Source organism: Spirosoma sp. 209, assembly GCF_002006735.1.
Lineage (GTDB): Bacteria > Bacteroidota > Bacteroidia > Cytophagales > Spirosomataceae > Spirosoma > Spirosoma sordidisoli.
In genome coordinates this window covers 115,343-173,013 of sequence record NZ_MVEC01000005.1, presented here as the reverse complement: position 1 = coordinate 173,013, position 57,671 = coordinate 115,343, and the positions used below count along the sequence as shown (strand labels likewise).

The 57,671-nt window shown below is 57.3% G+C and carries 30 protein-coding genes (2 of these 30 running past the window's edge); 22 read left to right on the top strand and 8 right to left on the bottom strand.

The window, feature by feature from the left end; all coding sequences use genetic code 11:
- The 16 genes from B1C80_RS10520 to B1C80_RS10440 form a co-directional block, all read left to right on the top strand.
- Positions 1-1,655: the 3' portion of a DUF6259 domain-containing protein gene (locus B1C80_RS10520; protein ID WP_139361633.1), read on the top strand. Its footprint begins 529 nt before the window's first position; the window shows 1,655 of its 2,184 coding nt (coding positions 530-2,184); the start codon falls outside the window, past its left edge; it ends in the stop codon at positions 1,653-1,655.
- Position 1,656: 1 nt separating this feature from the next.
- Positions 1,657-2,466 carry an SDR family NAD(P)-dependent oxidoreductase gene (locus B1C80_RS10515; protein WP_236648710.1) on the top strand — a complete coding sequence of 270 codons (810 nt, stop codon included), beginning with the start codon at positions 1,657-1,659 and terminating at the stop codon, positions 2,464-2,466.
- A gap of 3 nt (positions 2,467-2,469) precedes the next feature.
- A complete protein-coding gene (locus tag B1C80_RS10510) occupies positions 2,470-3,720 on the top strand; it encodes an MFS transporter (RefSeq protein WP_077921044.1) in 1,251 nt (416 codons plus the stop codon).
- Positions 3,717-4,427, top strand: coding sequence for an MBL fold metallo-hydrolase (locus B1C80_RS10505; protein WP_077921043.1), 711 nt, complete (start codon positions 3,717-3,719; stop codon positions 4,425-4,427). The genes B1C80_RS10510 and B1C80_RS10505 overlap by 4 nt, the downstream gene beginning before the upstream one ends.
- Positions 4,428-4,437: 10 nt before the next feature.
- Positions 4,438-5,445, top strand: a complete 1,008-nt coding sequence (locus B1C80_RS10500; RefSeq protein ID WP_077921042.1) for a sugar kinase — start codon at positions 4,438-4,440, stop codon at positions 5,443-5,445.
- Positions 5,446-5,450: 5 nt separating this feature from the next.
- Positions 5,451-6,119 carry a bifunctional 4-hydroxy-2-oxoglutarate aldolase/2-dehydro-3-deoxy-phosphogluconate aldolase gene (eda, locus tag B1C80_RS10495; protein WP_077921041.1) on the top strand — a complete coding sequence of 223 codons (669 nt, stop codon included), beginning with the start codon at positions 5,451-5,453 and terminating at the stop codon, positions 6,117-6,119.
- 10 nt (positions 6,120-6,129) lie between these two features.
- Positions 6,130-7,299 carry a galactonate dehydratase gene (dgoD, locus tag B1C80_RS10490; RefSeq protein WP_077921040.1) on the top strand — a complete coding sequence of 390 codons (1,170 nt, stop codon included), beginning with the start codon at positions 6,130-6,132 and terminating at the stop codon, positions 7,297-7,299.
- 161 nt (positions 7,300-7,460) lie between these two features.
- Positions 7,461-8,420, top strand: coding sequence for a LamG-like jellyroll fold domain-containing protein (locus B1C80_RS10485; RefSeq protein ID WP_077921039.1), 960 nt, complete (start codon positions 7,461-7,463; stop codon positions 8,418-8,420).
- Positions 8,421-8,584: 164 nt separating this feature from the next.
- Positions 8,585-11,368 (top strand): substrate-binding domain-containing protein, encoded by a 2,784-nt coding sequence (locus tag B1C80_RS10480; protein ID WP_077921161.1) that lies wholly within the window; start codon positions 8,585-8,587, stop codon positions 11,366-11,368.
- 295 nt (positions 11,369-11,663) lie between these two features.
- The gene (locus B1C80_RS10470; protein ID WP_077921037.1) at positions 11,664-12,773 is read left to right on the top strand and encodes a sensor histidine kinase; all 1,110 of its coding nucleotides are present in this window, start codon (positions 11,664-11,666) and stop codon (positions 12,771-12,773) included.
- On the top strand, positions 12,770-13,528 hold the full coding sequence (locus B1C80_RS10465; protein WP_077921036.1) for a LytTR family DNA-binding domain-containing protein: 759 nt from the start codon (positions 12,770-12,772) through the stop codon (positions 13,526-13,528). The genes B1C80_RS10470 and B1C80_RS10465 overlap by 4 nt, the downstream gene beginning before the upstream one ends.
- 117 nt (positions 13,529-13,645) lie before the next feature.
- Positions 13,646-16,204, top strand: a complete 2,559-nt coding sequence (locus B1C80_RS10460) for a TonB-dependent receptor domain-containing protein (RefSeq protein ID WP_077921035.1) — start codon at positions 13,646-13,648, stop codon at positions 16,202-16,204.
- A gap of 50 nt (positions 16,205-16,254) precedes the next feature.
- Positions 16,255-16,968 (top strand): outer membrane lipoprotein-sorting protein, encoded by a 714-nt coding sequence (locus B1C80_RS10455; RefSeq protein ID WP_077921034.1) that lies wholly within the window; start codon positions 16,255-16,257, stop codon positions 16,966-16,968.
- Between the two features lie 303 nt (positions 16,969-17,271).
- Positions 17,272-18,603 (top strand): sugar porter family MFS transporter, encoded by a 1,332-nt coding sequence (locus tag B1C80_RS10450; protein ID WP_077921033.1) that lies wholly within the window; start codon positions 17,272-17,274, stop codon positions 18,601-18,603.
- Between the two features lie 12 nt (positions 18,604-18,615).
- Positions 18,616-19,515, top strand: a complete 900-nt coding sequence (locus B1C80_RS10445) for a carbohydrate kinase family protein (RefSeq protein WP_077921032.1) — start codon at positions 18,616-18,618, stop codon at positions 19,513-19,515.
- Between the two features lie 96 nt (positions 19,516-19,611).
- Positions 19,612-21,183 carry a glycoside hydrolase family 32 protein gene (locus B1C80_RS10440; protein ID WP_077921031.1) on the top strand — a complete coding sequence of 524 codons (1,572 nt, stop codon included), beginning with the start codon at positions 19,612-19,614 and terminating at the stop codon, positions 21,181-21,183.
- A gap of 154 nt (positions 21,184-21,337) precedes the next feature.
- Here the strand turns inward: B1C80_RS10440 and B1C80_RS10435 are convergent, their stop codons facing one another.
- The 7 genes from B1C80_RS10435 to B1C80_RS10405 all read right to left on the bottom strand — a co-directional run bounded on the left by B1C80_RS10435 (position 21,338) and on the right by B1C80_RS10405 (position 39,838).
- Positions 21,338-21,949, bottom strand: coding sequence for a hypothetical protein (locus tag B1C80_RS10435; protein ID WP_077921030.1), 612 nt, complete (start codon positions 21,947-21,949; stop codon positions 21,338-21,340).
- Between the two features lie 83 nt (positions 21,950-22,032).
- On the bottom strand, positions 22,033-26,049 hold the full coding sequence (locus tag B1C80_RS10430) for a response regulator (RefSeq protein WP_161492749.1): 4,017 nt from the start codon (positions 26,047-26,049) through the stop codon (positions 22,033-22,035).
- Between the two features lie 598 nt (positions 26,050-26,647).
- Positions 26,648-30,718, bottom strand: a complete 4,071-nt coding sequence (locus B1C80_RS10425) for a two-component regulator propeller domain-containing protein (protein ID WP_077921028.1) — start codon at positions 30,716-30,718, stop codon at positions 26,648-26,650.
- Between the two features lie 151 nt (positions 30,719-30,869).
- Positions 30,870-32,327: a TolC family protein gene (locus B1C80_RS10420; protein ID WP_077921027.1), complete on the bottom strand. Its 1,458-nt coding sequence runs from the start codon at positions 32,325-32,327 to the stop codon at positions 30,870-30,872.
- Positions 32,305-36,405 (bottom strand): efflux RND transporter permease subunit, encoded by a 4,101-nt coding sequence (locus tag B1C80_RS10415; RefSeq protein WP_077921026.1) that lies wholly within the window; start codon positions 36,403-36,405, stop codon positions 32,305-32,307. Before B1C80_RS10415 ends, B1C80_RS10420 begins: the two co-directional genes overlap by 23 nt.
- Before the next feature lie 70 nt (positions 36,406-36,475).
- Positions 36,476-37,630, bottom strand: a complete 1,155-nt coding sequence (locus B1C80_RS10410) for an efflux RND transporter periplasmic adaptor subunit (protein ID WP_077921025.1) — start codon at positions 37,628-37,630, stop codon at positions 36,476-36,478.
- Positions 37,631-38,104: 474 nt separating this feature from the next.
- Positions 38,105-39,838 carry a lipopolysaccharide assembly protein LapB gene (locus tag B1C80_RS10405; protein ID WP_077921024.1) on the bottom strand — a complete coding sequence of 578 codons (1,734 nt, stop codon included), beginning with the start codon at positions 39,836-39,838 and terminating at the stop codon, positions 38,105-38,107.
- A gap of 347 nt (positions 39,839-40,185) precedes the next feature.
- On the opposite strand from B1C80_RS10405, the gene B1C80_RS10400 reads away from it, so the two are divergent.
- From B1C80_RS10400 to treF, 3 genes are all read left to right on the top strand, one after another.
- On the top strand, positions 40,186-41,586 hold the full coding sequence (locus B1C80_RS10400; protein ID WP_077921023.1) for a chloride channel protein: 1,401 nt from the start codon (positions 40,186-40,188) through the stop codon (positions 41,584-41,586).
- 152 nt (positions 41,587-41,738) lie between these two features.
- On the top strand, positions 41,739-45,104 hold the full coding sequence (treS, locus tag B1C80_RS10395) for a maltose alpha-D-glucosyltransferase (RefSeq protein ID WP_077921022.1): 3,366 nt from the start codon (positions 41,739-41,741) through the stop codon (positions 45,102-45,104).
- Positions 45,105-45,135: 31 nt separating this feature from the next.
- The gene (gene treF / locus B1C80_RS10390; RefSeq protein WP_077921021.1) at positions 45,136-46,743 is read left to right on the top strand and encodes an alpha,alpha-trehalase TreF; all 1,608 of its coding nucleotides are present in this window, start codon (positions 45,136-45,138) and stop codon (positions 46,741-46,743) included.
- A gap of 55 nt (positions 46,744-46,798) precedes the next feature.
- Here treF and B1C80_RS10385 read toward each other — a convergent pair whose 3' ends face one another.
- Positions 46,799-50,713 carry a PAS domain S-box protein gene (locus tag B1C80_RS10385; RefSeq protein ID WP_077921020.1) on the bottom strand — a complete coding sequence of 1,305 codons (3,915 nt, stop codon included), beginning with the start codon at positions 50,711-50,713 and terminating at the stop codon, positions 46,799-46,801.
- Positions 50,714-51,492: 779 nt separating this feature from the next.
- Here B1C80_RS10385 and B1C80_RS10380 point away from each other — a divergent pair.
- The 3 genes in view from B1C80_RS10380 to B1C80_RS10370 are tightly spaced (at most 40 nt apart) and all read left to right on the top strand, a layout consistent with a single transcriptional unit that may run on beyond the window.
- Positions 51,493-52,596 (top strand): efflux RND transporter periplasmic adaptor subunit, encoded by a 1,104-nt coding sequence (locus B1C80_RS10380; RefSeq protein ID WP_077921019.1) that lies wholly within the window; start codon positions 51,493-51,495, stop codon positions 52,594-52,596.
- On the top strand, positions 52,593-57,107 hold the full coding sequence (locus B1C80_RS10375) for an efflux RND transporter permease subunit (protein ID WP_077921018.1): 4,515 nt from the start codon (positions 52,593-52,595) through the stop codon (positions 57,105-57,107). Before B1C80_RS10380 ends, B1C80_RS10375 begins: the two co-directional genes overlap by 4 nt.
- Positions 57,108-57,147: 40 nt before the next feature.
- Positions 57,148-57,671: the 5' portion of a DUF5367 family protein gene (locus tag B1C80_RS10370; protein WP_077921017.1), read on the top strand. 133 nt of this gene lie beyond the right edge of the window; the window shows 524 of its 657 coding nt (coding positions 1-524); it begins with the start codon at positions 57,148-57,150; the stop codon falls past the right edge of the window.

The following is a 57,671-nucleotide window of genomic DNA, read 5'->3' as shown; positions in this document are numbered from 1 at the left end:
CGCTCGGCCGTTGCTATACTGATCCCGCCAGTATGGGCAAACTGTCGTTCGATTACCCCAGTGGACGGGGCAGCATGCAATGGTTTACGATCAACACCCCCCAGCAGGGATTGTACATCGGGTGCCACGATGCGGACCGAACCAAGAAACAGTTCGAGGTAGCCTACAATACGCCCTCTGCTTCGTTCAGTTCGGCAATCACTTTTCCGGTGTTTAGCACAACATTCACAGTACCTGAGGTCAATATTGCCCCCTATGGAGGGACGTGGCACACGGGGGCCAAGCGCTACCGGACCTGGTATCTGAGTCAGTTTACGCTACCGACGCTGCCGACCTGGGTAAAGCAGGATGCGGGCTGGTTTCTGGCCATTCTGAAACAACAGAACGGCTACGTGATGTGGCGATACGACGAGATCGACAAGCTCTGCGACATTGCCGATAGGTTCGGACTCAAAACCCTGGGCCTGTTCGGCTGGGCGCATGGCGGACACGACCGACTGTTTCCGAACTGGATACCGGACGATTTGCTGGGCGGGCAGCCGGCTTTGAAAGCGGGCATCGAGCGGGCGCACAAGCGCGGCTTCAAGGTCATCCTGTATGCCAACGCCACCATGATGGATGCTACGAGCGAGTACTATAAATACGCCGGCAACCAGACCATGGCCGTTCGGGAAGACCAGATGGCTTATACCAGCAGCATCCGGAAGTACAACAGTGCCACGCCCGTCGTCTTTGTCGAAAGCTCGTACAGCTCAGCCTATTGGCGTAAAACCATGATGAACCTGGCTCTTCAGGCCCGGGAGCTGGGTGCCGATGGTATCCTCTACGATCAGGCGGGGGTGAAGGGAGCCCTGCTGAATTTTTCCAAAATTCAGGATCATAAGCTGCCCCAGGAATCGGGCACCAAATACCGGGTCATGATGCTCAACGAGATTCGGACGGCCATGAAAAAGCTGGACCCGGAATTTATCATCATGACCGAAGCAACCCATGACGGTGTGCTGGACAACATCGATTACCACCATGGCTGGGGCATCGGTACCGCTATCGAACCCATCGGTTTTGGGTCGGCGCAGTATTCATTCCCGGCCCTGTACCGGTACACCTTCCCCGAACTGGTCGAAACGCAGCGGAACGCCAACCCGATGATTACCCGCGCCGAAGCCAACTTCGCGGTCGTGTATGGCCTCCGCCACGAGATCGAAAGCCGCTATGAAGAAGATGTAGACTACCTGGTGAAAGGAAAAATGCCCACCGCCGAGAGCTACGCCGAAGTAACCTACTACCCACCCGTTCCGGCCAAAATCAGGGAAGCCCCGGCCGACGTAGCGACCCAATATGTATCGGACCTGATCCGGTTCGAAAACGCCCACGCGTTGTTTTTGCGGATGGGCACCTTCGTCGACGAAGAAGGCTTTCAGGTCAGTGGCCCCGATATCACGGCCAAAGGATTTCGCCAGGGCGACCGGCTGGGCATTGTGGTCTGGAATACTAACCCGTCAGCGGATCGGTCCGTGGCCATCAACGTACCTGGCTATCGATTGGTAGAAGCCCACGAACCGAACCGTGGGGCTGGCGGCACGGCGACAGCCTCCCCGGCAAGCACGCTTAAACCGAATTCGATCCGTCTGCTGATTTACGGAAAAAACAACTGATATGGCGAACGTAGTGAGAAGCCCTCAACCCAAACCCGGTTCGTCGGAACGGATGATGCCCTTACCGCTGGAAGGCAAAATTGCCTTAGTTACCGGAGCCGCGCGTGGCATCGGTAAAGGCATTGCCCTGGTGTTGGCCGAGCAGGGAGCCGACATTGTGCTGAATGACAAAAAACTCAACCTCGACGGCGAAGTCGTGGCCGAACAAATTCGGGAAATGGGCCGTAATCTGCTGGCCTACGAGGCCGATGTGAGCCGGGAAGACGAGGTGAAAGCCATGTTTGCCGCTGTTAAACAGCATTTTGGCCGTTTGGACATCCTGATCAACAACGCAGGTACCTCACAAAACAAAAACATCTTCGAGATCAGCCTGGAAGACTGGCGTTACGTGCTGGATACCAACCTGACGAGTTGCTTTCTGTGCGCCAAAGAGGCTATGATGATGATGGCGGAGCAGCAATACGGACGCGTAATCAACATCAGCTCCGTAGTGGCGGAACGAGGATCGATGTACGGCCATATGCACTACACCTCCACCAAGAGTGGGATGCTGGGCATGACCAAAACCCTGGCTCGTACGGGTGCCCCGCTGGGAATCAACGTCAACGCCGTGGCGCCGGGTATTATCGAGACCGAACTGATGCTGAATACCCACGGGGTTGAAGGCACAAAAAAACTCAGTGCTACCGTACCCCTTGGCCTGGGAAAGCCCCGCAGCGTTGGGCTGGCGGTGGCGTTTCTGTGTGGCGAAGGGGGCGACTACATCACCGGCACGGTGCTCGATGTGAATGGTGGAATGAATATGCGCTAGCCAATGAAAAAACAGGATCGATACCGTTGGGAACTGCTGCTCTGGCTCTGGCTGGCGTTCTTCTTCAATCAGGCCGACCGGCAGATTTTTAATGTTTCGCTGCCGCTCATCAAAACGGATCTGGGCCTGACCGATGCGCAGGCCGGACTGGTGGGGTCGCTCTTTGCGCTGACGCTGGGTCTAATGATCCCCATGGCGGGTGTGGCGGGCGACTTGCTGAGCCGCAAACGGATCATTGGATTTTCGTTATTGTTCTGGAGCGCGGCTACCCTGCTAACGGGGCTGAGTAACAGCCTGATTCATCTGATCGTGCTCCGAAGTCTGGCCGTGGGGGGCGGGGAAGCGTTTTACGCACCGGCGGCCAACGGACTCATCAGCCAGCATCACCACCAGACGCGGGCACTGGCCATGTCTATTCACCAGACCTCGCTCTATGCGGGCGTGGTGGTAAGCGGGGCGTTGGGCGGCTACATTGCCCAGCAGTACGGCTGGAAGAATGCGTTCTATCTGTTCGGCGGTGCCGGGGTTATCCTGTCGATTATTCTGTTCGTTCGTTTGCGCCCAACGCCAACACTGGCCGCAACGATTTCAGGAATGGAGCAAACGGCATTTTTTAAAGAAGCCCTGCTGGCGCTGCTGCGCAAACCGGCCGCCCGACTGCTGTGCGGTGCTTTTCTGACGCTGGTGGTTGTCAACGTGGGCTACACGGTATGGACCCCCACGTTTCTGCACGAGAAGTTTGGGCTGTCGGTGGCCGAAGCGGGCTTTACGTCTATGTTTTACCACCACGTTGCCGCCTTTGTGGGGGTGATGGGTGGGGGCTGGCTGTCCGACAGGCTGGCGATGCGCTCGGTTCGATACCGGCTGATCATCCAAAGCGGGGGCTTACTGCTGGGAGTTCCCTTCATTGTGGGTATGGGGCAGGCCGCCACCCCGTTCTGGACGTTTGTTTGTCTGGCCGGGTTTGGTTTTTGCCGGGGCCTGTACGAAGCCAATCTCTACACCACCCTGTTTGAGGTCATTGAGCCGCCCTACCGCTCCACGGCCGTAGGGCTGTCGGCCATGTTTGCCTACGTCATAGCGGCTCTGGTTCCGTTTCTGCTTGGTTACCTCAAACCCACGGTCGGTTTGTCGAACGGGCTCTCTTCGCTGGGGCTGGCCTATCTGCTGGGTGGCCTTTGTGTACTGGCTACGCTCCGGTGGTATTTTCAGAAAGACCAGGTCCGGCAACCCTTAACCCCCGTCAGCGCATGAACGTAACCTGGCTGGGTCAAAGCGGGTATCTGATGGAGAGCCGGGGCGAGCGGCTGCTCATCGACCCATTCTACAGTGATATAGTCGAGCAGAAGCAGGGCCTCAAACGACTCATGGAAGCGCCCGTTCCGATTACCGACCTCCGCCCTGATCTGATTTTCATCACGCACGACCATCTGGATCATTTCGACCCCATCGCCTTGCCGGTCATCCATCAAACGTACCCAAGGGCGCGGATCATTGGACCCCAGAGCGTCATGAAGAAGGCGCGCGAATTGGATTTTGACGAATCAGCGCTGGTCCCGTTACCGGTTGGTTCAGCCTACCAGGCGGGCGCGTTCCGGCTGCGGGCATTGCCGGCTTACCACGGCGATCCGTTGGCGGTTGGTTTGTTTATCCACGGGCAGGACAAAGCCATCTTCTACAGTGGCGACACGCTGCTGACGGATACTTACCTGGACGATATACAGGCTGTTTGCCCCGCATCGATCGACATTGCGTTTATCGTCATCAACGGTCGGCTGGGTAATATGAATCTGGCCGAAGCGGTCCGGGTTGCCAGTGCGCTCAGGCCCGCCCTGGCTATTCCGATGCACTACGGCATGTTCGCCGAAAATACCGCTGACCCGCTGGAATTTGCCCGAAACTGTCATCAGAACGGCATCAAAACGCAACTGATGCCGCCGGGCGTACCGGTTAACTTTTAATCACTGAAGGATGCGAAAAGTAGTAACGTTTGGCGAAACCATGATGCGGCTAACGACCTGCCACCATCGTCGGTTTGGTCAGTCAACGACGTACGAAAGTGCCTTTGCCGGCGGAGAATCAAATGTTGCCTCCGCCCTGGCGAAATGGGCCGTGCCGGTGGTCCACGTGACCCGGTTGCCCAAATCCGATTTAGGCGACGCTGTGGTAGACGGTTTTAAATCGCTGGGCATCGATACGCGCTTTATCCAACGGGGCGGGCGCCGGCTGGGCTTGTTCTTTGTCGAAAAAGGCGTGTCAATTCGGGCCGGAAAGGTGATCTATGACCGTGCCCACTCCGCCTTTGCCACGCTTTCTCCGGCTGATTTCGACTGGCCAGCCATTCTGGAGGGGAGTAGCTGGCTGCATTTTACGGGAATTAGCCCGGCTATCTCTGAAAACGCGGCCCGCGCCTGTCTGGAAGCGGCCCAGACCGCCAACCGGATGGGGCTTACCGTATCCATGGACGTAGCGTATCGAAGTAATCTCTGGCAATGGGGGAAAAGGCCCGCTGAAGTCATACCCGAACTGGTTAAACACTGCACGGTCATCGTATGCAGTCCGCACGATACGGCCGAGCTGTTTGGCATCTACCCACGCCCGGACGAAGACCCGTTTAAGTCCGTCTGTCGGCAGCTGATGGGCCAGTTTCCAGCCCTGACAACCATTATCACTACCGAACGGGGGCAGCAGTCGGCTTCGCACAATACGCTGCGGGGCAAGTGCTGGCAGGGCGGGAGGTTGCTGGTCACGGATACGATAGATATTCCGAACATAGTGGACCGCATTGGCGGTGGGGACGCCTTCATGGCGGGGTTCATCTACGCGTCGCTCGCGGCAAAAGATACCCTGTCCGCGCTGCGTTTTGGCGTGGCTGCTTCGGCCCTGAAGCACACCATCGATGGCGACCTGCCCCTGGCCAGCGTTGAGGAGATCGAAACAATCATGAACGGAGATACCTCCGGTCGACTAACCCGATAACTCGAATGGCCCGGTTTACCCCCGAAGCAATTACCACCAAACTAGCCACTGTGCCCATCGTTCCCCTGTTTACCCACGCAGACGTTCCGACGGCCCGCTCAGTTGTCAGAGCTTGTTATGCCGGTGGAGTGCGGGTTTTTGAATACACCAATCGGAGCGATCAGGCCGAGCTGGTTTTTGCGGATCTGGTCCGGCTGGTTCGTCAGGAAATGCCTGACCTGGCGCTGGGGATCGGTACCATTTTTACCGCCGATGAGGCCCGGAAGTACATCGACCTGGATGCTGATTTTATCATTCAGCCCATCATTCGTAAGGAGGTGGCTGACGTATGTCATCAGGCCGGGGCGGCCTGGCTTCCGGGCGCCCTGACCCCGACCGAAATAGCTCAGGCCGACCATTGGGGGGCCAGTGTGGTGAAGGTTTTCCCGGCCAGCGTAGTCGGTCCTGCCTTCATTCAGGCCCTCAGAGGACCCATGCCCACGGTCAAACTCATGGCAACGGGTGGTGTAGAGCCGACCCACGCCAACCTGCGGTCCTGGTTCTCGGTCGGCGCTTTCTGCGTGGGTATGGGCTCGCAGCTTTTTCCGGCCTCGGTTCTGGCCGCTCGGGAGTACGGACAAATCCAGGCACTGGTTGCCAACTGCGTTGCTGTCACGAAAAAAATCGTAAACTAATAGACTAACCATGAAGATCACCGCCATTGAAACGTATATCTGTCACGCCTATCGTACCAATTGGGTGTTTGTGCGCGTCATGACCAATATCGACGGGCTCTACGGTATCGGCGAGGCTACGCTGGAACATAACGAGCTGACCGTCGCGCAGCAGTGCCGCGAGCTGGAGCGCATTTTTGTAGGTAAAGACCCGCGCAACATTGAGCGTCTCTGGCACGAAGCCTACCGCGACGTGTACTGGCGGGGTGGTTCGGTGCTGATGAGCGCGTTGTCGGGGGTCGAGATGGCCCTGTGGGACATCACGGCCAAAGACCTCGGGGTGCCCGTGTATCGGCTCATGGGTGGTAAAGTACGCGACAGCGTTCCCTGCTACGCCAACGGCTGGTTCGCTCCGGCTAAAACCCCTGAACAGTTCGCCGAAAAAGCGGCTTTTGCCATCCAGCAAGGCTTCAAGGCCCTCAAATGGGACCCGTTCGGGGCTGCCTACCTAAGTATGAACCGGGTGGAGTTTGATGGAGCCCTGGCGGTGGTTGCTGCCGTGCGTGAAGCCACGCGGGGTAAAGCGGATATTATCATCGAAGGACACGGACGGTTCGACATCCCGACGGCGGTGCGGATTGGTCATGCGCTCGAAAAATTCGAACCGCTCTGGTTTGAAGAACCGCTACCGCCCGAAAATCTGGAAGGACTGGCTGAAGTGAAACGCCGGGTGAACGTACCCATAGCCGCCGGCGAACGCCTGTATAATCGCTGGAATTTCCGCTCGCTGTTTGAACTGCGGGCCGCCGACTTTGTGCAGCCCGACGTCAGTCACGCGGGGGGACTGGCCGAGACCAAAAAAATTGCGGCTATGGCCGAAGCCTATCACCTGCCCGTTTGTCCACACAACCCGATTGGGCCGGTAGCCAATGCCGCCACGCTGCAACTGGCAGCCTGTGTGCCGAACTTCTACCTGCTCGAAACGATGAATACCGACGTACCCTGGCGTTCAGAAATTACGACCGAAGCGGTGCAGTTTGTGAACGGCGAGATGATCATTCCCGATAAACCGGGACTGGGTATTGATCTGAATCTGACTGAAATTGCCAAACACCCCTTCGACCCGCGCCCGCTGCGACATTACAAAGGAACGCTGACTGAAATCCGCCCGGCCGATGCTCAGAGCTACTTCATCAACTAAAACGCCGAGACGTACTACTAGTCGGGCGGACAATACCAGCAGGGAAGGCGGGTACTCCACTTCCAACTTGTTGGCAGAATGGTAAAAAAGGCTAGTCAAATGGCTTTTTGTGCAGGAAGTTAGTGCCAACTTACACACCTTTCGAGCACAAGTAAACCTGCATGACATACAAAATAGCTCCCTACTTCCGGCTCGATTCAGATTCGTATCGGCCCCTGACTCATCTTGTTTATACCTGCCTAACGCTCTCCCTGACGCTGCTTTTGCTTGTGGGAACGGTAAATCTGGTTCAGGCACAGGCTGTATCGAAACCAGTTCCCTCTGCCGCTAACCAGCCATTGGTCACTAAAATCAAATCGACCAGGGGGCTGGTGGCGCTATGGGATTTTAAGGAGCCTTCGGGGCAGTCCCGCCAGGCCGTTGGTACAGCTGCCTTTCCCCTCGCTGAAACCGGCGGCCCGGTTCCCCGCTACACCGAGGGGCCGCTTTCGGGCTATTCGGCTGGTTTTGGGCAGGGGGGCTATCTGTCGCTACCGAACGCCCGGACTGGCGCGCTGAATATACACGGCCCGAAACAAGGCGTGACGGTAGTGGCGTGGGTCAACTGGACCGGCGAACGAACGGGCTTTGTGGGGGGGATGTGGAACGAGTACCAGGATGGAGGCAAGCGCCAGTACGGGCTGTTTGTGTCATTACCCTACTACAACGGGAAAGATCAGGTGTGCGGTCACATATCGAAGACGGGAAAGCCAACCCCACCATTTCCGTACTCCATCGACTACTCGGCCAGTAAGCAGCCGGTGCCTGCCAACGAGTGGGTGTGTGTAGCCTTTACCTACGACGGGAACATGATTAAGTCGTATATGAACGGGGTTTTTGAAACCAGACCCGCCGAACTGATCGACCATACCAGGGGGATGACCGGCTATCCGGACGGGCTGACTCAAAGCAAAAACCCGTATTTTTTTCCGGACGGAATCGGTAACAACGGCTCTGACTTTACCGTTGGGGCGGTGCTGCTGAAGAGCGGCATGGGAAACCTCTTTACGGGTAAAATAGGCGGACTGGCCGTGTTCGATCGAGCGTTGAGCGCAACGGAGCTGACCCGGCTGGTGCGTTGATCTGACAGGAACGAAACGTTGACGCATCGCAGCAGACAGGGGCGGGTGTAAACTGCCCCGGTGGGTTGACGATTGGAAATAGCTATTTCTATCTGGGTTTTATCTATATTTTTGAGGACGCAGACGCGATGCTCAGGTCGAATACAGCGCTGTCTGCCCCGCGCATGATCCAGTATACGTTTGGTTTACCGCACAGCCGATTCATCAGCGGGCTTATCAGTAGTCTGCTGGCCGGGCTGCTGCTCGTTCTGGCGGGGTGTGCCGAAACGAAACCGAAGGCCGCGTATCGTATCGGTTTCTCGCAGTGTACCGGTGCTGACCTGTGGCGGCAGACCATGCTTAACGATATGAAGCGGGCATTGGCATTACACCCGGAATACACCTTGCTCTACAAAGATGCGGGCAACAGTACCGCCCGGCAACTACGCCAGATCGAGCAGCTGGCGGCTGAAGGAATCGATCTACTCATCGTTTCCCCGAATGAATCGGCCCCGATTACCAAAGCCGTGGATGCCGTCTTCAAAAAAGGCACACCCGTCATTGTGCTCGACCGGCGCATCACGTCAACGTCGTACAATACTTTTATCAGTGGCGATAACGTCGAGATTGGTCGACTGGCGGGGCGGTTCGTCGGCTCGTTGCTGAAAGGGCAGGGGACAGTAGTCGAAGTAACCGGTCTGGCCGGGTCATCGCCTGCCCAGGAGCGTCGTCAGGGCTTCCGGGAGCAGCTGGCCCGAACGCCCGGGGTGCGCGTCATTCGCGAACTCGACGGGCAGTGGGAGCGCGACACCGCCCGGCACCTGGCCGAGCGGGAGAAGCAGGTGCTGCAACAGGCCGATGTGGTATTTGCGCACAACGAAGTTATGGCGCTGGGCGTCCAGCAGGTTTGTAAAAAATACGGCCTCGACCGACGAATCCGGTTTGTCGGTATCGATGGTTTGCCCGGCCCGGTGGGTGGCATGCAGCTGGTATTGGATGGTATCCTGACCGCTACGTTTCTGTACCCCACGGGGGGCGAAGAAGCTATAGAAGCCGCTGCCCGGATCCTGAACGGGAAAGCCGTACCGCGCGAAACAATTCTGAAGTCGTTCCAGATCGACGCGTCCAACGTGCAGGCCCTGAAAGCGCAGAGCGATCGATTGTATACCCAGCAGCGGGATATCGAGCGGCAAACCCGGCGGATTCAGCAGCTGACCGAAACCTATTCGTCGCAGCGAAACCGGCTCTATATCACCCTGTTCAGCCTGGTGGTAGTAATTGTGCTGGGCGCCTGGGCCCTGTACCTGGTCCGCGAGAAGCAGGCTGCTTACCAGCAGCTGGCGCAACAAAATGACGCCATCCGGCAGCAGAAAGACCAGATCGAAGCCGTTTCACGGCAGGCCCGGCAGGCCACCGAAGAGAAGCTTCGGTTTTATTCGTACATCTCCCACGAGTTCAACACCCCGCTCAGTCTGATTCTGACCCCAACCGAAGACCTGCTGGCGCGCAGGCAGATCGATCCGCGGGAGGTAAAGGCCAGTCTACTGCTCGTCCGGAAAAATGCGTACCGCCTGCTGCGGCTGGTCGACCAGATGCTGGATCTGCGAAAGGCCGATGCCGGCAAGCTGCAACTCAACGCCCGACCGGAAGACCTGGTCGCGTTTGTGCAGGATATTGTACAGGATTTTGGGCAAAAAGCCGCCAGGCAGCGGATCGATCTGCGGCTGATCAGCAGCGAACCGAAACAGCTCCTCTGGTTCGACCGGGACAAGCTGGACAAGGTGCTGTTCAACCTGCTGTCCAATGCCTTCAAGTATACGCCGAGAGGAGGGTTTATCCATGTGCGGCTTGAAAAGCAGGCAGAAACCGTACTCGTTCAGGTGCAGGATAATGGCGAGGGCATGACAGCCGACGAACAAACCCATATTTTCGACCTGTTCTATACCGGCGGAAACCGCTTTACGCTGGGAAACGGGCTGGGGCTGGCGCTCTCGCGCGAGTTCGTAGAGCTTCACCAGGGCGAGCTGACGGTTCAGTCGGAGAAGGGGCGGGGCACGACGTTTACCCTGTTGCTTCCGCTGGGGAGTGCCCACCTCGACCCAACCGACCTCGAGCCAGCGCCCGCGCAGCAGCCGGGTCTGCCCGTGGAGGAAGAATGGGCGCAGGCCGAAACGGGCGTGACCGAAGCCGGGGCGCGCAAGTCGGGTACGCTGCTCCTGGTTGAAGACCATGACGAACTGCGCCAATACCTGGTGTCCCGTCTGGCTGACCGGTTCGAGGTGCTGGCCGAATCGACGGCCGAACAGGGCTGGGAACGCATCCTGGAAACGATTCCCGACCTGATCATCAGTGATATCATGCTGTCGGGCCAGACGGCGCAGGCCATGAACGGGCTTCAGCTCACCCAGCGTATCAAAAACGATTTTCGTACCTCTACCATACCCGTTATTCTGCTGACCGCCAAAGGGCAAATGGAAGACCGGATTGAAGGAACCCGCGCCGGGGCCGACGCCTATATCAGCAAGCCGTTTCAGATGGCTTATCTGCTCGAAACCATCAATACCACCCTTATCAATCGGGAGAAATGGCAGCAGCGCTATACGGGCGATTACCTGGCCAAAACCGAAAACCGGCAGGAGAAAAAGTTCCTGAACGAATTGACTGCCCTCATTGAGCAGAAGCTGACCGATACGTCTTTCGGCGTGGAGCAACTGAGCCGCGAGATGGGGCTGTCGCGGGTGCAGCTGTACCGCAAAACCCAGACCCTGCTGGGGAAAAACGTGGCCGACTATTTTGCCGAAATCCGGCTCAAGAAAGCCCGGGCGCTACTGACGGAGACTAGCAAGCCCATTGCCGAGATCGCCTTCGAAACCGGCTTCAGTTCGCCCGCCTATTTTACCACCTTCTTCAAGCAGCACACCCACCAGACTCCCTCCGAATACCGAAAATCGCCTTCCATCAATGCGTAAGCGAACCCGCCTGACGTTCGGCCGACCAGCCCGTTTTCGTGATAGTGTACCATCGGCCAGCCGGCGGATTAATGCCAGATACTGACTTGCAGCAACCCAACGCTGCCGCCTGTCAGCGGGTTGAAGACGGCAGGCAGAGCCTGTATGTCGTGGCCAGACAGTAGACCGGGGGCCGTCGGGTCTTCCTCCAAAAACCCATGTTCACCGGCGGAAAAGACGGATTCATCCACCTTTTTTTGACGACTCATCGGTCGCCCTGCATCTTTGCCCGTTCCCCAACGATCGACACATCTGTATGATTAACCGGCTGACTTCGAAGCAAAAATGGCAACTGGCTATCCGGCTGCTGCTGTTGTATGCCCCGCTGCTTCTGTACGTCAACCTACCCGAAGCAGCCCGCACAGCCGATACCCTGCTGGATGGATTGCCGTATTTTGTGGGCTTCAGCGTGGTGGCGCTGGGTATGTACTTCATCTGGATAAACGCGACGGATCTGATACAGCGGCAGCTGTTTCGCTGGTTCGGCGAAGAGTTTCTGCTGGAGTTCAACTGGCTGGCGTTGCTGCTGGCCATACTGGTATCGCTCGGGCTGGCGATGCTGTACATCCTTGCTTTTCATGTTATTCTGCAGGGTATCTTCACCGTGATCCATTACATCCGGCCGTTTACGGGGCCGAAGCCGGACCCATCTACGCTGCCCGCCGAAGCCCTGGCCTACGTCCAGCGTGCGAACAACGGCTTTTCGGTGGTGATCATGCTTTCTGCCTTTTACCTGACCATCAACGCCCGCGCCTACCAGCAGCTGAAAAACGTTCAGCTCAAAGCCGAACGGCTGGAAAAAGAAGCAGCCCTCAGCCAGTTCGAAGCGCTCAAGAACCAGCTCAGTCCGCATTTTCTGTTCAATAGCCTGAGTATTCTCACGTCGCTGATTCACGAAGACGTTGACCTGTCTGAGCAGTTCATCAAACACCTGTCCAAAGCGTATCGCTACATTCTCGAACAGCGCGATCAGAATCTGGTGCTTCTCAAAACCGAACTCGAGTTCATTCAGGCGTATACCTTTCTGCTGCAGATCCGGTTCGAGAACAAATTTCAGGTCAGTGTCGATGTACCGCAGGAGGTGCAGCAGCAGTACCGCATCGCCCCCTTATCGCTGCAAATGCTGGTAGAAAATGCAGTCAAGCATAATCGAATGTCGGTGCGGGAGCCGCTTCAGGTCCGGATTTACAGCCAGGGAGAGGAGCTCGTGATCGATAACCGGATACAACCCCGCGACCAACCCGAGTTCTCGACCGGCGTTGGACTCCGTAACATCACGAACCGCTATGTGCTGCTGACCGACCGTCGGGTTGAGTACGGCGAGCAGGCAGGCAACTTCATTGTAAAAATCCCGCTGATCGTATGAACGTAGTAATCATTGAAGACGAAGACCGTACGGCCCGGCAACTGGAGCGTCTGATCCACAAATACGACCCATCCATTACCATACTGACGCAGCTGCCGTCGGTCAGGGAAGCGCTGGCCTGGTTCCGGCAACACCCCCAGCCCGATCTGGCGTTCATGGATATTCACCTGGAAGACGGGCTGGCTTTCAGTCTGTTCGAGCAGATGAACCTGACCGTACCCGTCATTTTTACCACCGCCTACGAAGAATACACCATCCGGGCCTTCAAGGTCAACAGCATTGATTACCTGCTGAAGCCCGTCGATTATGCCGAGCTGACGGCCGCGCTGGATAAATTCAAAACCGTTCGAACCGCTCCCCGGCTGCCCGATCTGCAGGCTCTGGTCGAACTCATGCAGAGACCACGGGCGGCTGCCTACAAAGAGCGGTTTATGATTAGCATCGGTACCAAAATTCGCAGTGTGGAAGTAGCGGAGCTGGCTTATTTCGTTTCGGAAGAAAAAGCCACATTTCTGGTCACCCGCGAAGGTCAGCATCTGCCCGTTGAATACAGCCTCGACCAGCTGGCCGGACTTCTTAACCCGGATCAGTTCTTCCGGGTAAACCGGCAGTTTCTGGTGGCCCGACCCGCCATTCAGACCATTCAGGCCTACTCGGCGGGTAAGCTCCGGCTGGATCTGACGCCCCCGTCGCGGCAGGAGATATTCGTTAGTATGAGCCGTCTGTCGGAGTTTAAAGACTGGCTGGGCCGCTAGTGCTCATTCATTCGTCAGCCATAAACCGATGTCCAACCGGTTTAACGGGCTGTTCGTCCTGTTTTTGTTTCCGGGGTATTCGCGCCTGCACACCTTTGTACAGCATTAAGCAACCCCATGAAAAAACACATCTACCTGATCGCTATCCTGCTGCTTGGTATCGGCTCGTCTGTCCGGGCTCAATTTCCAATGGGTGGCGGAATCACACCAACCAAAGCACTGCCTGGTACCGCGGGCGACCAAAGCCCCAAAGGGAACGCCCGGATTACGGGCTACGTGCTGGACTCGGCCCAGACCAAAGCCGTCGAATTTGCTTCTGTTGCCCTCTACAACAAAACAACCGGCAAAGCCGTAGACGGCGCCGTTGCCGACGATAAAGGGAAGTTCACCCTGTCGAAACTGGTGGCGGGTGAATACCGGCTGCTGTTCTCGTTTGTCGGCTTCCGGAACAAAACCATCGACGACGTGAAGCTGACCAGCGGCCAAACCCTCGACCTGGGCGTGATCCGGCTCAGCCCCAGCGTAAAAACGCTTGAAGAAGTAAACGTGGTGGGGCAGGCCGCGCTCATCGAAGAAAAAGTAGACCGGCTGGTCTACAACGCCGAGAAAGACATTACGGCCAAAGGGGGCGATGCATCGGACGTGCTGCGGAAAGTGCCGCTGCTGACCGTCGATCTGGATGGCAACGTCAGCCTGCGCGGCAGCCAGAACATCCGGGTGCTGATCAACAATAAGCCTAGCACCATCGTAGCCAGCAGCGTTGCCGACGCCCTCAAGCAGATTCCCGCCGATCAGATCAAAACCGTGGAGGTTATTACCAGCCCTTCGGCCAAGTACGATGCGGAAGGGTCCGGGGGTATTATCAACATCATCACCAAAAAGAACAGTTTGCAGGGCCTGAACCTGAATCTGGATTCGGGGGTGGGTAACCGGGGTTCGTCGCTGTCGCTGAACGGCAACTACCGCAAAGGCAAAGCGGGCTTTACGCTCGGTGGCTTCGGGCGGGCCAACTACAACACCATCACCCGCACCAGCCTGGAACAGACCAGCCGCGTCAACGACGTGACGACCACCACCCGGCAAACGGGCGATGGCTCCAGTTCAGGGCTGTTTGGTCAGTATAACCTGGGCTTCGATTATGACCTGGCCAAAAACCAGAGCCTGACGGCGGGCGTGCGCTACGGGGTACGTAACTTTCTGAGTCAGCAGGACCTGGTAACCCGCTTGTTCACCAACGGTCTGCCCAGCTCGACCGCCAGCCGGAATGTCGATGCCAAAAACCTCTCCGGCACCGTCGATGCCAACGTCGATTACCTGCATACGTTCAAGCCGCAGCAGGAGTGGAGTATCTCGACCCTGTACAGCCGCAACGACCTCACCAACAACTTTGACGCGGATTTGCTCGGCACCACCGGAGCCCTCACCGGCCGGCAGCGGAACCTGAATAAAAACATCAATGAGGAGTTTACCCTCCAGACCGATTACCAGACACCGATCAAAAAGAACCAGCTGCTCGAGTTTGGCGGAAAAGCCATCCTGCGGGAAGTCAACAGCGACTACCGCTACCTGATAGCCGGGCCAACGGGCGATTTCAGAACCGAAACGAACGGCACCCAGGGCGAGCTGCTGTATCACCAGAACATTGCGGCCGGCTACAGCTCGTATACCTACACCACCAAGAACCGCTACACCCTGAAAGGGGGCCTGCGCTATGAGCATACCTTCATCGACGCCAGTACCCGGGAGAGCGGTGTGTTGGGTATCGCCAACTACGGGGTGCTGGTTCCGAGCCTGAATGCGTCGAAAACCATAAAAGGAACCTCGATCAAGCTGGCCTTTAACCGCCGGATTCAGCGGCCGGGTCTGCAGCAGCTGAACCCGAACTTCAACGCGGCTAACCCGCAGAACATAACGATTGGTAACCCCGAGCTGCTGCCCGAGCTGACCAATAACTTTGAGCTGGCCCTGAGCAGAACCATCAAGAAAACGTTTATCAACGCCAGTTTCTTCGGTCGGGTAACCAACAACGCCATCACGCAGGTGCGGCAACCGTCCGATACGCTGCCCGGGGCTATCGTAACGACTTATCAGAACATCGGTCGCCAGTATACCTACGGCACCAACATTTTCGGAAACGTGGCGGTAACCTCTAAAATCAACGTGGGCATCTTCTTCAACACCTTCTATACCAGCCTGACCGGCCAGGAACTGGGTGTCGATGGCCTCTCCAAAACGCTGACTAACGATGGCTTTAACGTGAGCGGTGGTACGTTTGCGTCGGCCCAGTTCCGCAAAGGCTGGGGCGTGCAGGCGTTTGGCTTCCTGCAGGGCTCTCAGGTACAGCTGCAGGGACGCCAGGGCGGCTTTGGGTTCTACACCCTGGGCGTGAAAAAGGACATCGCCAACAAGAAGGGTAGCGTGGGGCTGGCCGCAGAAAATTTCCTGAACGACCGCTTCAATATTCATACTGTCCTAAATTCTCCCCAACTTAGCCAGATCAGCGACGTATACCTGTATAACCGGGGCATCCGGTTGACGTTTACCTACAAAATTGGGAAAATGACCATGGAGGCCCCCCGCAAAAAAGCCCGCTCTGTCAATAACGACGACGTGAAGAGCGAAGGCGGTCAAACCCAGTCGGGTGGCACGACCGGTGGCGGACAGCCCCGTCAGTAATGCGTTCTGAAACCCATGTTAACCTTACTAATCGAAAATTCACGAACACAATGAAAACAACCCCGTTTCTGGCCTCAGCCCTGGCCCTTTTTGCTACTGTAGGTGCCTTTGCGCAATCGGTAGATGAGATCGTAGACAAACACATTGCGGCCCTCGGTGGCGCCGATAAACTGAAAGGGGTCAAAACCCTGGTTATGGAGCAGTCGATTTCGGTGCAGGGTATGGATATCCCCAGCAAGACGACCCTGGTGCTGGGTAAAGCCTCCCGGTCCGAGTCGACCGTTATGGGTAACTCCATGATCCAGGTGGTAGATGGTAGTTCGGGCTGGATGGTCCGGCCCGCTATGATGGGCGGCACGGGCGATCCGGAAGATATGCCGGCCGATCAGCTGAAGCAGCAGATGGGTCAGCTGGATGTGTTCCCGCTGCTGGGCTACAAAGAGAAGGGTACCCAGCTCGAACTGGTCGGTAAAGAGAAGGTAGACGGCAAAGACGTGTATCACCTCAAAGTAACCGGCAAAGACGGTCAGCCTTACGATGAGTACATCGATGCGACTACCTACATGGTCAGTAAGATCAAACGATCGATGAATGGTCAGATGGGCGAAATTATGCTGTCTGACTACAAAGAGACGGACGGTATCAAATTTCCGAAGACGATGGAAATGGAAGCCGGCCAGATGGGCACGCTGACCTTCACCACCGAAAAAGTAACCGTTAACGGCAACGTAGACGAAGCAATTTTCAAGAAGCCCGCTAAATAAACGGCCGGGTTAGCAGGAACCGACCGGAAACGCCGGTCCATAAGGAGTTCGTACGAGGGCTGGAACAAGGTTGGGCTATGGCCCCGCTTGTTCCAGCCCTCAGTCGTTGTGAACAGCGCTGTAACAAAACAAAAAATCAGCGTATCATTAATGAAAGTCGATAAGGTGTATAAACCTACAAATGGCTGATTTATAGCGTACTGTGATAATATCCGATTTCGAAAGAAACAGAACGCATACTGCAAGCGCAGCGGAAGATAATTCTACACCTTTGACTCATTAAATGACATTTTTCGGTCGGGTATGAGTCAGCAACAGCGTATTTTCTTCTGGTCGATTACGGCCGCTCTGGGTGGTTTTTTATTTGGCTTCGATACGGCCGTCATCTCCGGCGTCGAGCAATCCCTGCAGGGATTGTGGGAGCTTAGCGTCTGGGAGCATGGCCTGACGGTATCCATGGCGCTGGTCGGAACGGTGCTGGGGGCCATGCTGGGCGGCATACCGGCCGAGCGTCTGGGGCGTCGGAAAACCCTTTTCTGGATTGCTGTTCTGTATCTGGTCTCCTCGCTGGGCACGGCGCTGGCCATGGACTGGGGTACCTTTCTGGTATTCCGATTCCTGGGCGGACTGGGCGTAGGGGCGTCGTCGGTGGCAGCGCCCATGTATATCACCGAAATTTCACCCGCCAAGTCGCGGGGGCGGTTGGTAGCGCTGTTTCAGTTCAATGTGGTACTAGGTATCCTGATTGCCTATCTGTCTAACTACCTCTTGCAGGACATTGGCGACAATGCCTGGCGCTGGATGCTGGGCGTACAGGCCTTGCCCTCGCTGCTGTTCCTGCTGGCCGTGCTGAACATTCCCGAAAGTCCACGCTGGCTGTTGCTGCGCAAAGGAAACGTGGACGAAGCCCGCGAGGTGCTCAAACTCATCGATGAAGAAAACTATACCGAAACCCTTGTGGCTCTCCAGCTGAGCGCTACTCAAACGGCCAGCCAGCAGAAAGCGAAGCTCTTTTCGGCCCGGTATCGGACTCCGGTTATGCTGGCCGTTCTGTTTGCGGTATTCAACCAGGTTTCGGGCATCAACGCCATCATCTATTACGCCCCCCGTATTTTTGAAATGACAGGTCTGGGTAAAAGTTCTGCGTTGCTATCGTCGGCCGGGATCGGGGTGATCAACCTGCTGTTTACCTTACTGGCGATGAACCTGATCGACCGGTTTGGCCGCAGAACCCTCATGTTTATTGGGTCCGTGGGTTTGATCATAACACTGGGTCTGGTAGCCCGGGCATTCTATCTCGAAGACTTCGGCGGTCTGTCGGTACCCATTTTTCTCTTCGTCTACATCGCCTTTTTTGCCTTTTCGCAAGGGGGGGTGATCTGGGTATTTATCTCCGAAATTTTCCCGAACGAGGTGCGGGCGCAGGGTCAGGCGCTGGGCAGCTTTACCCACTGGCTGATGGCTGCCATCATCACGTTCTCATTTCCTTATTTCGCCGAAGCGATCGGCGGTGCCCATACGTTCCTGTTCTTCTGCCTGATGATGGTCGTTCAGCTCATCTTTGTCTGGAAGTACATGCCCGAAACCAAAGGGACAAGCCTGGAGCAGGTCGGTAAATCGTTTGTTGTTCATTAATCCCCCCGTATCATGAAACCTACCGTAATTTGTTTTGGCGAAGTTCTATGGGATGTGCTGCCCACCAGTAAACAACCGGGTGGCGCGCCCATGAACGTAGCCGCCCACCTGCGCAATTTCGGCCTCAATGCCCGGCTGATCAGTCGCGTTGGCACCGACGAACTGGGCCGCGAACTCCTGGATTTTCTTGAGCAGAAAGGAATCTCCACCCAACTGGTACAGACGGGCCAGTCGCATCTGACGGGAGTGGCCAAAGCAAACGTCTCCGACTCCAGTGAAGTTACCTACAAGATTGTCATGCCTGTAGCCTGGGATTATATCCGGCTGGCACCGGGCCTGGTAGAGGTGGTCCGTCAGAGTGACTATTTTATTTACGGGAGCCTGGCCGCCCGCAGCCATCAGACTCACGTTACCCTCCAGACACTACTGGCAGTGGCTAAAAAGAAAGTTTTTGACGTAAATCTCCGGGCGCCCCATTATACCCAGGAGGTGGTTGAGAGCCTCCTACACCAGGCCGACATGGCTAAGCTTAACGAGCATGAACTGATTGAAATTACGGACTGGTACCAGAGCGAAACCGATTTGCGGCCGGCCATGCAGCAAGTCTACGATCGCTACCAGCTCGAAACGCTCTGTGTAACGCTCGGTGCCGACGGGGCGGCTTTACTCGATCAAACAGGATTTTATACCCAATCCGGTTTCCCGGTCGAAGTGGCCGACACGATCGGAAGTGGAGATGCGTTTCTGGCGGCTTTTCTGCATAAAACGATACAGAACGAACCGCCCCGGAACAAGCTGGCCTTCGCCTGTGCGACCGGGGCTTACGTAGCCACACAGCAAGGCGCAACGCCTTCATTTACGGAAGCGACAATTGGTTCGTTTCTTGAGCGATCTGCCGTGCCGGGTTGCTAACCCGACCTTGATTATCTAAACGGGCCTGTGCGGAATTGCCGCCTGCTTATCGGACAGGCCCTGTTTGTTCTCATCAATCAATACCCTCTTTACTTCATGAAACAAATTATTTTATCCATCGTAATGACGGCTATGACCCAAATTGCCAATGGCCAGATAGGTATCGACTACCGGCCACAGTCCCGCTTTACTCCACCTAAAAACTGGATCAATGATCCGAATGGTTTAGTGTATCATGACGGCGAATACCACTTGTTTTACCAATACAATCCGTTTGGAAATGTATGGGGTCACATGAGTTGGGGTCATGCGGTCAGCAAAGATCTGCTCCACTGGGAGCACCTGCCCGTGGCTATACCGGAGTTTACCGATTCCGATGGTAAAACAACGGCTATCTTCTCAGGAGGGGCAGTTGTGGATAAGGGCAACCGAAGCGGCCTGTGCCCGGCCGGATCGAAAGACTGCTTGATCGCGCTCTACACCGGTAATGTTACCGCCGGCGACAAGCAGCTGGTGCAGTACCAGAATCTGGCCTACAGTGCTGATAAGGGCCGTACCTGGAAGCAGTATGATAAAAACCCGATTCTGGATATTGGCAGCAAAGAGTTTCGCGACCCGAATGCGTTCTGGTATGAACCCGAGCAGAAATGGGTAATGGCCACCGTAAAAGCAACTGAACACAGGGCTGCTTTCTATTCGTCTACAGATCTGAAAAACTGGACCCTGATGAGCCACTTCGGGCCCGTTGGCGATACCTCCAAAGTATGGGAGTGCCCGGGACTGATGCAGGTGCCGGTACATACCGAAGCGGGCCAGCCAACCGGCCGGTCGAAATGGGTGCTGTTTATCTCGGCGGGCTTTCCGCAAAAAGACTATGTAGGTACCCAGTATTTTGTAGGCGATTTCGACGGGAAAACATTCACCCTCGACCCGGCAGCCCAGCCCAAGCCCGTTCCGTCGGCCAATGACTATGCCGGAGCGCTGGTCGACTACGGGAAAGACTATTATGCCGCGGTTCCCTACAACAACCTGCCCGCTTCGCAACCCGGTCCGGTCATGCTCGGCTGGCATAACAACTGGGCGTATGGCAATGAACTGCCCACAACGCCTTTCAAAGGAGCCATGTCACTACCCCGGCAGATCACTCTCCGGCAAACCCAGGATGGATTGCAGCTTGTGCAGCAGCCCATCGAAGGCGTTCGAACTCTGCGCGGTGCCCAAACGAACCGGCAGGCAATTCAGTTGACCAGCCAGAGCCAGACGCTGGAAAAAGCGACCGATAATGCCTACGAGCTGGAGGTCGAGCTGAAACCCGGTACGGCCAAACGGGTGGGGCTGAAACTAGCCAAAGGGACGAACGAAGAAACCATTCTGCAGTACACCGACGGCAAACTTCAGCTCGATCGCCGGCGATCTGGTAACGTATCGTTCAGCCCCCGCTTCCCCAGCGTTGAAGAGGCTCCGCTCCGCCCGAAAAATGGCGTCATCAAGCTCCGCATCTTCGTCGATAAGTCGGTGGTCGAAGTATTTGCCAACGACGGCGAGCGCGTGATCACCGACCTGATCTTCCCGACCGAAACCGCCGGTGGTATTGACATCTTTGCCGAAGAAGGCAGTGCTGAATTCGTCAAACTGACGCGCTGGGCACTTAAACCGATTCGACAGTAGCCGGTCAAAACCAGTCAAATTTGCCACAAAAGCCGCTCCGCAAAGCGGCTTTTGTGATGTCAGGGCGCTTTCTAAAACCTACCATCGACTAAGCTTTTCCCCGGCTGAGCAGAAACATCCTACGTACGTGGACACCGTCAGTCTGTTTAGCGGATCAGGACAGATGTACCAGATAATCGGTCAGAGCTTTCCACTGAATCTTCTGGTAAAAGAGCCAGCCCCCTTCGGCAATAAATGTATTGACGGCCGATCGGTCACCGGCCTGCGGTTGTTGATTGTTGATCGATTCGTTACTGCCGATTTCCCAGGCACTGACCTGATTGCCGGTCCGCTCAACCCGAAACGTACTACTGGCCTGCTGGTCGAAAAAGTGGTCGATAACCTCGGTTGGGGCCGACCTAGGATCGTGACTGGGTTTTACGGTAAATTCGACCCGGGTCGGGGTGATGCCGATGTGGGTGACCCGGACCCAGTTTTCCGGCATAGGGCCAGGGAGTTGGATCAGGATAAAATCGCCGACGACGGGCTGATCATTTGGTTTGGGCTCGCCCTGCTGGTCGTGCAGCCTGAAGTCGGCAGTGACGCTCGACAAGCCCGACCAGGCGTCAACATGGAGCAGTTTAATGACTGATTGGTCGAACGCCCGGGTGGCAGCCGATTCGTCGGCGAAGGCCTGCTGGCTCGAATAGGTCACGTCTTTGGTTTCTTCGCCCTGAACCACCTTGATCTCGTGTTGTAGCTGGCCAAGACTTGACTTAATATCCATCCGATTTTCTGCGTAAGGTGAGTGCTTTAGGGGCAACGGCGAGTCGTTGACTAGATAAAACAAGCAGGCCGGGCGAGTGATTGTTACTCGGGCCGTAAGTTCGTAAACGGTCCTTCGGTTGGGGGTAACGGTATGGTCAGGTCGGCGGACGAGTTGCGGCTGTGCTGTATGTAAGCCGTTGGCGACAGGCCGAACAGTTCCTTGAAGCGCTGCGAAAAATACGAGAGGTTATCGATGCCCACCAGAAACGCTGTTTCGGTAACGCTGTGGCCTTCCTGCAGTAGCTGCGCGGCTTTTTTGAGTCTGTAGTTTCGAATAACCTCGTTGGTTTTCAGACCCGTCAGCGCGGCCAGTTTTCGCTGGAGGGTTCGGGTGCTGACGGCCAGTTCGTTGGCGAGGCTGTTGACGCTCAGTTCCGGGTTGTTCAGTTCGGTATCGAGAATCTGGTACAGCTGCCGCAGGAGTGGGTCTTCCAGGGTCTGATGGGCAATGGGCGCGTCGCCCGTGTTCAGCCGCTGGTAAAGGAACTGCCTGAGTTGTTGCTGATACGACAGCCAGTTCGCCACCCTGAGCTGAAGTTCATTCATCTGAAAAGGCTTGGCCAGGTAATCGTTGGCCCCGGCGCTAAGACCTTCCAGCTTGCTGTCGGCCGAGACCCGGGCCGTCAGGAGGATAACCGCAATATGGGCTGTCAGGGGCGTTTGTTTGATTCGCTGGCAGAGCGCATACCCATCCAGTCCGGGCATCATCACGTCGCTGATGACCAGGTCGGGCATGCTTACCTGAATGAGCTGCCAGGCGGCCTCTCCATCGGCAGCGGTGCTGACCCGGTAGTGCGCCTGTAACCCCTGGGCAATATAGGCGCGCAGGTCGGGATGATCGTCAACAACCAGCACCTGAGGGCGCGGGTCATTCAGCTCGGGCGGAGTGGGCTCCGGGTCGTCGGCGGCCGACAAAACAGCCGGCTGGAGCGAGGCTGGCTCCGTGTCGGCGTTTGGCAGGTGGGGAGCCAGCCTGACCGGCAGCGTGACCTGAACCCGGCTACCCTGCCCCGGAGTGCTGGTCATCGCGAGCTGGCCCCCGAGCAGATCGGTCAGTTCCCGAACCAGCGACAGTCCGATACCACTGCCTTCGTACGGGCGCGTTCCTGAATCATCGACCTGGTAGAACCGGTCAAACACATGCGGTAGTTTATCGGCAGGAATGCCAATGCCGGTATCGGTTACCGACAGGCAGACGGCCGAGATGGCCTGTGTGGTCTCGTCGACGGTGGCCGACAGCTCAACGGTAATCTGGCCGCCGGTTGGGGTGAATTTGAGGGCGTTATGGATGAGGTTGTTGCTGATCTTGGCCCATTTGTCGGCATCGAAGCAGACATCGCCGGGCAGCGTCTGCCCCACAAAGGTCAGGCTGATCTGTCGGGCGGTGGCGGTAGCCTGGAAGGACTCGACCAGGTCCCGCACGTAGGCAGTCAGGTCGCCCTGCGATTCGGTGACCGACAGGCCGCCGGCCGCCAGCTTCGACAAGTCGAGCAGCTGATTGATCAGTTGCAGCAACTGGGTCGCGTTGCGATGGACCGACGTCAGGGTTTGCTGAAGCGCGGGTGGATAGGTATGCTCGCGCAGGAGCTGATCGATGGGGGTGATTATTAACGTCAGTGGGGTTCGGAACTCGTGGGTAATGTTGGTGAAGAACCGGCTCTTCAGCTTATCGAGGGTTTTGAGCTGCTCCGTTTCCTGCCGTTCGAGGATCAGCCGGTGCCTTTCCTGAATCCGACGGGTGCGGTAATGGATGTAGCCGTAGACCCCCCCCAGCGCGAGCAGGATGTAGGTCAGGTAGGCCCACCAGGTGGCCCAGAAGGGAGGCCTTATCCGAACCATGAGGGTTTTGATATGGTGGCTCCATTGCCCTGACGTATTGGCGGCATTCAGCCGCAGTTCATACCAGCCGGGCGGCAGTTTCGTATACGTAGCCAGTGGGAGGGTGCCCGCATCGACCCAGCCCGGATCGACCCCCCTGAGCTGGTATCGGTACCGGCGCCGGTTGGGCTGGTTATACTGCGTGCTGGCGAACTCAAACGTCAGAAAGTTCTGGTCATAGGGAAGCGACAGTTCGGTCAGCGTATTCAGCGGAGCCGGTAATGGTGTCTGGCCAGTTCTGTAATCGGCGGGCTGGTTGTTGATTTTCAGGCTGGTCAGCATGACCGTCGGCTGAAACGTGTCGGTCTGGATCGTAGAGGGGTTGAAAATTGTCCAGCCCGCCGTCCCGCCGAATGCCAGTCGACCGTCGGGTAACAGCAGCGAATGAAACCGGTTGAACTCGTCGGCCTGTAGTCCCTGGTAGGCCCGGAAGGTCCGGGTCTGATGCGTCACGGGATGAAAGCGGCAAAGCCCCTGGTTGGTGCTGAGCCACAGAAATCCTTGTCGGTCGGCCTCCATGGCGTAGATGGTGTTGTTGGGCAGCCCGTTGCGGGTGGTAAAGACGCGGCTCTGGCCGGTTTTTCGGTTGAGGCAGATCAGCCCTTCGTAGCTGCCGACCCAGAGCAGATCGGCCCGCTGGGGATCCTGCATAATGCCCAGTAACCGATTGGTCAGAAATGTGCCGGGCAGTTGCGCATGATCATAGATACGGGTCTGGCGGGTCGACAGCGAAAAACGGAGCAGGCCCCGGTCCAGGGTAGTAATCCACAGTTGGTCCCTGTCGGCCAGCAGATCAACGACCACCAGCCGGCCGTAGGGCATGGTCCGGCCAAAGGGGAGTGTCCAATGCCGAGCCGAAGGGTCGAAGTACCAGATCAGGCCGTTGCTCTGGATACACCACAACCCCCCGGCGGGCGACAGGGCTATGCCCCGAATGGCCGAGCCGGCCGACTGATCGTTGGGGAGAGGAGGGAGGGGCCGACCAGTTCGGCTGCGAGGGTCATAATACCCTACGTCACGATCGTGGGCAAACCAGATGCGTTGCTGCGGATCATGAACCGTCCGGCAAAGGTACGAGCTGAAGTGCTGCATCCGTTCGGGCCGACCCAGCGACGGCAACAGCGATTGGATAGGCAAACCCAGCTCCTGCTGAAGAACGTCCGGATGAAAAGCGGTATGGTAGGGATAGGTCGTGAAGTCGGGCGCGGTAAGATCGACCCGCCGGAGACCGGCCGCGTTGGTGCCGTACCACATCACCCCCGACCGGTCGATGAGAAACGATTGCGGATGCCGGTAAGCAGTCAGGTCTGTTTCCCACCGTTTCTGGAAACCCTGCCGGGGTGAATAGTGAAAAACCTGCCCGGCCAGGTCGGTAAAGAAACCACCCGAGCTGTCGGCCTGGAGCCAGGCGGTACCGTAGTTCATTGGCACCGGAACCGGCAGCCGACGGTAGCGGCCCCGCTTGGGGTCGAAAAGGATAAACGAGCTGCGGTCGGCGGTAATGAGTTCGCCGGTGGTGCTGACGATCAGGCCGGGCAGCTCATCCTGTACCCGTTCGGGTTCGGTAGGTTGCGCCAGGGTAAACGGCAGGGGGTAATTGATAAAACGGTGCCGGCGCTCATCCCACCGACTCATGCCTTTTTGCGTGAAGACCCAGAGCTGCCGACGCCCATCGGCAACGAGGGCCTTGACGGTATCGCTGAGCAGGCCGTTCTGCTGTCGGTTCAGATGCCGGACCCGGCCCGTTTGCGGCTCGATACGAAACAGACCACCCTGTTTGGAGGCCACCCAGAAACGCCCCCGCGGGTCGATCCAGGCCGTTGACTGATGCTGGTGAAAACGACTATGCACCCGACGCACGGCGGGTAGATTACCAACATGCCGGATGACACCCGTTCGTGGGTCGAGCTGATCGAGCCCATCATCCTGCATGATCCAGAGCTGATGCTGATAATCGCTGTAGAGGGAGGTAACGGCGTTCGACTGCAGGGTCGTAGTGTCGGTTTGGTCGTGCCGGTAGTAGCGGAAGTCAGCACCGTCGTAGCGGGCCAGTCCGTCGCGGGTACCGACCCAGATAAACCCGTCGATGTCCTGCACAAGGCCGCACACGAATGACTGTGGCAGACCATCCTGACCCGTAATGATCTGGGTAGGCTTCGTAAACCGGAATGACTGAGCCATGCCGTTTGTCAGCAGACAGACAAACAGATAGACAAACGGGTATATGTAAGACCTTTCAGGATGTGGAAAACGCCAGGTCATCAATAAAGTTATGTTGATAGATAATATAGATTATTTAGCGTGTGGACTGGCTATCATCTATCTGTACGCGTTTATCGGTCGACAATGTCCCGCCGGGTTGCAAAAATACTACTGTAAAACAGTATACTATGGCACAATAGCGACAATTTATGGCGCGAAAGTGACAGGGGGTTGAGGGGGAGGCCAGCTACCTTTGTCAAAGCTTCCTGAGTGAATGTTCGTCAACCTCTGGTTTTTGCCCGAAGGCAGAAGCTGTATCGGACGAACATCCGGTTACGGAAACCCATCCACGGGTCTGTTTCGGCAGGCTTTACCTCAACCTTCCTCTTTCTTTATCAAGCAACGAGTGCCTCTGAGCCCTCAACCACTGGTTGGGGGCTCTTTTTTTGGGAAAGTCTTTTTTAGAGGACAGACTGGTCGGCACATACCCGACGACGGGACACACTGACAGCCCTGGCTGGCAGCCATATGACAAGCCCGGAAGAAAGCCGCGTAGCCAATCTTGAGGAGTCCGGCATTACACGCCAGAGTGTCTGGCCGGCACGTAGGAGGATGGCAAACGGCCAAATTTATCCTGAAACACTTTGGTAAAATACGGAAGGCTCTCAAAACCGACCTGATAGGCTACCTCCGAAACGCTATAGCGACCCTGAGCCAGTAGTTCGGCCGCATGATCGAGCCGCTGGTTACGAACAAACTCAACGGCTGTCTGGCCGGTCAGGGCTTTTAGTTTACGAACCAGCTGCCGCTGACTCATGGAAACGGTCGTGCTCAGCTGGCCAACATCGAAGCTGCTGTTGGCCAGCTGACTGTTGATCGCGAGCCGAACCCGCTGCAGGAAGTCGAGTTCCCGGGCCGTCATGGGTGCCTGGGTCGGACTGGGTACCTGGCGCTGGCCAGTCAGATACTGGCGCAACCGAACCTGGTTCTGCACCAGGTTCTGCACCCGCACCGTGATCTCGGCCCGGTTGAAGGGCTTGGTCAGGTACTCATCGGCCCCGCGCCGAAAACCGTCGATTCGGTCTTCGGGCGTTGCTTTGGCGGTCAGCATCACAATGGGGATATGGCTGGTCGAATCCTGGCTCTTCAGGGTGCTGCAGAAGCTGAGCCCGTCGAGCCGGGGCATCATCAGATCGCAGATTACGATGTCGGGCAAGCAGGTAGTGGCGCATTCCAGGCCTTCCAGCCCATCGGCCGCTTCCAGCACCTGGTAGTCGTTCTCGAAAATACTACGGATATAGGTTCTGATATCAGCATTATCGTCGACGATCAGCAGGAGGTTATCGTGGATGACGGGTAGCAGATGGGCGCTTCGGGCCGCACTCCGGTCGCTGACCACCCGGTTGGTCGGTTCGGGGCTGGCAGCGGCTGCCGCAGCGGCCGGGGGCGGGGTGGCGTTGACCAGGGGGAGCCTAACCGTAAAGGTCGTGCCTACCCCTTCGGTGCTGTCTACGTCGATGGTGCCGCCGAGTACGCCAACCAGTTCACTGACCAGCGCCAGGCCGATGCCGGTTCCTTCGATGGACCAGCCGATCTTGCCGTCAATCTGGTAAAACCGCTCGAAAATATGCTTCAGGTGCGTCGGGGCGATCCCGATGCCTGTGTCCTGAACCCGGACTTCCCAGGAACCCGACAAACCGGGTGCCGGATAACGCACCTGCATCCGGACCTGATGCCCGGCCGGGGTGAATTTAAATGCGTTGGTGAGCAGGTTCGTGACGATCTTCTCTATTTTGTCCGCATCGAAGCGCGCCCACCGTTCGGGCTCGTTCTGCTCAAAGCTGAACAGGATTTGCCGGCTTTCGGCCAGCGACCGGTACGAGCTGGCCAGTAACCGCAGGAACGACGCCAGATCGCCGGGTTCCGGTCGGGGTATGAGCTGACCGGCGTCCAGCTTGCTGATATCCAGAAGCTGGTTGATCAGGCTCAGCAACCGGTTGGCGTTCCGGTGCACGAGCGGGAAGCGGGCGTCGTGCGCGTAGTCCTGCATGGCCTGCTCGATGGGGCCCAGAATCAGGGTTAGCGGGGTCCGGAACTCATGCGAAATATTGGTGAAAAACTGGGTCTTGAACGCATCCAGCTCCGCCAGCCGGGCCGCTTCTTTCTGCTCGAACAGAACCTGCTGCCGCAGCAGCCAGCGCTGCTGCTGGAAACGGTATAACAACCACCCCAGCAGGAGGAGCAGGCCGATGTACAGCAGATAGGCCCACCAGGTTCGGTAAAAAGGCGGCTGAACGTGTATGGCCAGCGTCACCGGCCTGCTCCAGACTTCACCATCGGCCGACCCCATCATCTGAAACGTATATTGCCCGTAGGGAAGCTGAGCGTAGTTGGCAAACCGAACGGTGCCGGCTTCTACCCAGTTCCGGTCGATGCCCTCCAGCCGGTAGCGGTACCGGTTTCGGGTCGAGTGGCTGTAATCCATGAGCCCGAACTCAAGGGTCAGCAGGGTTTGGGTAGGCGAGAGGTCAAGCCGCTGCGTGTAGTCGATACTCTGGGCCAGCAGTCCATCGGCGCCCCCCACCGTAACCACTTCATTGTTGACTTTTAGGCCAATGATATGGGCCTGGGGGGCGGGCCCCGTTTTGCGAATCAGGTTCTCAGGCCTGAAACTGTTGAGTCCGTTGACACCCCCGAAGAGCAGCTCACCCGATGGGGTTTTATAGAACGAAGAGGTGTTGAACTCATCATCCTGCAGGCCATCGGCTTTGGAGAAGTTCCGGAAGGTGCCGGTGCGGGGATTAAACTGAGACAGGCCCCGGTTGGTACTCAGCCACAGCATCCCGGAGGCATCGGAGAGCAGGCCGTAAATGACCCGGTTGGGCAAGCCCTGGGCTTCGGTAAAGTAGGTGAAACGGCCGGTTTGTTTATCGAGTCGCTCCAGACCCCCGCCTTTCGTGCCGACCCACAAATAGCGTTGGGGTTGCTGCGGATCATCGATCAGGCAGGTGATAAAGTCGTGGCTCAGGCTTTGCCGGTCGGTAGGAATGGTTTTATAGATTGAGAACGCGGGTTTATCGAGCGGATGTGCAACGCGAACCAGACCTGACTGGGTACCGATCCAGAGCGTTCCCGCCGGGTCGAAGCGCAGGGCATAGGTCTCGATAACGGCTCCGCTCCGGGGTAGTAACGAATCATAGGCTAAAACGCCAAACGTTTCCGTGCGGGTGTTGAACGTCAGAAGCCGACCGTCTACGGCTCCGATCCAGAGGTTACCCACTTTGTCTTCTACGGTGTAGTTGCCGTAAAAGCCGAAGGTTACCTTAGCCGGCAGGGGGAATTTCTTAAGGAGCTTCCAGTCGGGCGAGAACTTGAACAGCTGATTCTCATGGGTCATGAAGTTGACGTTCGATACCCAGAAGAACCCGCGGCTGTCCTGCATCATGAAACGCTGTCGCTTGTCGGCCGCAGCCAGTCGTTCGTCGAGAAACGGCCGCAGCGTGTTCGAGGGACGGTCAAGCTGGGCATAGGCAAACTGGTGACGGGCGTAAATACGGCCCTGCCGGTCGACGAAGAGGTTGGAGAGTGAGTGGTTGGCCAGGTAGGAGTTGAACTGCCGGATAATCGGGTTAAACCGTCTCAGTCCGTAGCCGCTCGTGCCGACCCAGATATTGCCGGTCCGGTCCCGGAGCAGATTGGTGATCGAGTAAACGTGGGCGGGCAGGGCTACAAAGGCCGTTTCGGGAGACAGTCGGGTCTGGCTGAACAGCTCGGCGGGCGACATGATCCAGAGGTGGTCCGGGGTGGCAATCGCCAGGGTGTTGCGGTCGATGGGCTGGATCTGCACACCAACGTAATTGCTGTGGGGCAGCGCAATGCTTTTCTGCTGACCCTTATGCCAGCCAATGATTCGATCCCGGGTGCTGGCAAACCAAAGGTCGCGCTCGGGGTCCGTGTAAACGGCATGAAAGTCGAGCGGCTCTTTCAGGGTAAAGTCCAGCTCGTAGGTTCGGGTCGGATGGCGCCAGTCGAATCGGTAAACGCCGTAGGCAGCCCCCAGAAACGCCCGCCCGTCGGGCTGAAAGCTGAACGAAAAAATGGTGTTCATCGACGCTGCCGTGCTGATGTCAAGCGTCTGAATCTGCACCCGGTCGGTGAGGTCGGCCTGATCGGGCAGTTTGTCCCGGGGCAGGGTAATCTTGAAAATTTTGTTCTTATCGGTGCCAATCCAGATGTTGCCATCGGGGTCTTCGGTAATGACACGAATGTCATAATTGCCGGCATTGGGCCCCGGCTGGTCGCTGACCCGGATGTGGTAAAACCGTTGCGTCCGATCGTCGAACAGGTTCAGCCCGCGGGTGAGGGTGCCGATCCACAGTCGTTTGTGCCGGTCTACGAGCAGGGCTGAGCAGGAATTGTCCGAGAGGCTGAACGGATTGTAGGGGTCGTGGGTAAAAACCCGGAAGTTATGGCCGTCGTATCGGTTGAGGCCGTCTTTGGTCGCCACCCAGATATAACCGGTATGGTCCTGGGCCAGATCGAAGATCATGCCCTGCGAGAGCCCATCCGAGATGGTAAGCTCCTGCCAGCCGGTTTGCTGTGCCAACAGGGTATAAGGCAGGAGCAACAGAAGGTAAATAAGCCGCATACTGGAGAGGAGTTATGCGCAACTTAACTAAAATCAGGAACTTAACCCGTATTGTCCAGTGGTCTAAATCGCTACGCAACGAAAAAACCGCATCGAATACGGCCCCGGGGCGATTCGATGCGGTCTGTCAGCTGAGCAGGCCAGGGATTAACTAATCCCAGCCGCCCCCCAACGATCGATACAGATCGGTCAGGGACAAAAACTGCTCCTGCCGGGTGTTGATCAGCGCCAGTTCTGCCTCCAGCACGCTGCGCTGCGCCGTGATCACCTCCAGGTAAGATGCGTAGCCCCCGGCAAAGAGATCGTTCGAGACGGTAACGGCCTGATTCAGCACGTTGACTTCCTGGGCCTGGAGGTCAGCCACGTTGCGGTAGTTTTCGACCCCCCGCAGACTGGTAACCACCTCGCTGAACCCGGTCTGAACCGTCTGGTGGTACCGATACAGCAGTTCGCGGCTCTGGGCTATCGACTGGCCGTAGCTGGCTTTCAGGAAACGACGGTTCAGGATCGGAGCGGATAGTCCACCCAGGATACCCGCGGCAATGGAGCCCGGATTGAACAGCACCGACGTGCGGAACGCATTGAGCCCCACGTAGGCAGACAGGTTCAGGCTGGGCAGAAACTCGGCCCGGGCTACGTCGATATCGACGTTGGCGGCCTGTAGTTCCAGCTCGGCCTGCCGAATATCGGGTCGGCGGGTGAGCATCTGCGCGGGTATACCCGATGTTACCTGACCCGGCAGCTCCCGACCCCGCAGCGACTGCCCCCGCGCGATGGGTTGCGGAAAACGACCCAGCAGGCGGTTCAGCTGGTTCTCGGCTTCTACGATCCGCTGCTGCACCTGGCCCTGTCGGCTGCGGGTGTTGAGGAGCTGAGCCGAAAACTGCTGAACGCCCAGCTCGGTAACCCGGCCCGCCTGTTTCTGTACCCGAACCAGCTCCAGCGCATTTTGCTGAAAGTTGATATTCTTCTGTAATATCTCCAGCTCCCCGTCGAGGGCCAGCAGGGTGTAATAATACCGCGCTATCTCCGATACCAGCGCCGTAACGACCGCATGACGTCCTTCTTCCGAGGCCAGCAGGCGTAGGTAAGCTGCTTTGCGCCGGTTCCTGAGTTTCCCCCAGATATCGACCTCCCAGGTGCTACGGGCGCCCAGGAAAAAATCGGGCGTTGGGTTCGGAATGACCTGATCCCCGCGGATATTATCGGACAGGTTAGTATCGAAGTTGCCCACGCCGTTGAGGGTGTTTCGGCCAAAGCGGTCAACACCGGCCGAGGCTACCGCATTGACCGAAGGGACCAGGAACCCACGGCTGTAGTCGAACGCAGCCCGGGCCACTTCGATCCGCTGGGTGGCAATCCGCAGGTCGAGGTTACCCGCCAGGGCCGTATCGATGAGCGACACCAGACTGGGGTCGGCAAAGAAAGTGCGCCAGCCCTGGGCGGCAATGCTGGACGTATCCTGACTGCCGGCAAAGGAACCCGGCAGGGGATGGGGCACGGAGGGTTGTACCGGCCGGGCTACCTGACAGCTACTGATAACCAGAACCAGGGTCGCCAAACGGCCCGCGCTTAGGAAATATGATTTAGGGATGAATGACGGCACCATTGGTGTGGTTTTGTGAATAAGCAGGAACAGAATCGGCTTCGTGGAGCTGGTTGTCGGTGTCTTCAGGATCACCGTCGGCCGGGGTTTTCGAGCCAAAGCGTTCGGCTAGTTTAGCGAAGATGACAAACAGACCCGGGATCACGACGAGCCCGAACAGCGTTCCGGTCAGCATACCGCCCGCTGCCGCCGTACCGATGGACCGGTTTCCGACGGCCCCCGCGCCCGACGCAATACAGAGCGGAATCAGTCCGGCAATGAACGCAAAGGAGGTCATCAGGATCGGGCGAAGCCGCGAAACGGCTCCTTCCATTGCCGCCTTCACGATCGGCAGCCCTTCTTTCTGTCGCTGGTTGGCGAACTCCACAATCAGAATCGCGTTTTTGCCGAGCAGACCGATCAGCATCACCAGCGCCACCTGCGCGTAGATGTTGTTCTGAAGCCCCATCAGCTGCAAAAAGGCAAAGGAGCCAAACACGCCCGTGGGCAGTGAGAGGATAACCGGCAGCGGCAGGAAGATGCTTTCGTACTGGGCCACCAGCAGCAGGTATACGAACACCAGACAGATGGCGAAGATGTACATGGCCTGATCGCCCGACAGCACTTCTTCCCGGGTCATACCCGACCATTCGAAACCGAACCCTTTGGGGAGCTGGGATTCAGCTACCTCTTCGATGGCCCGAATCGCATCGCCACTGCTGTAGCCCGGCGCTGCGTCGCCGTTGATCATGGCCGAGGTATACATATTGTACCGGGTCAGCTGCTCGGGTCCGTAAACCCGCTGAAGCCGGACAAAGTTGGAGTAAGGTACCATCTCGCCCTGGTCGTTCTTGACCCGCAGGTTGAGTACGTCTTCGGGCTTGGTCCGGTAGCTGGGGTCGGCCTGTACCATCACCTTGTACATCTGACCGAAGCGGATGAAGTTAGACGCGTAATAACTACCCATCAGCGTCTGGAGCGTACCCATGGCGTTATCGATAGACACCCCTTTTTGAGCGGCTTTTTCCTGGTCGACCTGTAACAGGTACTGCGGGAAACTCGGGTCGAAGCTGGTGAACGCGTCCCGGATCTCGGGCCGCTGCTTCAGGGCTTCGATGAATTTGTCGGCTACCTGGGCGGTTTTCTGGAGGTCGCCACTACGGCCCCGGTCCAGCAGGCGCAGTTCAAAGCCGCTCGAGTTACCAAACCCCGGTACGGTGGGCGGAGGGAAGAACTGGATACTGGCATCGTGAATGTGTCCCGTTTTTTCTTCCAGGATCTCGATCAGTTCCTGCATCGTCACCGACCGCTCTTCCCAGGGTTTGAGGTTGATCATCCCCATGCCATACGAAGCCCCCGCCCCGTCGGTCATAAGGCTGAATCCGGCCAGGGTCGATACGTTTTCGACCGATTCTTCTTTCGACACCACCTCCTCGATCGCGTCCAGCACTTTCTCGGTCCGGTCTACGGTGGCGCCGGCGGGTGTGGTAACGTTCACGTAGATCATGCCCTGGTCTTCGGTCGGAATAAAGCCGCCCGGCAGGATGGTACTAACTCCCCAGGTGCCCAGAATAAAGAGCAAGAGGAGCCCCCAGGTGATTACGCCCCGGTTCAGAACCGGCGTCAGCAGCCGCTGGTACCGGTTCGACAATGCATCGTAGCCACGGTTGAAGCGGGCGAAAAAACGACCCAGCAGGCCTTTCTGCTCGCCATGAACTGGCCGCAGCAGCAGCGCACAGAGGGCGGGCGTCAGCGTCAGCGCGTTAACCCCCGAAATAACAATGGCGATGGCCAGCGTCAGCGAGAACTGCCGGTAGAAAATACCGACCGGCCCCGACATAAACGCCACTGGCACGAACACCGCCGACATAACCAGGGTAATGGCTACGATAGCCCCGGCAATGTCGCTCATGGCTCCGAACGTAGCCGCCCGGGGCGACAGATGCTCTTCGGTCATCTTGGCATGAACGGCTTCGACCACCACAATGGCATTGTCAACTACAATACCGATGGCCAGCACCAGCGCAAACAGGGTTAGCAGGTTGATCGAAAACCCGATCATGCTCATGAAGGCAAACGTACCGACCAGAGCTACCGGCACCGCCAGGGCGCAGATGAGCGTTGACCGCCAATCCTGCAAAAACAGGAACACGATGATAAATACCAGAATAAAGGCTTCGACCAGGGTATGAATAACCTCGTTGATCGACGCGTCCAGGAAGCGGGACACATCGTAGGCGTAGTTATAGGTCATGCCCGTCGGGAACGAGCTTTCTTTCAGCTCGGCCATGCGGGCTTTTACGTTGGCAATAACGTCGCGGGCGTTGGACCCCGGGCGCTGCTTGAGCATGATAGCCGCCGAGGGACGGCCGTCGGTTTTAGACAGGACGCCGTAATCGACGGAGCCGAATTCTACGCTGGCCACATCTTTCAGCCGAAGCAGCGAGCCGTCGGCATTGGCGCGGAGAACCAGATTTTCGTATTGGGCGGGCTCGAAAAATTTACCCGTATAGCGCAGCACGTATTGCAAAGTCTGAGGGTCGCGGTCTGCACTCTCGCCGGCTTTACCGGGGGCCGCTTCCACGTTCTGCTTCCGGATGGCCGCAATCACCTCGTCGGCCGAGACGTCATACACCGTCATCCGGTCGGGCTTGAGCCACACCCGCATCGAATAATCGCGGTTCCCCATGATCGCGGCAAAGCCTACGCCATCGATCCGCTTGAGCTCGGCCAGAATGTTGATGTCGGCAAAATTGTAGATGAACTTCTCGTCGACGGTAGGGTCGTCGCTGACGATGTTGAGGTAAAGCAGCATGCTGTTCACCTCTTTTTCGGTCTGCACCCCCGCTTTGATCACCTCTTCGGGAAGCTCATCCAGCACGGTAGTGACGCGGGTCTGTACGTTTACAGCGGCCAGATCGGGATCGGTACCTACGTTGAAAAAGACCTGAATGAGGGTTGTGCCGTCGTTACCCGACATGGAGGTCATATAGGTCATGCCCGTCGGGAACGAGCTTTCTTTCAGCTCGGCCATGCGGGCTTTTACGTTGGCAATAACGTCGCGGGCGTTGGACCCCGGGCGCTGCTTGAGCATGATAGCCGCCGAGGGACGGCCGTCGGTTTTAGACAGGACGCCGTAATCGACGGAGCCGAATTCTACGCTGGCCACATCTTTCAGCCGAAGCAGCGAGCCGTCGGCATTGGCGCGGAGAACCAGATTTTCGTATTGGGCGGGCTCGAAAAATTTACCCGTATAGCGCAGCACGTATTGCAAAGTCTGAGGGTCGCGGTCTGCACTCTCGCCGGCTTTACCGGGGGCCGCTTCCACGTTCTGCTTCCGGATGGCCGCAATCACCTCGTCGGCCGAGACGTCATACACCGTCATCTTTTTATAGCGCAGCACGTATTGCAAAGTCTGAGGGTCGCGGTCTGCACTCTCGCCGGCTTTACCGGGGGCCGCTTCCACGTTCTGCTTCCGGATGGCCGCAATCACCTCGTCGGCCGAGACGTCATACACCGTCATCCGGTCGGGCTTGAGCCACACCCGCATCGAATAATCGCGGTTCCCCATGATCGCGGCAAAGCCTACGCCATCGATCCGCTTGAGCTCGGCCAGAATGTTGATGTCGGCAAAATTGTAGATGAACTTCTCGTCGACGGTAGGGTCGTCGCTGACGATGTTGAGGTAAAGCAGCATGCTGTTCACCTCTTTTTCGGTCTGCACCCCCGCTTTGATCACCTCTTCGGGAAGCTCATCCAGCACGGTAGTGACGCGGGTCTGTACGTTTACAGCGGCCAGATCGGGATCGGTACCTACGTTGAAAAAGACCTGAATGAGGGTTGTGCCGTCGTTACCCGACATGGAGGTCATATAGGTCATGCCCGGCACCCCGTTGATGGCCCGTTCCAGCGGGGTAGCAACGGCTTTGGTAGATACCTCCGCGTTGGCACCCGTGTATTTCGCCGTTACCGTTACCGAGGGCGGAACAATATCCGGAAACTGGGTCACAGGCAGACTGGTCAGGGCCAGTACACCCATCAACACAATCACGACCGAGATGACGGTCGAGAGCAGCGGACGCTTGATGAAGGTTTTGAACATATGCGTTGAGTTTATGTACGGGTTACGAGAGGGGAAGCCTGACGCACAAACTGGGGGAGGTCTGTAAACACTAGTCGGCCGACGCGTACAGGGCGCGCAGTTCGTTGGCGGGTAAGGTCTGGGGCGTAATGGTCAGGCCATCCTTAACGTTCTGGATGCCTTCGTAGACGATCCGCTCGCCGGGACGCAGCCCCGACTGCACGATGTAAAACTGATCGACCCGGCTCCGGGGAATAAAACTGCGGGTCTTTACCTTGTTGTTGGCGTCAACCACGTACACGAAATTTTTGTCCTGTACTTCGAATACGGCTTTCTGGGGAACCAGCAGGGCATCATCCACATCGGTCGACAAACGTACTTTACCCGTAGCCCCGTGGCGCAGCAGCCGGTTGGGGTTCGGAAAGCGGGCCCGGAACGCAATGGTGCCGGAGTTACCTTCAAAAATGGTCTCGGTCGTTTCGATCTTTCCTTTATGAGAATAGGGCGAGTCGTCGGCTAACAGCAGGTCGACTTCCTTGCTGGTCGTCTTGTCGGGGCTTTTCCGTTTCTTGACGAAGGCCAGGTATTCTTTCTCGGAGACGTTGAAGTAGGCGTAGATCTCCCGAACGTCGGATACGGTCGTCAGCAGGGCGCCTTCCTCGATCAGGCTACCCGGCTTAAACGGAATGCGGTTGATGACCCCATCGAAAGGCGCTCTGACGCCCGCCAGCGAGACGTGCAGCCGGGCTTTGGCCAGTGCCGCTTTGGCTTCGTTGATCGATGCCTGAGCCGACTCGCGTTTGGCCCTGGCCAGTTTCAGTTCCGAAGCCGATATGATGTTTTTATCGACCAGCAGCTTTACCCGTTCCATCTCCACTTCTGCCGTTTTGGCCTGGGCGGTGGCGTTTTCGAGACTGGCCTGTGCCCGGGCGGTTTCCACGCGGTATTCGGCATCGTTCAGCTGAAACATGAGTTGCCCTTTGCGAACGGGTTGCCCTTCATCGACCAGAATCTTATCGAGGTAGCCGGCTACCCGGGCGCGTACCTCCACGTTCTGCACCGCTTCGAGGTTGCTGGCGTAGTCATGGTCGAGGGTGGCGTCCTGGTTAGTAAGCTCGATAACCGGGAAAGCCGGTTTTTCCGCTGCCTCTTTTGTTTCGCTCGATTCAGACCGAGCCGAGCAGCCTGCCAGTGAAATCACTAGAGCGCTCACGAAGAAGACACTGATACCCGAAGATGCATTCATAAGATGAGTTATTCTGGACAAAAGTTAGGTGCCGGTGTAAGCCGCTGAACCTGTGGGGTAAATTGAACAGCTTCTACTGTGGCAAATACGGAAAGACTACTAAAGAAGACCTTAGAAAATACTTAGAATTCCCTTAGAGACCACTATAAAAAGAAGTGTTACATTAAAAAAATATAAGAATAACTCCTCATAGTTCATTCTGACCTACGGCGAGTACTGTATAGTGCTAATTGCCCGTCGGCTCCATCGCTTGGTTTACCGCCCGGATTAACGCAACAGCGAGTAGACAAATACTCGCAGGCCATCTCTTCAAAAATTGTATTTTTCAAATATTTTCACCCTCGTATCATAGGAGTCTGATGCGGGTAATTGCCCACGGCTGTACACGCAAAACTCCTCATACGCAACCCGTCGTAGCTGTAGACCGGTTTGAGTATGAGGAGTGGGCAGGCAGACTAGTCTGGAAAAGACTCGTTACTGATCCGTTGAGTCGTCGGTATCGGCCGTGGCAATTTTGGCCAGGTCGGTATTATTGGGCAGCAGGGTGAGTCCGCGTTTGAGCCAGTCGGCCCGGGCGGTTTGGTCTTTGGTGACCAGTTCGTGGTACGATATCAGGTACTTGAAGGCGAGTGCCAAATCTTTCTGATACCGCTTCCGCTCCTCTTCCTTGTCAGCAACCATGCCGATAAACTGCTCGAAATAAGGGCGGGCTTTGCCATTTCTGACGGCCTCTTCGGGCGTGTAGGCGTAGTAGTTAGCCTTGGCCCGGTACAGCACCGTGGGCGAATAATCGGGCGAACCCTGCTGCGCCAGGGCTAGGGCCGAATCGGCTTTGGCGAAGCGAAGCGTATCCCGCTGCAGTTTACCCAGGCTATCGCGGGCAAACCCGAGGGTGTAGTTGCTCATGCCGTACCGGAACAGATCCTGCATGTCGGCTTTGAAGCCGTGTTTAGCAGCTGAGTCGAGCGCGGCCACGGCCTGCGGGTGCTTCTTGGTCCGGTAGTAGTATTTGGCTACGTCGCTGTAGAGGTTCTCGCTGGTATCGGCCGGGGCCGCTTTGAGCAGGTAGGCTATACCGACTGAGTCGTTCTGCGCCTTGAGCGAATCATTGGCAAACCCTTCCTGCGCCAGATACGCCCGTCCCAGGTATTTATAATCGTCGGGCATAGCCTTCTGGGGCGCTTTTTCGAGAAAGGTGCTGATGTTTTCAATGGCTTTCTGCGGCTGCTTCAGCGACGAGTAGGCCCAGCCCTCAATGCGGTAAACGATTGGGTTCTGGGCCAGCACAGCCCGGTTGCTGTCGATGACGTTTACGGCCTGCTGGAAATTGTTGGCCAGGAAATGAAACTGAGCGGACCGGAGCAGCATATCGGCCCGCCGATCGCCCGACACCCGAATGTACTGATCGGTATAGTTGGCGGCCTCCTTGTAGCGATTGACGAGGTAATAAAGTTCGGCCAGCTGTCGGTAAGCCGGGGCGTAGCGGGGATTGGCTTCGATGGCTTTTTTGTAGTTCTCGACCGACAGGTTCAGGTTTCGACCCTGCCAGTAGATATCGCCAATCCGCTGATAGACCCGGGAGGCATCCATGCCCATTTCCAGCGCACTCTCGTAGCGGGTAACGGCGGTCCCGGCGTCTTTATTCAGGTAGTGCGCATCGCCCAGCGCCAGCTGAACCGACGCGTTTTTCTTGTCCCGCTCGGCAGCCCGGTTCAGGTAGTCGATGGCCGAAGCCGCGTTGACGACCCGCGGATAACGAGGCTTGATGGAACCACTGTCGGGGGTGAGATACCCTGTGTAGGCTTCGCCGATCCGGTACAGGATGTCCACGTTTTTCCCTTTGCTTTTCTTGACCACATCGGCCAGTTTGGCGCTGGCTTCGGTGGTGTTGTTCTGAACCAGATGGGTAATGGCAATACCCGTTTCGTTAAGGGGTACCCGCTTCTCGTCCGAAGGAACTCCTTTCTCGAACCAGATGCGGGCCGAGTCGGGCTGTCCGGCGCGCAGATAGCCGTAGCCAGCGTTAAAGTACGTCTGCATGCCCGGATTCTGCTGGGCGTCCTGCCGAAGTTTCTGCTTGGCTTCGTCGAAGCGGCCCATATTCATCAGGGTCGGTGCATCGGGAGCCGGCGTCTGAGCCGACGCCTGTATAGTAACCAGCAAACCGACAACGGCCAGTGGTCCTGAAAGGGGATGCTTGTTTTTCATAACATGTAGGGTTAATTCAGTATTCCTGAACAGCGGGAAGCTGTCTTCGATGGTGGCAAGATGGACGCGAAACCTAAGAAGGAGCTTAGGATATACTTAGAATTGGCTTAGAGAGGGCTAATCAGGGACAGCGTACCCCGCTTATAACCATTGTACCAGACCGACAAAGCGGCAGAAATAGTCTGGTCGAAGTGGCAGCGCGTTCATAAACAGTATGCCCAGCTCAGGAGTAAGCCTAAGGGGCGGGTAGGGGATTTGGCAAAACCTTACAATCTGCTTAGAACCGCCCGGGCCGTAAACCACAATCGAAATCAGGTCGTTGTCTAGCTAATCAATGGTGTTCATCAATGATCAACAAAGAATCCCGGTATGCCCGGGTTTTGGCCTGGATCGACCAGTACGTGATTCGTCGGGTCTATACGGGACCGGTACGACGGGTTATTTTGCAGAGTTTGCCGTTCTGGGTGGCCTCATTGCTGACCGGGCTGGTAGCGGTAGGCTACGAAAAAGCCTTTGAATGGGCAGAAGAGCTTAGTTTTCACTGGTTTCATACTAACCCGCTCCTGACATTCGTCCTGACGCCGGTGGCTTTCCTACTAGCCTGGGGACTGGTGCGCTGGCTGGCGCCGGCCGCGCGGGGCAGTGGTATTCCGCAGGTCATGGCCGGCATTGAATTATCCCATCCCAAAACCCACGGCTACACGGCGTATCTGCTGAGTCTGCGGGTGGCGGTGGTCAAAGTAATCAGCAGTGTAGCCCTGCTGCTGGGGGGCGGGGTCATTGGGCGCGAGGGGCCAACCATCCAGATATCGGCCGCCATATTCAGGGCAATCAACCGGCTGCAACCCGCCGGCTGGCCGCAGCTGTCGCGGCAGATTGCGCTGGTAACGGGCGGGGCGGCTGGCCTGGCGGCTGCGTTCAACACCCCACTCGGCGGTATTGTCTTCGTAGTAGAGGAGCTGACCCAAACCCACATCACCCGGTTTCGAACCGCCGTCTTCACCGCCGTCATCATTGCCGGTATGACGGCGCAGGCTATTCAGGGGCCGTATCTGTACCTGGGCTTTCCGAAGGTTACGGTCTCTACGGGCTGGCTGCTGGGTATCGTGATGCTGATTGCGTTGTTGTGTGGGCTGGCGGGTGCTCTTTTTGCCAAAACCCTGCTGTGGATCAACCGCTACCGCCAGCGGTTCAGGACGCTGCCGGCACAGGCGGGCTGGGTGGCCGGTTGCGGGCTGCTGCTGGCCGGACTGGTGTTCTGGGTAGGCATGGACGCGGCCGGGACGGGTAAACCCATTATCAACCGCCTGCTGTTTCAGAATACGGGCGAGACCCCCTGGTACTTGTTTCCGGTGCGGTTTGCGGGTATGGCGCTCAGCTACAGCAGCGGAGGAGCCGGGGGCGTATTTGCCACTTCGCTGAGTGCCGGGGCCATCCTGGGCGATGCGCTGGGGCGACTGGCCCGCATATCGCCTGCCGATCATAACCTCATCATCCTGGTCAGTATGGTAAGCTTTCTGACCGGGGTCGTTCGGTCGCCGTTTACCGCGGCCATTCTGGTGCTTGAAATGACCGATCGCCACTCGGCTATTTTTCAGCTGCTGCTGGGCGGGCTTATGGCGCAGGGAGCCGCGTCGCTGGTCGATCCGGTGTCTTTTTATGAACACCTCAAGGAAGGGTTTGTGCGCGAAGCCAGCACCCGACCCAACCCGCAGCAGCCCGAAAACCGGCCCTTAGCGGTCGAATAAGGAGGTAGCCAGTTGGTTCCGGCTAATAGCAAAACGGGCTTTTCGGGCGGCTGCTGCATACAAAACAGCCCGTAGCCAGTTCCTTATATAATATCCTATCAAACAAGGCGAGTAACTGGCCGGGGTAGGTGCGCTACTAAACCAGCAAGATCATGACTCAACGTAAAGCAACAGAAACCGAAAATCTGTATTGGTACAAAGACGCCATTATCTACGAATTACACATAAAAGCATTTCGCGATGGCAATGGCGATGGCATTGGTGATTTCCAGGGCCTGCTCGAAAAACTCGACTACCTGCAGGAACTGGGGGTGACGGCCATCTGGCTGCTGCCGTTCTATCCATCGCCCCTACGCGACGACGGCTACGACATTGCCGATTACTACACCATCAACCCCTCGTACGGAACCATCGAGGAATTCAAAACCCTGCTCGACGAAGCCCATCAGCGCAATCTGAAGGTTATTACCGAGCTGGTCATCAACCACACCTCCGATCAGCATCCGTGGTTTCAGCGGGCCCGGAAAGCTCCCAAAGGCTCGCCCGAACGCGATTATTACGTCTGGACCGACAACCCCGAGCAGTACCGCGATGTCCGGATCATTTTTCAGGATTTCGAGAGCTCCAACTGGACCTGGGACCACGAAGCGCAGCAGTACTACTGGCACCGGTTCTTTCATCACCAGCCCGACCTGAACTACGATAGCCCGGAGGTACAGGCCGAGATTTTCAAGCTCATCGACTATTGGTGCGAGCTGGGCGTCGATGGGTTCCGGCTCGATGCGGTGCCGTACCTGTTCGAGCGCGAAGGGACCAACGGCGAAAACCTGCCCGAGACCCACGACTTCCTGAAGAAGCTGCGAAAACACATCGATGATCATTTTCCGGGCGTGGTTTTCCTGGCCGAGGCCAACATGTGGCCCGAAGATTCGGCCTCTTACTTCGGCGATGGCGACGAGTGTCACATGAACTACCACTTCCCGGTCATGCCCCGCATGTTCATGTCGCTGCAGATGGAAGACCGGTATCCAATCACCGACATCTTCGATCAGACGCCGGCTATTCCGGACAACTGCCAGTGGGCCATCTTCCTGCGCAACCACGACGAGCTGACGCTGGAGATGGTGACCGATGAGGAGCGCGACTACATGTACAAGACCTACGCCAAGGACCCGCGGGCCAAAATTAACCTGGGTATCCGGCATCGGCTGGCCCCGCTGATGGGGAACAACCGGAAGAAAATTGAGCTGCTCAACAGTTTACTATTCTCCCTGCCAGGCACGCCCGTTATCTACTACGGCGACGAAATCGGTATGGGCGACAACGTCTATCTCGGCGACCGCGATGGCGTGCGGACACCCATGCAGTGGTCGCCCGACCGGAACGCTGGTTTTTCGGGTACGAATCCCCACCGGCTTTACCTGCCCACCATCCTGGACCCGGAGTATCACTACGAGTCGGTGAATGTGGAAACCCAGCGACGCAACACGTCGTCGCTGTTCTGGTTCATGAAACGCATGATCCACCTGCGTAAGCGATACAAGGCTTTCGGGCGGGGGGATATGACGTTTCTGCCCGTCGAGAACCCCAAAGTACTGGCTTTCACCCGGACCTACGAAGACCAGACCCTGCTGGTTATCGTCAACCTCTCCAAATTTGCCCAGCCTGCGGCCGTGGAGTTAAGCGGATTCGGGGGGTACGTACCCGTTGAGGTGTTCAGCAAAAACGCCTTCCCGCCGGTTCCCGACAACGAAACCTATGCATTCACGCTGGCGGCCCATGACTACCAGTGGTTCATTCTCGACAAAGTAGCGGCCGAATCGGTGAGCCTCTCGCAGCTGCCGGGTCTGCGGATCAACAACTGGCCTGGCCTGCTTCAGGGGCGCACCCGCGAGCAGCTGGAAACCGAAATACTCCCGGCTTATCTGCCCAAAACCGACTGGTTCGGAGCCGATAAACCGCCTATCTACGGTTTGAGTATCACCGCGCAGGCCAGCCTGCCCCTGGCAGAAGGATCAGCCTATATTCTATTGCTGGAAGTAGCCTACGAGCGTGGACTGCCCGAAACATACCAGCTGACACTGGCCTTTGCCGGCAGCGGTGCCGCCGATAAGCTGACCAGCAACTGCCCGCAGGCCGTCATGGCCACCCTGCAGTTGGGCACCGAAACCGGCGTACTGTGTGACGGCCTGTACATGGCCGATGTGCAGCTGGCCCTGCTTCGCCACATAGCGGGTGAACAGACCGGATCGGCCGATAATCTGGTATTCCTGACTACCCCGATGCTTCAGGAATACGTTCGGGAACACGGGGACAGCAAGCCGAAGCTGAGCACGGCAGAGCGGGGCTACGCGTCGATCACGTACGACTTATCGTGGCAGCTGAAGCTGTACCGTAAAGTAGATCTGGCCACCAACCCCGACACCGAACTGACGCGCTTCCTGTCCGAACAGGCGAATTTTTCGCATGTGCCCGCCTATGCCGGTGCTCTTGAGCTGGGCCCCGCCGGCAACCGGGTGATGCTGGGCGTGATGCAGCGGATGGAAGACCGGCATGGCGACGGGAAGAGCTATATCCTGGACCGGGTTACTAACTACATCGAGCGGATTCTGGCGCGGGATAAAGAGCAGCTGGAAGCGGCCCTGGCAGCACCCCGCGGCACGCTGAGCCAGCCCGTGGCGTTCAGCGACCTGCCCGCCGAAACCGAAGAGCTGCTGGGTCGGCGGGCGGCCGAGCAGGCCCGTTTGCTGGGCATACGGATCGGTCAGATGCACCTGGCCCTGGCGTCGGATAAGCAGCAGAAGGAGTTTGCGCCCGAGGGCTTCTCCCTGCATTATCAACGGTCGCTCTTCTCGGGTTTGCAGACGCTGGTGCGCGAAAGTTTCCAGACGCTTAAACGGACGCAGGGACGGTTACCCGAGTCGGTCCGGCAGGAGATCGATCAGCGGCTGCCCGCCAAAGAGCAGGTGCTGGCTACCCTCCGCCGTATTTATGCCCGGAAGCTGGATATCGACAAGATCCGGATACACGGCAACCTGCAGCTGGATAAAATTCTGGTTACCGGGCGCGACGTGGCCATTCAGGATTTTGGCGGTGATCCGGCCCGCAGCTACAGCGAACGCAGGCTGAAGCGCTCGCCCCTGCGCGACGTGGCCTCGCTGATTCGCTCGCTCTATTACGTTACCTACGAAGGCTTCCTGCAGAGCGATCAGCTGACCCGCGAGGAGGCTCCCCGGCTGCTGCCGTTTGCCGATGTATGGGCCCAGTACATGAGCGGGTTCTTCCTCAAAGCGTATCTGCAGACGGTAGAGTCGAGCTCGTTCGTGCCGGCCCGGGTCGATGACCTGCAGATGCTGCTGGAAACCTACCTGCTCGAAACCGCCATTGCTGATCTGACTCACGAGCTGAACCACCGGCCCGACTGGGTGCGGTTGCCCCTGCAAATCATCGGTCGGGTGGTGTCCGATCCGGTCACCGATCCCGTTCCGGCCGCTACCGAGCCCGAACCGGCCGGGTAGCTCATTTCTGTAATCAAAACCGCAACCCGTAATGCGACTTGAGTTTAAGTGCCTTCTTGTTAGTGTATTATTGCTCCCCGGCCTGGCTGATAGCCAGGCGCAGCGGGTGTTGTCAAAAGAAACCTCATCAGGATCGGTGCTGGCCGGTCCTGATGAGGAGTTTGGGGTGCTCTTCCGGGAGGTTCAGCTGAAGGCTGTTTTTCCGGACTCGAAAACGTTTGCCGACTGTATCCCCCGGTTTCCGACGGCTACGATTCTGGCCAATTACAATCAGGCCAGTCAACAGCGGGACTTCGATCTGAAGTCGTTCGTACTGCAACATTTCGTCGTACCAACGAAACCGGCTTCGGGCTATACCAGTAAAACCGGCCAGTCAGCTCAGCAGCATATTAATGACCTGTGGCCGGTGCTGACCCGTCCGGCCAGCCCGCGCTCCAAAGCGGGTACCCTGACCGGGTCGCTCATTCCGCTGCCCAAATCGTACGTGGTGCCGGGCGGGCGTTTCGGGGAAATTTACTACTGGGACAGTTACTTTACCATGCTGGGCCTGCGGGCATCGGGGCAGAACGCCCAGATCCGCAACATGGTCGATAATTTCGCCTACCTGATCAATACCTTCGGTTTTATTCCCAACGGCAACCGGACTTATTTTCTGGGGCGCTCGCAACCCCCGTTTTTTTCGTTCATGGTCAGCCTGCTGAGCGAAGTACAGGGCCGCCGGGTTATTGTCAGCTACCTGCCCCAGCTGCAGAAAGAATACGATTTCTGGATGGATGGCAAGGACCAGCTGACGGCCCAGTCGCCGGCGTACCGACGGATTGTCCGGCTGGCTGACGGGGTTTACCTGAATCGCTACTACGATGATCGGCAGACACCGCGGCCCGAGTCGTACCGGGAGGATGTCAATCTGGCGCGCAATGCCAAAGACCCGCAGGCTCTGTATCGCCACATCCGCGCCGGGGCGGAGTCGGGCTGGGATTTCAGCACCCGCTGGTTTCGCGACGGCAAACGGCTGCGAACCATCCATACCACCGATTTTATTCCGGTCGATCTCAATTCGCTACTGGTCAACCTGGAATGGCTGCTGGCTGAGGGCTACTCGCTGAAAGGCGATCAGAACCGGGCGAAAGAATTTCGGCAGCTGGCTCAGCAACGGCGCGATGCGATTCAGCGCTATTGCTGGAGTGCCAGAAACCAGTTTTTCTTTGATTATGACTTCGTTGCGCGCAAACAGGCTACCGTCTATTCCCTGGCTGGTGTCTACCCGCTTTTTGTACGGATCGCAACGGCCAGCCAGGCAGTGAGTGTAGCGCGCCGGCTGGAAAAATCATTCCTCAGGCCGGGTGGCCTGACAACGACCCTCGTTCGCTCGGGAGAGCAGTGGGACGCGCCCAATGGCTGGGCACCCTTGCAGTGGATTGCCATTCAGGGGCTTCGTCAGTACAGGCAGGTACCGCTGGCCAACCGGATCAAAACCAGCTGGGTCAACGAAAACCTGCGGGTCTATAAAGCCTCCGGCAAGATGGTCGAAAAGTACGATGTCATCAGCACCGCCACCGCCAAAGGGGGCGAGTACCCCACGCAGGATGGCTTCGGCTGGACCAACGGGGTTCTGCTGCGCTTATTGACCGAAAAGTGAGCCGATTAAGCGTCGGCTCGCTGTTCGGTCAATAAGGGGCCTGGGCTGGTTTCGTTTAAATGGCACTTGTCATCAGGGAAAGAACCAGGTTGACTTCAAACTCGATCTGCCGAACGTGCTCCTGCACAACCTGATCGGTATAAGTGTCCAGTTGCTCGAGGGTGCTGCATTGCTGGGCGAGGGTGGGCATACCGGCGCTCAGGGCCGTACCCCGCAGCTTATGGGCGGCTCCCTTGATCCCGGACGGATTCAGGGGCAGAAGGCTCGATTGAAGAACCGACAGCGATTTGCGCAGTTCGAACCCGGCGGCTTCTACCAGTTCCCGAATAAACGTGGGATCCTGGCCCGCCAGGTTTTTGATGACGTCAGGGTTGTAGTGGGCAGCGTGATCAACCGTGGTCCGGGGCGTAGCAACCGGAATTGGCCTGGCCGGTTCGGGTATAGCCCGCAGCCATTTATGGAATACCGATACAATGGTTTCTTCCACAATGGGTTTGGCCACAAAGTCGTCCATACCCGCGGCCAGGCAGCGTTCACGTTCTCCCTTTACCGTACCGGCCGTCAGGGCAATGATCGGTACGTGGCGGCCCTGCTGTAACTCCCGAATACGCTGCGTGGCCTCGTAGCCGTTCATCAGGGGCATCTGTATATCCATCAGGATGAGGTCGGGCTGAACGGACGTGTACTGTTCAACCGCTTCCAGTCCGTTCAGGGCTTCGCTGATCTGCACGTTGGGCACAATGCGTGATACAATGGTTTTCGCCAGCAGCTGATTGATGTGGTTATCCTCCACCAGCAACACCTTCACCAGGGTAGGCTCCGATCGCGTGGGCGGATTGTCGGCGGGCTGTACGGGCTTCGGTTCCTGCTGATTCAGCCGGGATAAGGCATGGTACAGCTCAACCATTTTAATCGGTTTGACGAGTCGCTGGTTAATGGCCAGTTCTTCGCTGGCCCTGAGGATTCGCTCATCATCGGAAGAGCTGTGAAGCAGGATGATAGCCTGTTGCTCGCTGGGGAAGTTAGCCCTGATTTTTTCTATCGTTTCGATGCCATCCATGTAGGGCATGTGATAATCCATCAGGATAACATCATACTGCCGGTGCTGCCCCAGTAGCTGTAAGGCATCGAACCCATTGCGGGCTTCATCGACCTGAATCTGTTTAAGCGAAAACATCTGACGCAGGATCAGCCGGTTATTTTCGTTATCGTCAACGATCAGCACTTTCCGGATCAGGTTAACATCGCGCCAGAGAATGGGCTCGCCCAGTTCTGTCTTCAGCCGGATGTCGAAGAAAAAGCAGCTGCCCTGACCAGGTTCGCTCGTGAGCTGGAGCTGGCTACCCATCAGGCCAAGCAGTTTATTGGAGATGGTCAGCCCCAGCCCGGTGCCGCCGTACTTCTTGGTGGTCGACGGGTCGGCCTGCGAAAAGGCTTCGAAAATGCGTTCCTGCATCTCCGGCTGTATGCCAATGCCGGTGTCGCGTACTTCGAATCGGTAGGTAACGAGCGGCTGCCTGCTGTCGGTGAGCGGCTTTATTTTCAACTCTATTTCCCCGCGCTCCGTGAACTTGACCGCGTTGCCGAGCAGGTTGACCAGCACTTGCTTGAGCCGAACGCTGTCGACATGAACGAAGCGGGGGAGGTTGGTCGGCAGGTTCAGCAGCATCTCAAGCCCTTTCTGCTGAGCCTGATAGGTTATGATGCCCGCTGCCTGGCTGCTGAGTTCGTAAAGGTCCACTTTCTCCACAGACAGCTCCAGCTTGCCAGCCTCGATTTTCGAGAAATCAAGAATGTCGTTGATGATGCTCAGCAGGGCATTGGCCGACTGGCTTACGATCGATAAGTACTGATGCTGGGTGGCATTGAGGGAAGTTTTCAGGACCAGATCGGTGAACCCGATCACCCCGTTCAGCGGGGTTCTGATTTCGTGGCTCATGTTGGCCAGAAACTCCGATTTGGCCATGCTGGCCTGTTCGGCCAGGAGCTTGGCTTTTCTGAGTTCGTCGCGTTGCTGGCAGGCTTCGGTAATATCCTGGGTAAACATCATGATCCCCCCGATCGACCCGTCGAACTGGTACCAGGGACGTACCTCCCAGCGGAGATACTGATCGTGGTTCCAGCCGTTGGGGCGCCATACATCTTCGTCGTTTTTCTCCACGGCCCCTTCGATGCAGCGGGCGTGCAACGCTTTCCAGGCGTCCGAAATATTCGGAAAAACGTCGTAATGGCTCCGGCCAATTACGCTCTCGGTCAGCTGATAGTCTTCCATCCATCGGTTACTGACCGCGATGTATCGAACTGAACGGTCGAACATGGCCACGGCCGCCGGGGCATGTTCGACAAAAGCCGACAGCCGCGACTTTTCGTTCATGAGCGCCTGTTCAGCCCGCTTTTTATCATCAATATCCTGGAAGGTACCGTACAGCCGTTTGCAAACGCCCCCCTCAAATTCCGGGGTTCCTACCGTGCGCACCCACACGGTTCGGCCCGTTGCGGTGACAATCTGCAACTCGATATCGTACGAGATTCCCTGCTGAATCGCCCGGTTCAGGGCCTCCGTGATCAGCAAGTATTGGGGCCCCTCGAAGAAATTGACTGCTGTCTCAAACGTAGGTTTATAGTCGTCTGGAACTTCATGGATGGCTCTCGTTACCCTCGACCAGTCGATCGTATTTTTTACCATATCTACCGACCATGTACCAATGCGGGCTACCTCGTTAGTCTGCTCAAGGATATGCTGGGTCCATTTCAGGTCCACTTCGAGTTGATGCCGGCGGGTAATATCAATCGCATTGCCAATGACAAAAACATCGCCGGAAAGCTCCTTCTCCAGGGTATTGTTAAACAGCCAGATCAGCAGAGAGCCATCTTTATGGTGGGTGTGCATGATCCCATTGGCCTGGCCGGTATCCCGAATGGTCGTCAGGTAATCATTCAGCTTCTCGTGGTGATGTTTGGGAACAATATCGTGCAGCCGACCCCCGATGAGTTCGTCGGGCTGGTACCCCAGCGCCTGGGCCCCGGCCGTATTGACCGTCAGGAAACGGCCCTCCAGATCGTGGATGCACATGAACCCCTGGGAATTTTCGAAGAAGGACCGGAACTTGCTCTCTGACTGAAAGAGCTGCTGCTCTTTCCGCTTTTCGTTGGTCACGTCGCGCGCAATGGCGAAAATGGACCCGGTGCCCGGTTCAGGCGTAGCCACCCACTGCAGGTTTCTGTACGACCCATCCTGACACCGAAACCGGTGAGAAAAGTTAACGGTCGGGTTGCCGGCCGCCAGCCGGTTAATTTCCTGCTGGGTTGACTGAACGTCGTCCGGGTGGACCAGGTCGGCAAAGGAGGTCTGCAACAGATAGGCCTCATCCCACCCTAGAATGTGCGAAAAGGCGGGGTTCAGCCGCTTGAAGTAGCCGTCAGTACCCGCCACACAAATCAAGTCGTTTGACAGGGTAAATAGATTATTAAGGTAAACCTGTTCCTGTTTCTGCCGGTTTTCGATCAGCAGCTCGGTGGCCATCTCGGCCAGGGTCTGCAGGGCTTTCCGTTGATCTTCGGTTAATTTCCGGGGGGCGTTATCCAGTACGCAGAGGGCGCCCAGCGAATAGCCGTCAGGGTCTATCAGTGGGTAGCCCGCGTAAAAGCGTAGATAAGGATCATTGACAACCAGCGGACTATCCTGAAAGCGGGTATCCAGGTGCGTATCTTCAATCTCTAGTAATATTGTGTCAAGGATGGTATATTGACAGAATGAGGTGTCCCGATCGGCTTCCTGGGTCTCAATACCAACATACGATTTTACCCAGAGTCGGTTCTCGTCGACCAGCGACAGCAACGAGATGGGTGTCTGACAAATTAGGGAAGCCAGTTCGGTTAGTCGGTCAAACGTTTTTTCGGGAAGGGTGTCCAGAATCTGATATTGATGAAGGGCTTCCAGGCGTTTTTTTTCGTTCGGTGGAATCAACATGCTACTCCGTAGGTAAGTATTCGGCAACTAAAGATAGGCAATAATGAGAATTTGTTTATGAAAAATAATAATAGTAAACAAAAATTGCTTACTCGGTCGTGTCCTGACCCTTTTGGGTGTAGAGAGAGGTATGTCCGGTCAACCCAGGTGGGTGGTCCGATGTGATCTACTTGCTATTGTATTCTTCGACAGCAGGTGTCGGGTGGGCTACCCTTTTTTATGGAGTACTGGTTTATGCCGTGATGCCCCGTCGCTGGTTCGCTCGATTGGGCGATACGTTGCGTAACGGCCCAGGCGGTCATAAGGGGTTGTTTGAGGAAGGCGTGATAAGAAGGTAAAGCTACGCAGAGACCGGATCTTACACCCCCCAGCCCCGCGACGGCGGCCCGGCCTAAAAGCTTGTTTGGGGAAGAGTTGATAAAAAGATAAAACCGTGAAGAGACCGGCCTTTTCACCCCCCAGCCCCCTAAAGGGGGAGCCGTCCGCGCCGAATGGGCTCCCCCTTTAGGGGGCTGGGGGGTGAAAAGGTAGCCCATTCGGGCTAGAGGAATTCACATAAATTCCTGCCCCAAACAAGCTCTTACGGATTATCTCAGTCGGGGACAGCCATCGAGAAGTAAGGAAGACCGGCCGTTTCGGTATACCTGGCGGGTCTCTTACTGGTCAGTAGTCAATAATCAACTATTGGGTGGACCTTTTTACCGACTGGGTTCGATTTCGGCTCTGTAGCCGTCTGCTCACCGCTAGGTTTGTCTTGCTAATCATAGCCGACAAACACCATGAAAAAGACAGTTTGGGTCATCGGATGGGTGGTACTACTGGGGGGTACCGGATTCTGGCTGGCCCACAATCAGCAAACCCAACAGGCTCAGGTTCAGGCAGCAGCCCTTCCCCTCCCCGTAACGGTAACCGTTGCGCCCGTTCGTCGGCAATCGCTGACAACAGAAACCAGCTACATTGGCCAAAGCACCTATTGGCGTGAAGTAGCCATGACGGCCACCACGCAAGGGATCGTCCGTAGGCTTTATGTCCGGCTTAATGGCTCAGTCCGGGAAGGTCAGCCGCTGCTTAGGGTAGATGCTGACGTCAACGAAGCATCGCTGGTCGTGGCCGAGGGAACACTCGCCAAAGCGCGGCAGGATCTGGTTCGTTACGAAACGCTGCACCGCGAAAACAATAGTACCGCCAGCGAGGTCGAGAATGCCCGTTTGCAGGTACGTAACGCCGAGTTTCAGCTACTGTCCATCCGCAAACAGGTTGGCGATGCGCTCATTAAAGCGCCCATTGGCGGTACGATTACCGAGAAGCCCATCGAGCGTGGGATGTTCATTGCCCCCGGAACACCGCTGGCCACCATCACCGATGTATCGGCTGTTAAAGTGACCATCAGTGTGCCCGAAACCGAACTTACTGACTGGGCCGTTGGTCAGGTCGTGCCGGTCCGGTTTGAGGCCTATCCGGGCGTACCCTTTCGCGGCACGGTGCACCACATCGGGCTGAAAGGGGGAGACTGGTCGGTTTCCGGAACCGCCGTTCCGGGAACCTCCGTTCCGGGCCGGTTTCCCGTGGAGATACGCGTCAACAACGCCAATACCCGCTACTCGTTACGGGTTGGCCTAACCGCCCAGGTTAGCCGCAACAAGAGGCCGGTAACCCCTGTACTGACGATTCCGCGAACGGCAATTATCCAGAACGGCGACTCAACTGCGGTTTATGTCCTGCAAGGCCAGCGGGTTCAGCGTCGCCCCATCCAGACGGGTGATGTGGTTGGCACCGATCTGGTGGTACGCCGGGGCCTAGAGGCCGGGGAACGGATCGTGGTCAGTGGGGCTACGGGTCTGCGTAATGGGCTTCCTGTTCACTCGTCAACGCTACAACCATGAACCTTACGCAACTGTCCATAACCCGGCCCATCCTGATCATTGTCCTGTTTTTGGTACTCGGTATCGTCGGCCTGTTTTCGTATACGCAACTGCGTTACGAACTGCTGCCCAACATCGCAACGCCCTTTGTCACGGTTGCGACCGTGTGGCCAGGCGCGTCACCGGGCGAACTGGAATCGTCGATCACGCGGCCCGTCGAAGAGGCCGTTTCGACCGCCGACAAGGTCAAACGCATCACCGCCCAGTCGCTGGAGAACATATCGCTGGTGACCATCGAATTCCGGCAGGAAGCCGACGCCGACAAAGCCTTGCAGGAAACCCAGCGCCGGGTTAACGACATACTGGCCAAACTACCAGCTGGCAGCAAAACCCCGCAAGTCAGCAAATATTCCCTGACCGATCTGCCCGTGTTGCGCGTCGCCATCACGAGCCAGCTGCCCCCGCTCGAACTGGGGACACTGCTGAAAAACCAGATCAAACCACGGCTGGCCCAGGTACCGGGCGTGGGTCAGGTCAGTTTCGTGGGCCTCGCCGAAACGGAAGTGGCCGTTGACCTGGACGTCCGCCGGTTGGAAGAACGCCGGTTGTCGGTTCTTCAGGTGACGAATGCGATTCGACAGGCCAACCTCAATGTCCCGGCTGGTAATGTTAAAGACCACGACGCGCTGTACTCGGTGCGCGTGGTCGGCAAAACGGACGAGTTAAGCCGTTTACGGTCGATTGTGGTTTCCAACGGCCAGTCACGGCCCGGCCAAACCATTCGGCTGGGGGAAATTGGGACCATCCGGACGCAGGCCAGGGACGCTGAAAATATCAACCGCTACAACGGCCGGTCATCCGTTGGGTTGCTGATAACCAAGCAATCGGGCGCGAATAATGTGGAGATCAGCCAGCGCGTCCGGGCGGAGATGCAGACGCTCCAGACCGACTTTTCGGCGCAGGGCCTTCACTTCGACGTGGCTCAGGACGGTTCCGAATTTACCCTGGCTGCGGCCGAAGCCGTTAACCACGATCTGTTTCTGGCCATTGGGCTGGTGGCGCTGGTCATGTTCGTGTTCCTGCACAGCCTGCGCTCGTCGCTGATCGTGATGGTTGCCATTCCGGCTTCGCTGCTTTCCACTTTCGTCTTCATGAACCTGTTGGGCTTTTCGCTGAACCTGCTGACGCTGCTGGCCCTGTCGCTGGTGGTCGGCATTCTGGTCGACGACTCGATTGTGGTGCTGGAAAACATATACAAACAGTTGGAACACGGCAAGGAAAAGCGTCAGGCCGCGCTCGACGGTCGTAACGAGATCGGCTTTGCCGCCCTGGCCATCACGCTCGTCGATGTGGTTGTTTTTGTACCGCTCTCGCTGGCACCAGGCCTGATCGGCGATCTGATGCGTGAGTTTGCGCTGGTCGTTGTCATCTCCACCTTATTTAGTCTGCTCGTTTCGTTCACGCTGACGCCCATGATCGCGTCGCGCTTTGGACGCTTAGAACCTTTGACCAAATATACCCTGATGGGTAGGTTTAGTTTGTGGTTCGAGCGGCAGTACGATTGGATAAGCAACAGGTATCTTCAGGGGCTGGCCTGGGCGCTGGAACATCGCAAAACGGTTGCCAGCCTGGTTCTGGTCCTGTTTGTGGGCGCTTTATGGCTCCCGATTTCGGGCTTCATCGGTACCGAATTTACCGCCCCCGCCGATAAAGGCGAAGTGCAGGTTATTGCGCAATTGCCCGACGGCGCAAAACTGGAACAGACCGATGCGATGGCGAAACGACTGGAAAGCGCCTTTCGCCGGATGCCCGAGGTAACCAAGGTCTTTACCAATGTTGGGGCTAATCCGGACGGTTTTGTCGGCGTGCCCACCACCCATACGGCCGAGCTGAACCTGACGTTCAAACCACGCGAGGAACGTACCCGCAGCCTGGCCCAGTTATCACGGCAGGTCAAAGAAATCATTGCCCGCGAGCCGGGTGTGCGGATGCGTGTTTCGCCCATTGGGCTGCTCGGCTCCGACGCGACCCAACCGATTAGCGTGATCGTCAACGGGGCCGATCGGGCACAGGTGCAACAGCAGGCCCGCCGAATTGGCGACCGAATGCGTTCCATTCCGGGTACCGCCGACATTCGGTTGTCGGGCGAAAGCCTGAAACCGGAGGTGCAGATTTCCGTTGATCCCGAAAAACTGGCCCGCTATGGTCTGACTACCGAAGAGGTGGGGGGCCTCCTGCGCACGGCACTGGCCGGATACGACGACCTGACGATTCAGCAGAACGACGTGGCAGTAACTGTTCGGGTACGGCTTCAGGAAACGGACCGCAACCGCACCGCTACACTCCGCCGACTCACGCTCATTAATCCCGCTGGTCAGCCCGTGGCGCTGCACCAGATTGCCGAGGTGCGCGATGCGTTCATGCCCGCCCTGCTCGAACGCAAGGACCGCAGCAACGCCGTGACTATTTATTCGCAGGTGATTGGTCGGCCGGTGGGCGCCATTGGTGAGGATATCCGGCAAGCGGTTACAGCCCTGAACGTACCCCCCGATGTGCGCATCACCTACGGCGGTGATCTCGAACTTCAGGACGATGCCTTCGGCAAGCTGGGGCTGGTGTTCGGCGCAGCCATTCTGTTCATGTACCTCATCATGGTTGCGCTGTACAACTCGTGGCTGTATCCGTTTGTCGTCCTGTTCTCGATTCCGGTGGCCGTCGTGGGTGCGCTGCTGGCGCTGGCACTGACCATGAATTCACTCAATGTGTTTAGCCTGCTGGGCATGATTATGATGCTCGGACTGGTGGCCAAAAACGCGATCCTGCTGGTCGAACGGGCCAATGAAAACCGGGAGGCAGGCATGACCGTGACCGACGCCCTGCTCGACGCGGGCCAAACCCGCTTGCGGCCGATTTTGATGACGACACTGGCCATGGTGATCGGGATGCTGCCCATTGCCCTGGCTTCCGGCCCCGGCGCGGAGCTAAAAACCGGCCTGGCCTGGGCCCTGATTGGTGGACTGTCCAGTTCCATGTTTCTGACGCTGGTCTTGGTGCCAACGGTCTACCTGGATGTAACGCGGCTGCGGGTATGGGCAAAGGGCCTGAGGCAGAAGGGTAAGGCCGTGGGGCAGGGAGCGAAGGGTAATCGGGCGGGGGTGGCTACGATGCTGGCGGTGACGTTTACGCTTCAGGCGGCCCACGCTCAGCTACCGACCCAATCCCCACTGACCCAGGTCCCAGCATCTCACCCCTATGCCTTGTCTCTGCAAGACGCCGTAGACCGGGTTCGGCGGGTCAATGGTGAGGTGGTGGTGGCGCAGCTGGAGGTGGACAAAGCTGACGCCCGGCTAGAGGAAGTCAGGCGGGCGGCCTTGCCCACGTTCAGTGCTACCGGGCAATACCAGCACAATATCAAACCGCCCGTTTTTTTCTTCCCGGCCGTAAACATCGACCCGGCAACCGGCTCGTTTGCCTTCGATAACAACCGCCTGACGCCCGTGGCGGCTGCCCTGCCCAACGGCTACACCGGAGCTGTCAACGTGACCATGCCGCTGATCCAGCCCGACCTGCGCATCAGTCGCCGGTTAGCCAGCAACGGTCAGCAGCAGGCCCAACAGCAAGTCCGGGTCGTGGCGAACCGGCAGGTAGCCGAGGTCAAAAAATTGTATCTGTCCGTCCTATTGGCCCAGGCTCAGCAGCAGTTGGTCCGCCAGAGCATGGCCCGTGCCGACGAAGCCCTGCGCGAAACCCGCAACCTGCTTCGGGTACAGCTGGCCACGGATGCCGACACGCTCCGGGCGTTTGTCGAACGCGAAAACCAGCGCCCGAACCTGTCGAAGCTGGAACGGACCATCCGGCAACTGACGGGTTCACTGGCCACCCTGCTCGACCTGCCCAGCACCGCGCCACTGGTGCTAACGGACTCGCTGACATTGCCCGACCCTGGCCCACCCCTTACCGATCCCAACGTAGCGGACCAGGCCCTAACCCGGCGGCCCGAACTGCGGCTTCTCGCCCTGTCGCTGGAACAAATCCAGCGCCAAACCGAGCTCGAGAGAAGCCGAAGCAAGCCAACGCTCGGTTTGTTCGGGCAGCTCAGCACCCAGTCGCAGATGAGCAACTTCGACTTCGGTCGTTCGCGGTGGCCGTTGACTGCGTTTTTGGGAGTGCAATTAACGCTACCGATCTGGAACCCAACCCTCCAGCCCAAAGTACGGCAGGCCCGTCTGGCCTACTTCCAGGCCGGGCGGCAACTGGCCTACAATCGGGCGTTGATCCGCAATGAGGTAACGTACGGTCAGTACGCCGTGGAAGAAGCCCGCGAACGGTTAACGGCTCAGGGCCGGACCATTGCCGCGGCCGAGCGTAGTTATGCTCTCGTCCGGAGCCGCTACCGGCAGGGCCTTGCCCGGTGGAGCGAAGTCGCCGATGCCGAATTAGCCCTGCGGCAGGCCCAAAGCAACCGGGTTCAGGCCCTGTACGACGTGTTGATCGCCACCGTCGAGCTGGATAAAGCCGTGGGTAATGACTAGGCGAAACGCTAGTTCTCTTCTCTATATTTGTTTTCTACTCATGCTGACACTGAATCGATTATCGCCAAAAACATCGAAACGACTGGGTGTTATTCTGTTTGTCGTTTCGTGCCTTACGCTTGTCGCGGCCCTTACCTTGCCCTTTGTCACGCTTCCGCTGGCTGGCACGGCCAGGGCCGGTCTTATCACGGGTATTGCCGTGTTGGGTGAACTGGCCTTTGCAGCATCGGTCGCTTTGCTGGGTAAAGAGTACGTCAATAAAATCAAGGCCTATGTAGTCATCCCTGTTGCACCATTCAGGTCGTTTTTTCTGGGCGCGGGCGTTGTGGTCTGGGCCGTTGCCACGCTATTACTGCGCTTCGTTGGGCAGTATCTGCTGGTTCCGGGCAATACACCGTTGACGATTACCGCTTTCGTGGGGGTGGCTATCGGTATGGTTTTGCTGATGAACATCCTGTACCGAACCCGGCACGTTCGCGAGTCGGAAAAACTGCTGGCGGCAACCCTGTTTGCCCTACCCGGCATGCTATTCGACGCGGGAACCTTATTTTTCTTTACCGATGT

Bases quoted from the DNA above. Each gene is read 5' to 3' on its own strand.
- B1C80_RS10470 (WP_077921037.1), top strand. From the start codon at position 11,664: ATGATTAACCGGCTGACTTCGAAGCAAAAATGGCAACTGGCTATCCGG.
- B1C80_RS10400 (WP_077921023.1), top strand. From the start codon at position 40,186: ATGATCAACAAAGAATCCCGGTATGCCCGGGTTTTGGCCTGGATCGAC.
- B1C80_RS10405 (WP_077921024.1), bottom strand. From the start codon at position 39,838: ATGAAAAACAAGCATCCCCTTTCAGGACCACTGGCCGTTGTCGGTTTG.
- B1C80_RS10485 (WP_077921039.1), top strand. From the start codon at position 7,461: ATGACATACAAAATAGCTCCCTACTTCCGGCTCGATTCAGATTCGTAT.
- B1C80_RS10465 (WP_077921036.1), top strand. From the start codon at position 12,770: ATGAACGTAGTAATCATTGAAGACGAAGACCGTACGGCCCGGCAACTG.
- dgoD (WP_077921040.1), top strand. From the start codon at position 6,130: ATGAAGATCACCGCCATTGAAACGTATATCTGTCACGCCTATCGTACC.
- B1C80_RS10515 (WP_236648710.1), top strand. From the start codon at position 1,657: ATGGCGAACGTAGTGAGAAGCCCTCAACCCAAACCCGGTTCGTCGGAA.
- treS (WP_077921022.1), top strand. From the start codon at position 41,739: ATGACTCAACGTAAAGCAACAGAAACCGAAAATCTGTATTGGTACAAA.
- B1C80_RS10500 (WP_077921042.1), top strand. From the start codon at position 4,438: ATGCGAAAAGTAGTAACGTTTGGCGAAACCATGATGCGGCTAACGACC.
- B1C80_RS10460 (WP_077921035.1), top strand. From the start codon at position 13,646: ATGAAAAAACACATCTACCTGATCGCTATCCTGCTGCTTGGTATCGGC.
- B1C80_RS10420 (WP_077921027.1), bottom strand. From the start codon at position 32,327: ATGGTGCCGTCATTCATCCCTAAATCATATTTCCTAAGCGCGGGCCGT.
- B1C80_RS10440 (WP_077921031.1), top strand. From the start codon at position 19,612: ATGAAACAAATTATTTTATCCATCGTAATGACGGCTATGACCCAAATT.
- B1C80_RS10380 (WP_077921019.1), top strand. From the start codon at position 51,493: ATGAAAAAGACAGTTTGGGTCATCGGATGGGTGGTACTACTGGGGGGT.
- B1C80_RS10435 (WP_077921030.1), bottom strand. From the start codon at position 21,949: ATGGATATTAAGTCAAGTCTTGGCCAGCTACAACACGAGATCAAGGTG.
- B1C80_RS10450 (WP_077921033.1), top strand. From the start codon at position 17,272: ATGAGTCAGCAACAGCGTATTTTCTTCTGGTCGATTACGGCCGCTCTG.
- B1C80_RS10430 (WP_161492749.1), bottom strand. From the start codon at position 26,049: ATGGCTCAGTCATTCCGGTTTACGAAGCCTACCCAGATCATTACGGGT.
- B1C80_RS10455 (WP_077921034.1), top strand. From the start codon at position 16,255: ATGAAAACAACCCCGTTTCTGGCCTCAGCCCTGGCCCTTTTTGCTACT.
- B1C80_RS10510 (WP_077921044.1), top strand. From the start codon at position 2,470: ATGAAAAAACAGGATCGATACCGTTGGGAACTGCTGCTCTGGCTCTGG.
- B1C80_RS10505 (WP_077921043.1), top strand. From the start codon at position 3,717: ATGAACGTAACCTGGCTGGGTCAAAGCGGGTATCTGATGGAGAGCCGG.
- B1C80_RS10410 (WP_077921025.1), bottom strand. From the start codon at position 37,630: ATGAATGCATCTTCGGGTATCAGTGTCTTCTTCGTGAGCGCTCTAGTG.
- B1C80_RS10480 (WP_077921161.1), top strand. From the start codon at position 8,585: ATGATCCAGTATACGTTTGGTTTACCGCACAGCCGATTCATCAGCGGG.
- treF (WP_077921021.1), top strand. From the start codon at position 45,136: ATGCGACTTGAGTTTAAGTGCCTTCTTGTTAGTGTATTATTGCTCCCC.
- B1C80_RS10375 (WP_077921018.1), top strand. From the start codon at position 52,593: ATGAACCTTACGCAACTGTCCATAACCCGGCCCATCCTGATCATTGTC.
- B1C80_RS10445 (WP_077921032.1), top strand. From the start codon at position 18,616: ATGAAACCTACCGTAATTTGTTTTGGCGAAGTTCTATGGGATGTGCTG.
- B1C80_RS10425 (WP_077921028.1), bottom strand. From the start codon at position 30,718: ATGCGGCTTATTTACCTTCTGTTGCTCCTGCCTTATACCCTGTTGGCA.
- B1C80_RS10385 (WP_077921020.1), bottom strand. From the start codon at position 50,713: ATGTTGATTCCACCGAACGAAAAAAAACGCCTGGAAGCCCTTCATCAA.
- B1C80_RS10415 (WP_077921026.1), bottom strand. From the start codon at position 36,405: ATGTTCAAAACCTTCATCAAGCGTCCGCTGCTCTCGACCGTCATCTCG.
- eda (WP_077921041.1), top strand. From the start codon at position 5,451: ATGGCCCGGTTTACCCCCGAAGCAATTACCACCAAACTAGCCACTGTG.